The following is a 56450-nucleotide window of genomic DNA, read 5'->3' on the forward strand; positions in this document are numbered from 1 at the left end:
AGAGCTGACCCCCCGGGTCCTGCGGGACTACCTCGAAGGCTTCGCCGACGCCGCCATCGAGCGCGGCTGGTGGCCGGGCGACGACTTCGACTGGGAGACGGTCCGAGTGGTCGCCGTCTGCTCGCTCATCCGCGAACTCCAGGACCTCCGGTAGCGACCGGCCGACCGGTCTGAACGCAGGACCGCCGGTTGCCGCCGAGCGACCCGTCTGGGACGCAGGGTGCCCCGGCGGCGACCGGCCGACCGGTCCCGAGCGCCAGCTGACCTGTCTGGGACGCGGGTGCTCCGGTGGCGGCCGGCCGACCGGTCCCGAGCGTCGACCCATCCGTCTGGGACGCGGGTCCGGCGGCGACCGGTCCCGAGCGTCGGCTGACCCGTCTGGGACGCGGATGCTCCGATAGCGACCAGCTGACCGGCCGGTCCCGAGCGCCGGCCGACCCGCCTGGGGCGCGGCTCCGGTGGCGACCGGCCGACTGGTCTGAGCGCAGGACCGCGGGTTGCCGCCGAGCGACCCGTCTGGGACGCGGATCCGGTGGCGACCGGCCGACTGGTTTCAGCGTCGCCCCCGGCGGGTCGCCGGTCGCTGTCAGCGTGGACGGTCCTGCGGTCCCCGGGGTGTCTCGGCGGACGGGCCGCGTGGTGGCATCGTGCCCGTCTCCGGGCGCCCGTGCGGCGCCTCGGGGGTGCCGCGTGGCATCTCGGCCGTTCCGGTCATCCCGGGCGAGGCCTCGGTCGGTGTTCCCGCGCCTCGCTCGGCGTCCTCGCGCCCGCGCGCGTACGCTCCGGTGCGGGCCGACGCCGTCTCGGTCTCCGCGCGCGTCAGCCACCGCTCCCAACGCTGCTGCATAGGCCGGACCATGCCGCCGCCCACGCCGATGGCGATGACGGCGCCGACCGTGGCCAGGACGGCGATCAGCACCGGTGTGGTGACGGTCGTGGCGATGCCGACCTGGTTGAGGGCGGCGATGACGCCCAGCGCGATGATGAAGATCGAGGCTAGGTTCGCCAGCAGCCGGCCGTACGACAGCCCGCCGAGTGCGCCGCCGACGATGTCGCGCACCGCGTGTGCGATCGCCGAGGCGATGATGACGATGATGACGGCGACCACCAGCCGGGGCAGCCAGGCCACGATGGAGCGCAGCACGTTGCTGACCGGGTTGGGGCCGAAGACGTTGAACGCCAGCTCCAGGGTGACCAGGAGGATCGCGTAGTACACCAGCTTGGCCAGCAGGCCGGACGCGTCGTACTTGCCGCGCTGGAGCGCCTCGCCCACCACTCCGCGTTCGGCGACGCGGTCGAAGTGGAGCCGGCGCAGGACCAGCGCGACCACCCGCTGGATGATCTTCGCGATGATCCAGCCGATGACGAGGATGATGATAAAGACGATCAGCCTCGGCACGACCCGGGCGACGGCGTCCAGGACGTTCTGCAGGCTCCTGCCGACATCGATTTGCGCAACGGTGCCCATGACGATCTCCCCCCGATGGCGCGGACACCCTTTTGTAGCCATTCGTACCCTTTTGCTAGGCGGCGCACTCTGGTCGCCCACCGATGGCGACAGTGCCCCGTACGGCTTCGTAAAGTGATCCCGTACGTCTTCATCCCGGGAGGACAAGGGTGTCCGAGCAGCGCAGTCCACGTTTCCGTTCCGTGCTCGACGACTACGTCGCGTACAAGCCCGGCAAGGTCGCCAGGTCACCGGAGGGCCGCTCGTACAAGCTGTCGTCGAACGAGTCGCCGTACGGGCCGCTGCCGTCGGTGCGCGAGGTGATCAGTGATGCGGGCGGACTCGTCAACCGCTACCCCGACAACGGCTGTACGGCGCTGATCGACGCGATCGGCGGACGCTTCGGTGTCCCGCCGGAGCACGTCGCCGTCGGTTGTGGGTCGGTCGGCCTGGCGCAGATGCTGCTGGAGTCCGTCGGCGAGCCCGGCGTCGAGGTGGTGTACGCCTGGCGTTCCTTCGAGGCCTACCCGATCCTCGCGGACCTGGCCGGCGTCACCTCGGTGCGCGTGCCGCTGGCCGAGGAGACCCACGACCTGCGGGCGATGGCCGACGCGATCACGGACCGGACCCGGCTGATCTTCGTCTGCAACCCGAACAACCCGACCGGCACGGCCGTCCAGCGCCCTGAGCTGGAGGCCTTCCTCGACCGGGTGCCGGAGGACTGCCTCGTCGTCCTGGACGAGGCCTACCACGAGTACGTCCGCGACCCCGAGGTCCCCGACGGGCTCACGCTGTACGGCGACCGGCCGAACCTCGCCATCCTGCGCACCTTCTCCAAGGCGTACGGTCTGGCGGGCCTGCGGGTCGGGTTCATGGTCGCGCAGCAGCACATCGCCGAACAGGTGCGCAAGACGTACCTGCCGTTCTCGGTCAACGCCGTCGCCCAGGCGGCGGCCATCGCCTCGCTGCGCGCCGAGGACGAACTCCTCGAACGCGTCGAGGCGACCGTGAAGGAGCGCGAGCGGGTCCGCGACGCGCTGCTCGCCCAGGGCTGGACGGTCCCGCCGACCGAGGCCAACTTCGTGTGGCTCCGGCTCGGCGAGGACACCATGGCGTTCTCCGGCGCCTGCGACGCCGCCGGGGTCAGCGTGCGCCCCTTCGCCGGGGAGGGGGCGCGCGTCACGATCGGCGCCCCGGAGGAGAACGACGCCTTCCTCGCCGTGGCGGAGGCCTACCGCGAACGGTCCTGACCCGCGGGCTCCACGACCTGCTCGCCCCCGGTGGCCGGACCCGGCTCCGGGGGCGCGACCGTACGGGACCGGCGCTCGGTGGACACGACGAGACCCACACCGGCGATGATGATCAGGCCGCCGGCGAGGATCGTCCACGTGGCGTGCTCGCCGGCGAACGCCACGCCGAGCAGCACCGCCACCGCCGGGTTGACGTAGGCGTACGTCCCGACGAGGGAGATCGGCGCGTTGCCCAGCAGCCACACGTACGACGTGAAGGCCACCAGCGAGCCGAAGACGATCAGATAGGCGAGACCCAGCCAGGACGTCCGGGAGACCGCGTCGAGGTGCAGCGTCTCGCCGCGCCCGAACCCGGCGACGAGCAGCGCCAGGCCGCCCGCCGCCATCTCGTACACGCTCGCGGCGAAAGGGTTCTCCGGCATCGGCAGCCGGGACGACAGGAACGAGCCGATCGACCACGACAGCGACCCGAGCAGGATCACGACCACGCCGGTCGCGTCCCCCGACCCGCCGCCTCGGGTGAGGGTGAGCAACGCGAGCCCGATGAAGCCGACCAGCACGCCCGCGACCGTGGCCGCCGCGGGCCGGTCGCCGGTGCCCCACCGGAAGATGACCAGCCACAGCGGCACGCTCGCGACGAGCAGTGCGGCCAGGCCCGTGGAGATGTGCTGCTCGGCGACGCCGACCATGCCGTTGCCGCCGGCCAGCAGCAGCACACCGACGAGCGCCGCAGTACCGAGCCGGCGCCAGGGAACGCGCAGCACGGACGGCCCGCGCAGGATCACCAGCACGGTGGCGAGGACGATGGCGGCCGTCAGGAACCGCATGGCGGCACTGACCATCGGCGGCATCGTCTCGACGACGAAGTGGATGCCGAGGTAGGTGGAGCCCCAGACGACGTAGACGATCGGGAGGGTCACCCAGACCAGCGGCGAGCGGGTGTCATGAGTCTGTGTGGTCATCGCTCATTACACGTTAGCGGTGCGAAGCACTCCGCGCCACGTCGTTCTTCGGACGTTCACCCCCTTCGATCCCGCCGCCGTCGAGTCCCCGCTGCGAGGGGCCGCCCTCGCGGTCAGGTGGAGACGCCGACGGTCTGGGGAGAGCGGAACACGCGGTCGGGGTCGTACTGGTTCTTCACTTTGAGAAGTTTTGGATAATTTGCGCCGAAGTAGGCCTGTTTCCAGTTGGAGAGCCCCGCGTCGGCGTAGTTCTGGTACGCCTGCCCGCTCGCGTACGGCGTCATCGCCGTGTGGAAGGTGCGCAGCCAGGCCTGCTGAGCCCGGATCGCGCCAGTGGCCGCGGCCGTCGTCCAGGTCGTGGTGAATTGCGCGTTGAAGAGGCCGTTCCGGTGGACGAACGCGGTGGCATCGGGGGCCACCCGGTTCACGGCACCGCCCAACGCGTCGAAGGCGATCCCGCCCTGCCCACCGCCCGCGAGACCGCCGCGACGCCGGACCGCCTCGATGATCGTGTCGATGGCCGCCCCCGCCATCGGACGAGTGAAGATGTGCGAGGCCGCGTACTCGGATTCACGGCTCTCCTGGCCGACGGACGTGCGGCCGGGAAGCCTGCCCGGTAGGTGGCATTGCGCCGTACTACGCGTCGTGCAGCCGGCTTCGATCATCATCGCGTGCTCGTACGTGGTCGTCTCGATCACGTGTGATGAGGGCTCCGCGCCGATCCGGGCCTGCAAGGTTTCGATCAGCCGTACGGCATCCTCCTGAGCGCCGAGGTAGGTGCCGCCGACCTGGAGGGTGGGCGCGGCCTGGGCCTGCCCGTCGAGAACGTGAAGGTTGGACCACAGTTCGTCCGGCGCGAACGGGGCCCAGCGCTGCCAGGCGTCGATCACCGCCCGGGCCTTCGACCACGGCCAGCTCAGAAAGAACACGACGATCGAGGAGGTGCGGTGCGTGGCGAACGTGAAGGAGGTCGCCACGCCGAAGGTGGCCCCACCGCCTCCTCGGCAGGCCCAGAACAGGTCGGGGTCGTTCCGCGCGTCGCAGCTGCGTTTCCGCCCGTCCGCCGTCACCATCTCGACCGCGCGGAGATTGTCGGAGAGGATTCCGTGCGCCCGCGAGACCACGCCGACACCGCCGCCGAGGGTCAGGCCGGAGATGCCGACGGTCGGACAGGATCCCGCCGGTATCGAGACGCCGGCGGTGTTGAGCCGGTCGTAGACGTCGACCAGTCGCGCCCCGGCGCCGATCGTCGCGGTGCCCGACGGGGAATCCATCCGAATCGACGACATCGGGCTCACATCGATGACGAGACCCGTGCCGAGTGACGCCCCGGTGTAGCTGTGCCCTCCGCACCGTGGCGTCACCGACAGGCCGTACCGCCGGACGAAATTCAGGCATTCCGCGACGTCATGCGGACTCTCGCAATAGGCGATTCCCGCCGGCCTGATCGTGTCGAAGCGGGGGTTGAAGTTCTTGCGTGCCGTGGCGTAATCGGCGTCATCCGGCCTGATCAGCCGCCCTGTCAGCGATCTGCCGAGCGCCGACCAGTCGGTGGTCTTCGGTGTTTGAGACGCGTGCAGTGGGCCGCTCGCGGCGGGGCTTTGGCCAGGTGATCTGCACGCCCCCGCGGCTGTCGTCGTCAGCGCGCCGGAAACAGCGAGCCCGGCGGTACGCAGGAATTCTCTCCGCCCGAAAGTCATATCCCGGTAGATGCGACGAGTGGTGGAGAAGTTCGTCTCGGTGACCGGACCCGTTCCCCGGGGACGGCGGCGAAGTCCTCAGGCCCGCTCGCCGCCGCGCCGGATCTACAGGCCGGCGGCGGGCGTCAACCGCAGGCGTAGTCGAAGGCGCCGGAGGCCTGGAGGACGGGCTTCCCGGGCCGGACGACCTCCAAGGTGGCGACCGCGTGCATGGTGCCGGTGCCCTTCACCGTCCAGCGCAGCGGGACCTGGACCGAACGCTCCCCCTTGCGCACGCTCTCGGACAGCATCCCGGAGACCTCGCCGTCACTGCGCCGCCACCGGTACGCGATGTCGCCGTGGCCGCCGTCCGTACGGATCGTGCCGACCACCCGCACGGTCGTGTCGCACGACTGCGTCGTCTTCGGCGCGCTGACGCTCACACCGGTCACCGTGACGCCGGGACCGCCGCGCAGCAGCCACCACACGAGCAGGCCGGCGAGCACGGCGACGCCCAGCGTGAGCAGCCCGCCCACCACCCGCCGCGCGAGCGACCGCCGCGTCACGGACCGGCCCCGCCACTTCCTGGCGACCTCCGGCGGCACGCCGGGCCCGAAGCGCAGCGTCACGCCGTCCCGTGATGCCCCCGGCATCGCGCCGGCCTCCCCAGGACGCGCGTAGTCCCCAGGACGCGCCTGGTCGACAGGACGCGTCGCGTCAACGGGCCGCGGGTCAACGGGACGCGTCGGGTCAACGGGCCGCGTCCAGTCGATGGGATCCGTCTGGTCGATGTCACGCCGTGTCTCGTCCATCCCTGTCATCCCGTCCCCGTCTGCGGGCATGTTCCGGTTCCGCTGGCGGAATGACCGTCGGCCGAGGCGGTGGCGTCCACCGTCCTGACACACCCCCCGATGGTCGTGCTGACCTGCACCGTGCGACTGCCGGGCCCTTGGGTGCTCGCCGACGAGGAGACGGTCTGCTCTCCGGAGCTGAAGGCCACCGTGATGCTCACCGTCCCGGCCCCGCTGATCGTCACGGTGACGGTTGCCGTCACGGGGTAGCCCCCGGCGACGCGACCCGTCGACGAGCCGACGCTCACCTTCTCGACCTTGATGCCGGTGACCGCCGTGGGAACGGTCTTGGTGGGCTTCGGCGTCGGCTTCGGGGCGATGGCGACCGGGGTGGTCGGGTCGGTGGTCGGGGGAGTCGTCGTCGTGACGGGTGAGCCGGTCGTGGCCGGCGGCGACGTCGGGGTGCCGGACGTCGGGACCGAGCCGGTCGGCGTGGTCCCGTCCGATGGTGTCGGAGTCGTCGTCGGTGACGCCGTGTCGTCCGGTGGCGGGGACTCGGCGACCGCCGACGGCGTCGAGGTGGCGGACGCGCCCGGACCGATGGCGTGGTGGGCGCCCGCCAGGACGAACGCCCCGCCGCCGCCGGCCAGCAGCGCCCCGGCCGCGACCCCGGCCACCACCATGAGGCGGCTCTTGCCGAGACGCGTCAGGGCGAGCGTCGTACCGCCGGTGGCGATCGGCTGGGCCAGGGGGAAGAGGTAGGCGAGCAGGGCGGCGAGGGCCGCGAGGCGGACCCGGCCGCGTTCCTCCCAGCCGGGGCCGTACCCGGCGAGCGCCGCGTCCTCCAGCTCGGCGAGGAACACCTCGGCCGAGGGCGGCCGTTCGGCGAAGTCCTTGGCGAGGCCCCGCGCGACCAGGCCGCGCAGTTCGGGCGGGACCCGCTCGACCGGGACGGGGTCCAGGCGGTGCGCGGCGGCGAGGGCCCACAGCCCTTCGATCGGGTACGGGCGTTCGCCGGTGAGACATTCGTAGAAGACGGCGGTGGCGGCGTACACGTCCGTGGTCGGCCCGACGGCGCCGGAGGTCCACTGTTCGGGGGCCATGTAGGCGGGGGTTCCGGACGCGGTCGCGCGTTCCTCCGCGTGGACGGCGATGCCGAAGTCCGCGAGCCTGCTCGTCCCGTCGTCGTGGACGAGCACGTTGGCGGGCTTGTAGTCGCGGTGGACGACGCCGGCCGCGTGGGCGGCCGCGAGACCCCGCAGCGAGCCCTTGAGGACGACCAGGGCGGCCTCCGGGCCGGTCGGCCCCTGGGTGCTGAGGATGTCCTTGAGCGTGACCCCGTCGACCAGCTCCATGACGAGGGCGGCGGCCGCCGGGGTCTCGACGTACTCGTAGAGGCCGACGACGTGCGGATCGGTCAGCTCCGCCATGAGCCGCGCCTCCGCCCGGAACCGCTCGAGGAAGCCGGGGTCCGACCGGAGCTCGTCCGACAGGTACTTGATGGCCGCCGGAGTGCCGGTCGCCTCGTGCACGGCGAGGACCACCGTGCCGGAGGCACCTTGGCCCAGGATCCGCACGTGCCGGTATCCGGGAACCGTCCAGTTTCCGTCCATGGCGTTCCTTGCTCGTAACAACGGAGAGCGTCGAAGGCCCGACACTACGTATGCGACGTTCGCCGCACATGCCGAGTTGAGGGAACGCGATGAAGTGGCCAGATTTGGCCATGACCAGTGAAGATGACTATCAGTCGGGAGGAACGCGACACATTCGCCGGTTTCATCCCGTCAGCACGCGCCGACCGGGGCCACCGAGTGCCGATGGGGGCCGCGCAAGTGTCGACGGGGGGCTGCCCGAGTGTCGACGGGAGCCGCCCGAGTGCCGATCGGGGCCGCCCGAGTGTCGGGCGGCCCCGTCGTCGATCACCGTGGGACCCGCGGCCGGAGCCTGCTCTGAGCCCCCGCTCCGAGAGCCCCGTGCCGGCGGGTCAGCCCGTGGCTCTCGGTCCCAGCTTCTCGACGATCAGCCGGTACAGCTGGCGGGGACGGCCCGGCTGCGGCGTGCGGTTCGGCGGGAGGGGCCAGGCGAGGCCTTCCTCCACCAGCGTCCGCAGCAGCCGCCGGGCGGTGCGCGGGGTGACGCCGAGCATCTTGCCGGCGTTCTCCGCGTCCACGATCAGCGGTTGCTGGGACCCGCTCTCCTCACCGGGCTGGTCGGCCAGCTTGTCGGCCAGGCGCGCGAGGATCTCCAGCCCCTTCGGCTTGGCCGGCGCGGGGGCGCGCGGTGGCGTCCGCGGCGCGGGTACGAGCGCCCGTCCGTCCCGGTCGAGGGCGAAGCCCTGCGCCCGCTGGGACGTCTGCGACCGGGCGAGGGCCGCGCGCGCGTGCGTCTCCGCCTCCTGGGCGGTGCGGCCCATGCCGATGCCGACCTCGACGGCCAGGCCCAGCTCCTCCCGTACCCGCTCGATGAACGGCGGGGTGCGGAAGCCCTCCGTCGCCGCCGCGATCGAGCCCCGGGTGGCGGTGACGAGGTAGCTGTGGTCGTCGAGCGGCCAGACCGCGGCGCTCATCCGGTGCGCCTCCTGCAGGAGGAGACGCTGCAGCGACAGCTTCAGCTCCTCGCGCCAGTACCGCGGCGTGACACGGCGGGGAGTCTCCCGCAGTGTCGGGACGTCGACGACCACCACCACGAGCTGGGACTCCTCCAGCCGGTGGTGGGCGCCGAGCAGCGCCGAGGTCTGCAGCGCGGACCGGATCGCCGCGCCGGTCGGCCGGATGCGGAGCGTGGGCACGCCGGCCAGCTCCAGTCGTTCGGCCGTCGCGTGCACGCAAGTGAGCGCGACACTTGTGGCACCGCGGCGCCACAAACGCTCATGAAAGGCAGCCAGCGTCCCCGGTCCGGCAGCCTCCTCCCGCAAGTGCACGTGCTCGGTGCTGAGATTGATCTCGCCGTAGGCCTCCTCGACCTCCGCGCGACTGAGCACGTCGATGCTGACGCGCGCCGGCTCGTGGCTCTCGTCGAGCGCGGCGCGCAGAAGTGCGCCCTGCAATGCCGCGCCGTTGAGAGGGACGAAGGTCGCCGGCATCGTGAGGACGCCCGCCTTGCGGGCGAACTCGTACGGGACCGGGCTGGCGAACAAGCAGACGTCCACCCCCGACCCGAGCCGTACGACCTTGTCCGCTGCCTCCTGCTCGTCCCGGTACGCCGCCGCGACCAGGCGGCTGGGCACCGGCGTGGGGCCATGGCCCATGAGCATGACCCGCTCGACCAGATCGTGTGGTCCGACGACGCCGATGGTCAGATCGGGTGTGACCGATCCGCCTCGAGGTCCGCTCATGTCCGCCCCTCCCGGCGCCGTCGCGCCTCCAGTGGCGGCCCTGCCCGCCGTGTACCCCCGCGCGTGACCGTCCATAGACGGCCTTCACCCAACGCATGACTCATCGCACTGACGCCCCTCCCGGTCGTCCGCCCCAGCTCCGTGAACTTCGCCTCATTGGGCAGATCGCCGGAGCACCACGGGATGTGACGCGTCTTCGCGAAATCGGTTAAGAGTGCGTCAGAAAACTACTAGTAGAGCGCGTCCGGTGAGGAAGTTATTACTAACCGGATAGGTCACCGGCGGTCGGAAGCCTTGTGATCATCACACTTTCGACCGTTGCTCGACAAGCGCTTTACGACGACGCCCCGCCACGTTCACCCTTCGGGCGTACGTGGCGGGGCGTCGGTCGCGGAATGCGGGATCAGGCCAGGCGCTCGATGTCCGCGCCCAGGCCGTTGAGCCGACCGGCGATGTGCGAGTGGCCGCGGTCGAGGTAGTAGCCGTTGGTGATGGTGGTCTCGCCTTCGGCGACCAGGCCGGCCAGCACGAGCGCGCTGCCGGTACGCAGGTCGTGCGCCACGACCTCGGCGCCGCGCAGCGGGGTCGCACCGTTGACCTTGGCCCGGTTGCCGTTCACCTCGATGTCGGCGCCCATCCGTACGAGCTCGTCGGCCAGCTTGAAGCGGCCGTCGAAGATGCGCTCGTAGATGTAGCTCGGCCCGTCGGCCAGGCAGGACAGCGCCATGATCGGCGACTGCAGGTCGGTGGCGAAGCCGGGGTACTCGTCGGTGATCACGTTGATCGGGCGCAGCGGACGCTCGCGGCGCACCCGGAGGACGGCGCCCTCCTCGGAGAACTCCACGCCCATCTGCTCCAGCTTGTCGGCGGCGACGCCGAGGTGCTCGAGCGAGGCGCCGACCAGGCTGATCTCCCCGCCGGTGATGGCGGCCGCCATGACCAGGACGCCGGCGTCGATGCGGTCGGGCATCACCGTGTGCTGGACCGCGGTGAGCCGGTCCACGCCCTCGACGGTGATGAACCCGGTGCCGCCGCCGGTGATGCGGGCGCCCATGCTCTGGACGAACTTGATGACGTCGAGGACCTCGGGCTCCAGCGCGCAGTTCTTGATCAGCGTGGTGCCGTGGGCCAGGGAGGCGGCCATGATGAGGTTCTCGGTGCCGGTGTGGGACGGCGTGTCGAGGTAGAGGGTGCCGCCCTGCAGCTGACCGGCCTTCACGTGGATGCTGCCCCGGCCGTCGTCGCTCACCAGCTCGGTGACCGTGGCGCCCATCCGCTTGAAACCGTTGTAGTGGAAGTCGAGGTTGCGGCTGCCGAGGTTGCACCCGCCGACGCCCTCGATCACCGCCTCGCCGAGCCGGTGCAGCAACGCCGGGACAAAGAGGAAGGAGCCACGGAACCGCGAGGCGATCTCCTCGGGCAGGACCGGGCTGGTCAGCTGCGACGCGTCGATCACCAGGGTGCGCTCGGCCTCGTGCAGCTCGGCCTTGGCGCCGACCGCCTCCGCCAGCTCGACCGCCCGTTTCACGTCCTCGATGATCGGCACGTTGCGCAGGACCGTACGGCCCTCCGCCGCCATCAGCGAGGCACCGATCATGGGAAGTACAGCGTTCTTGGCGCCCTGGACGAACACGGTGCCGCGCAACTCGGCGCCACCCCGCACGCGGTAACGGACCTCGTGGCCCAAGCTCATATCGCCGGTGCTCCTTTGGCTGCGGTGAAGTTAGACTGCCCGCTCGGTAAGGTCGGCGGGTCACGAGTGCCGCGTCTGTGACGCGGGCGGCCCCAGTATTCCATTGGGTGTCGTGTGGCATGACCGAAACGTCCGGTCTTAAACGCCCGGGCTGGGCGGCCGTCTCGATCTGTTGGATGCCACCGGTCCCGGATTGGTTCGCGGGAATCCGGATCTCCGGCGACGCGGCGGGCCGATGCGTTCGCCGTGGTACGGGTATGGACGTGTGCCCAGAGGATACCTACGTCGACGACTGTTCCTGACGTGTCGGATCGGGCCACTATCGTCGGATCATGACCGAGACACCCGGCTGGGACGCGATCGACGACGCGCTCTCCCGCGTTTACGGCGACACCGAGCCGCTCCATTTCGGCACCGTTCACAAGTGGGCACTGGGCGGCCCGGACCCGCTCGACGGCATCAGCGCCTACCCGCGTACGGACCCGGTGTCGCACTGGCACTTCGTGAGCTACGGCATGACCGAGCTGTACGCCAAGGAGTCGTCCGATCCGGACGAGTCCGGCTGGGGATTCGAGTTCACGTTCCGGGTGGCCCGCGACCCCGCGGAGACCACGCCTCCCGTCTGGGCGATGAGCCTCCTGCAGAACCTCGCCCGCTACGTCTTCCAGTCCGGCCGGTGGTTCGAGCCGGGCCACACGATGAACGCCAACGGCCCGATCGCGGCGAGCCGTACGGACTCGGCGATCCGGGCGCTCACGTTCACCGTCGACCCGGAGCTCGGCGAGATCTCCACGCCGCACGGGAAGGTTCAGTTCCTGCAGCTCGTCGGGTTGACGCTCGATGAGTACGACGCCACGCGGGAGTGGAGCAGCGGCGCGCTGCTCGGGCTGCTCGAGCCCCGGATCCCGCTCCACGTCACCGACCTCGACCGGGCCTCCCTCCTGGCCGATCCGGCGATCGCCGCGGCGGTCCAGGCGGGCATCGAGCGAGACGGATCCACGGGCGGCGCCCTCTACGTCAGCGTGGCGGCCTGGGCACGTGACGGGGACACGACGGTCCTGACGTTCGGCGCGCTGCCGGCGCCGAACATCGCCCGGGCCGTGGCCGCGAGGCTGCCGCGCGGCGAGGGCGTCATCGTCAGCGAGGACGACGGGTCGACGATCACCTTCCTGCCGCATGAGCGGTTCGCCGCCGAGCCGACGGACGAGCACTCGCTCGCGATCGGCGTCCCGCCCGGCGCGATCGACGACCTCGTCGCCGCCCTCCGCCCCGAGGCCGGCCGGCACCCCGTACCGTCCCTGCCCGGACTCGTCATCGAGATCGAGCCGTCGATCATCCGCGACCCCCACGGCGAACCCACCGGCGAGGTCATCGGCTGACCAGCCGCCCCGACCGCTCGGCGCCGGTCCGGCATCGGCCCGGCCCCTCGGGACCGCGTTGGCCGGGGTCTCTCGGCCAGGGGGCGGCCCCGCCGCTCGGTTGGTGTCAGGCCTCGATGGTGACGGTGTCGCCGACGGTGATCGTGCCCAGGGTGCGGGGGATGGCGTTCTGTCCGAAGACGACGCCGCGGTCGCCGTCGGGCAGCGTCCGGGTGCGGTAGGTCGCCAGGGTGCGCAGCGGCTCGCGGGCCTTGACCGCCGTCTCCTGGTCGGTCGTGGTGATGACGCAGCGGGTGCAGGGCTTGACCAGCTCCAGCTCGACGTCGCCGACGCGCAGGAGGCGCACGGAGTCCTCGCCCCACGCACCGAGGCCCTCGACGACGATGCTGGGCCGGAAGCGGTTCATCGGCAGCGGCTCGTCGAGGCGGGAGTTCAGCTCGTCGAGCGACTCCACCGAGGTGACGAGCAGCGGATAGCCGTCGGCGTACGCGACCGTGCCGCCGCCGACGCTCGTCGGGCGCCGCCCGGTGAAGCGCATGAGGCGGCACTCCCGGCCCAGGACGTCGGTGAACCAGTCGGCGGCCTCATCGCCCTGGTCGACGCCCTGGCACGGCTTGCCGTGCACCGTGACGTCGACCACCGGGCCGTCGGAGTGCGCGGCGTGCGCCAGGGGCGTGACGTCACCGGCGGACGGCGCGACGTCACCGGCGAGCTCGACGGTCAGTTTCACGCCGTCGTACGACGGGCGCAGCAGCGCCATGCGCGGGACCTCCCGCTGCGACAGGTGCCGTCCATCCGGGCGGACCAGCATGAACGCCCGGTCGTGCCGGAACCCCTCCGGCAGCAGCTCGGCACTGCTCAACGGCGTGCCGCCGCCGCTCTTCAACGGGTAGACGTTCAGCTCACGGACGACGACCGACATGGACGCTCCCTTCCCTCGCCTCCATGATCTCACCGCCGTCCGAGGGTCAGCTGAGGGCGGCGAGGCGCTCGAAGACTCCGGCGAGGCGCTCGACGTAGCGCTCGGGCCGGCAGACCTCGTCGAGCCGCGCCTCGTCGAGGGTCAGCCCGGCCTCGGCCGCGTGCCGGCGCAGCGTCTCGCGGAACGGCGTCCCGGTCTCCCAGGTCTCCATCGCGGCCTTCTGCACGAGCGGGTACGCCTCGTCGTCGCGGGACATCCCGGCGTTCACCAGCTCGAGCAGGACGGTGCTGGTGTAGATCAGGCCGCCGGTGGACTCCAGGTTGGCGAGCATTCGCTCCTTGTCGACGACGAGGCCGGTGACGAGGCGGTGCGTGAGGTTGAGCATGTAGTCGAGCGCGATCGAGGCGTCGGGCAGGGCGATGCGCTCGGTGGAGGAGTGGGAGATGTCCCGCTCGTGCCACAGCGGGATGCCCTCCATCACCGGGGTCACCTGGGCGCGGACGATCCGGGCGAGGCCGGCGAGCCGCTCGGAGATGATCGGGTTCTTCTTGTGCGGCATCGCGGAGGAGCCCTTCTGGCCCTTCCCGAACGGCTCCCACAGCTCCCGCACCTCGGTGCGCTGGCCGTGCCGTACCTCCAGCGCGATCGCCTCGCACACCGTGGACATGATCGCCAGGGTGGAGACCCACTCGCTGATGCCGTCGCGGATCACCACCTGGGTCGACACGTCCGCCGGGGTCAGGCCCAGCTCGGCGGCGACGTACCGCTCGACCTCGGGGTCGATGTTGGAGTAGGTGCCGACGGCGCCGGAGATGGCGCAGACGCCGACAGCAGCCCGGGCCCGCCGGAGGCGGTCGCGGGAGCGGGCCATCGCGAACGCGAAGTCGGCGACCCGGTGTCCCCAGACGTCGGGTTCGCCGTGGATGCCGTGCGTCCGGCCGACGCGCAGGGTGCCGCGGTGCGCGAGACCGTGGTCGCGCAGCGCCGCGACCAGCGCGTCGGCCTTGGCGAGGAGGATGTCGGTGGCCTCGGCGAGCTGGACGGCGAGGGCCGTGTCGAGCAGGTCCGAGGACGTCATGCCGAAGTGCACGTAGGCCGCGGCCTCACGAGGCTTGGTGTTGTCGGCCCACGCGGACAGGAACGCGATCACGTCGTGCTGCGTCGTCGCCTCGATCTCGGCGACGCGCTCGGGCGTCGGCGGTGGAGCGGCGCGCACCGGCTCGACGACGTCCGCCGGGACGGTGCCCGCCTTGGCGTGTGCCTCGAGCACCAGGGTCTCGACCCGGCACCACAGCTCGTACTTGTGCGCGTCGCTCCAGACGCGGCCCATCTCCGGAAGGGTGTAGCGCTCGATCACCCTCCCAGTGTCCCAGGCGTCAGAACAGGTAGCTCACCCAGGACCGCCAGTTCTCGTTCGCGTCGACCATGCTGAACGGCCCGCTCCCGTTGTTGGAGGAGTACTCCCACCAGGCGTAGTCGAGGCCCTTGGACTTGTAGAGCGCGACCTTGTCCTTGATGTACTGGTCGTGGCCGGTGAGGCCGTTGCCGATGCCGAACTCCCCGATCCACACCGGCAGGCTCTCCGCCTTGGCCATGTCGAGCTGGACCTGCAGGTGCGAGGCGAGCGCCGCCTTGTTGGCCGAGTTGTAGCCGGTGGTGCCGTCGGAGGGGTTCGGGTTCTGGCCGAGGCCGCTGGAGTCGTAGCCGTTGGTGTTGGCGCTGTTCGGGTCGCCGTTGTAGTAGTCGTGGAACGACCAGATGAGGTTGCTGCGGCTGGTCGGCGTGAACGACGAGAACGACGAGGTGGGCACCTTCGAGTCGCCGTACGACGGCTCCAGCATGATGCTGGTGGTGCTGTCCGTGGCGCGGATCGCGTTCACGATCTTGGTGTAGTCGGACAGCAGGCTCGCGGACTGGGTGGACGAGCGGTACGGCTCGTTGACCGGGTCGTACGCCGCGATCGCCGTCTCGTCCTTGTAGCGGTTCGCGATGGTCTGCAGGAAGCCCAGCCCGTTGTCGACGACCGCGGCCAGGCCGTCGGCGTAATTCATGTTGCCGTCCCCATCCGGGTCCCAGGCCCAGCTCGGCGCGTGCCCCAGGCCGTCGGGCTGGCCGGACATGTGGATGGTGTCGAGGATGACGTACAGGCCGGCGGCCTTCGCCCGGTCGACCGCCGTCGAGAGGGTGGTGAACGCCGTCTCGTTCCACGCCGCCTCGGTCGGCTGGAACATGTCCCAGAACAGGACCATGCGGACCGCCGTGAAGCCCTTGGCCTTGATCGAGTCGTACGTCGACTGGCCCCAGGTGTCCGTGCTGTCCGCGTCCCAGATCGGCTGGACGTTCGGGCCGATCAGCAGGTGCGTGGTGCCGGCGGAGTCGACGAAGGCGTGCGAGGACGTGGCGTGCAGCCGGGTCAGCGCGGCGGCCTGCGTGGTCGCGGCGGCGGTTCGGGCGACCGGTTCGCGGGCCGGGGCGGCGGCCTGGGCCGTCCCGGCGGCACCGGCCGTCATGAGGAGTGTGGCGAGGGCGAGTCCGACTGATCGGCGCATGACCTTCCCTTCCCGGGTGACCAAGATCGTTTGGGATCCTAGATCAACTTCTCCGGCCCGGGAGGGCGATCTTCATTGTTCTGACGGCGTTCGCGGGCGGGACACCGTCAGACCGGACGCCCGGCGGCTTCCTCGGGGGTCGGCGAGAGCCGCCGTTCGACGATGAGCGCCGCCACGACGAGGAGGACGAGGGCGATCAGCTCGGCCTCGGCGGCGACCTGGACGCCGAGGGCGATCGCGGCCAGGCACAGCACCGCCGCGCCGATCCGGGGTGCCGGAGAGCCGATCCGCAGCGCCCGGCGGAACGCGGCGTCGCCCACGAGGTAGGCCGCGACGCCCGCCCCGAGGGCGATCGCCGGCCCCGTGTGCAGCGGCTCCGCGGCATGGCCCATCGCCTTCTTCACACCTGCCGCCGCCGCGACCACCCCGATCATCACCGGGATGTGGGCGTAGAAGTAGCCGTTTATGATCGCGCCGACGCGGCGCGCGTCGTCCATCGCTGTCAGGGCGTGCTCGGCCCGTACGTCGTCCTCGGCGAAGTACGTCCACCACAGCGCGGCGACGAGAGCCAGGCCGAGCACCGCCGCGAGCGTCGTGCCCACGGTGAGCGGCTCGTCCGGCAGGCCGATCCCGATCGCCACGACCGACTCGCCGAGCGTGATCAGGACCAGCAGGCCGTGCCGCTCGACGATGTGCGCGGCCCGCAGCGTGAACAGGCCGCCCGGCGGCACGATGTACGGCATGACGATCGGCACGAGCACCGCCGCGATCCACAGCGCGTACGTCCAGGCGCCGGACAGCAGCCCGGCGCCGATCACCAGGGCCGCCGCCATGACGTTGGCGGGCAGCACCCGCCAGAAGTTGCGGTTGGCCTGGACGTACAGGCTGCCGTGCACGACGACCACGATGAGGTAGCCCAGCCCCCAGGCCACACCGCCGCCGTCGAAGGCCCGCGGCGTGGCGAGCGCCATGATCAGGAATCCCGCCATGCCCACGAGCAGCAGCAGCCGCCGGCCCGTCGTGGTGGGCGCGACGGTGTTCGTCAGCCAGGCGTACCCGGAGTAGATCCACCACAGCACGCCGAACAGCACCACGACGCGCAGCAGCCCGAGCGGCGACAGCTCGTGTACCAGGACGGAGGTCAGCTGAGTGATCGTGAAGACGAAGACCAGGTCGAAGAAGAGCTCCAGGGTGGTGACCCGGTAGCCGTCCTCGGACTCCTCCCGCACCGAGGCCGGATCGCCGCTCTGAACCTCCATGGCGGCCGGTCAGACCTTCGCCGCGATGTCCGTACGGTAGTGGGCGCCGCGCAGCCGGATCCGCTCCGCGGCGGTGTAGGCGGCCGCGCGGGCGGCGGCGATGTCGGGGCCGGTGCCGACGACGTTCAGCACCCGCCCGCCGGCCGAGACCGGCAGCCCCTCGCGCAGCTTGGTGCCGGCGTGCAGGACGTACGCGCCCTCGACCGCCTCGGCCTCCTCGACGCCGGCGATGGGGTCGCCGGTGACGGGCTTGCCCGGGTAGTTCTCCGCCGCGATCACCACGGTGACCGCCGCGCCCGGCCGCCACTCCAGCGCCGGCGCGGAGCCCAGCCCCCCGACCGCGCAGGCCTGCAGCAGCCCGCCCAGCGGGGTGGCCAGCCGGTCGAGCACGACCTGGGTCTCCGGGTCGCCGAACCGGGCGTTGAACTCGATCACCCGGACGCCCTTCGACGTCAGCGCGAGCCCGGCGTACAGCACGCCGGTGTACGGCGTCTCCCGGCGGCGCAGCTCGTCCACCGTCGGCTGGACGACCGTGCGCACGACCTCGTCGACCAGGCCCGCGGGGGCCCAGGACAGCGGGGTGTAGGCCCCCATGCCGCCGGTGTTCGGCCCCTTGTCGTCGTCGTGGGCGCGCTTGAAATCCTGGGCCGGCAGCAGCGGCACGACGGTGGTGCCGTCGGTCAGCGCGAACAGCGAGACCTCGGGCCCGTCGAGGTACTCCTCGATGACGACGCGCTCGCACTCGGCGGCGTGCCGCTCGGCCTCCGCGCGGTCCTCGGTGACGACGACGCCCTTGCCGGCGGCCAGGCCGTCGTCCTTCACCACGTACGGCGGGCCGAACGCGTCCAGTGCCTCGCGGACCTCGCCGGAGCCATCGCAGACGCGGGCGTCGGCGGTCGGGACGCCGGCCGCCTGCATGATCTCCTTGGCGAACGCCTTGGAACCCTCGATCCGCGCGGCCGCGGCGTCCGGGCCGAAGCACAGGAACCCGGCCTGGCGCAGGGCGTCGCCGACGCCCGCGACCAGCGGAGCCTCCGGCCCGATCACCACGAGCTGCGCCGTGAGGCGCTGCGCGAGCTCGACCACGGCGACCGGATCGGTCGGATCCAGGACATGGTTGTCCGCGAGCGCTGCGGTGCCGGCGTTGCCGGGCGCGCAGTGCAGCGCGGTGACGTCAGGGTCGCGGGAGAGGGAACGGACCAGCGCGTGTTCGCGCCCGCCCGAGCCGAGAACGAGGACTCGCACGTCGCAAAGCCTATCCAGGTCTCCGGTTTCCAAGCCGGTGCGGGAAGCACGGACGCCCGCGCCGCGTTGACCTGATCAGACCCTGCTCCGGTGATCCTTGAAAAGAATCCGGGAAACCTGTGAACCGCCCACCGTGCTCGGGCGTCCTTAATTCCCGGTGTAGCCTTCAGAGCCTCACTCTGAGACGCCGACGACCCAAGGAGGTGGTTGGAATGAGTCCTGGCGATCCTTGCAGTAACGCCGAGCCTCCTCACAGTCCGACCATCTCTACTCGGCGTCCGGCCGCCTCCGGCGCGCGCTCCCCGCTCTGATCCGGGTTGACGCGCGCTGCCGCGCGTGGGGCCGGGCCAGGGAACGGAGTCCCCCATGGCCATGACCAGGGTTCGCCCCGGACGCGCCACCCGCGTCCTGTTCAAGCCGCTCGCCCGTCCCGGTCGCATCGCGGCCGGTGAGTCGATCACCCAGCGGTCCGCGCTCATCGACTGGGCCGCGTACGTCGACGGGAAGCGCGTCGACACCGACAGTCTCGCCGACGCCGTCGAGCTCGTCCGCGGTCCCGAGGACGAAGGCGCCGAGCCGCGCGCCGGCTTCGTCTGGGTGGGGCTGCACGAGCCCGACGCCGCCGAGCTCGAACGGCTGGCGGAGGTGTTCGGCCTGCACCCGCTCGCCGTCGAGGACGCCGTCCACGCCCACCAGCGGCCCAAACTGGAGCGCTACGACGACGTGCAGTTCGTCGTCATGAAGACCGTCGGGTACGTCGAGCGCGGCGGCACGGAGACCGTGCACACCGGCGAGATCATGATCTTCTGCGGGCCCGACTTCATCGTCACCGTACGGCACGGTGCGCACGGCGAGCTCGCCCCGGTCCGGCGCCGCCTCGAGAAGGCACCGGAGCGGCTCGCGCTCGGTCCCGCCGCGGTCCTGCACGCGATCATCGACCGGGTCGTGGACGACTACATCTCCGTCGGCGACGCCGTCCAGCAGGACATCGACGAGGTCGAAGAGAACGTCTTCTCCGCCGACGCCACCAACCAGGCCGAGCGCATCTACCGGTTGAAGCGCGAGGTCATCCAGCTCAAGCGGGCCGTCGGCCCCCTCGCCGGCCCGGTGCGCAACCTGGCCGCCCGCCGCTTCGTGCCGACCGAGATCCGGGAGTACTTCCGCGACGTCGACGACCACCTCGCCCGCGTACGCGAGCAGGTCGAGTCCTGCGACGAGCTTCTCACCCCGATCCTCCAGGCGCACCTCACCCAGGTGACCGTCACCGACAACCACGACATGCGCAAGATCTCCGCCTGGGCGGCGATCCTCGCGATGCCGACGGCGATCACCGGCGTGTACGGCATGAACTTCAAGTTCATGCCGGAGCTGCACTGGAAGTACGGCTACGCGCTCGCCCTCGGCATCATCGTCGGCTCCTGTCTCATCCTCTACCGGGGCTTCCGCCGCAACGGCTGGCTCTGAGACCCGGCGCTCGAACAGGCCGGGCCTCCGCTGCTCAGCGTCCGAGCACCGTACGGAGCCGGTCGGGGTAGTCGGTCACGATCGCGTCCACGCCGAACGCGATGTGCCGCGCCATCTCGACCGGGTCGTTGACGGTCCACGGGACGACGCGCAGGTCCCGGGCGTGCGCCGCCGCGACCAGTTCCGGGATGACCATGACCCGCTTCGGGGAGATCATGGTCGCCCCGGCATCGGCCGCGGCGGCGGCCAGACCGCCCGCCGGATCCCGCCCGGCCAGCCACGACGCGTCGAGCGTGTCCGGCTCGACCAGCGCCACCCGCTGCCCGCCGGGCAGGAGCTCCCCCGCCACCGCCAGGACCCGCCAGTCGAACGCCAGCAGCCGCGACCGCTCCGTCAGCCCGTACGACTCCAGCACCTTCACCGCCGCGACCGTGATGGTCTCGACGTCCGGCCAGGACGGATCGGTCTTGATCTCCACCGCCAGCCGTACGTCGTGCGGGGCGACCAGCTCGCACACCTCCGCCAGCGTCGGCACCTCGGCGCCGGGGATCGGCGTCTGCGTCGACGCGAACCGCTTGTTCTGGATCCCCGCGTCGAGCGTCTTGATCTGCGCGAGCGTCAGCTCCCCGATCGGCCTGCCGACGTACGGGAACATCGGGTCACGCGGCCGGCACGGCCCCCGGTCCCGTACGACCCCGCCGTTCAGCGACTGGTCGTGATGGAGCACCGGGACGCCGTCCGCGGTGAGCGCGACGTCCAGCTCCAGCACGTCGACGCCCAGCTCGAGCGTTCTCGCGAACCCCGGAAGGGTGTTCTCCGGCCACAGTCCCCGCGCCCCGCGGTGTCCCTGGATCTCCACCCGCCACAGCGTACGGGCCCGTTTCGACGCCTTGGCGCCTCGGCTGGAGCGAAGGCTCGGCGAACGCGCGAACCGGGAGGTGGCCTGCGGCGTTCGCCCCCGATCTGTGATCGCGTTCACCGAGCGTTCCGTACGGCTGCGGGGGACTCGAGCTCGGGGTGGGGTGCTTCGGCTCCTCCTGCCGCGGGCGAGGGTCATGGGGCGGCGAGGGCCTCGGTGGGGGAGAGCCGGGCCGCGCGGATCGCCGGGTACAGGCCGGCGATGCCGCCGATGACGAGCGTGGCGCCGACCCCGCCGGCCATCGCCCACGGCGGGACCACCGTCGGCCAGCCCTGCGACACCGCGAAGACCGCCGTGACGAGGATGCCGAGCGTCACGCCGCCCACGCCGCCGAGCGCCGCGAGCAGCTGCGACTCGGTGAGGAACTGTGCCCTGATCTGCCCGCGGGTCGCGCCGAGGGAACGCCGCAGGCCGATCTCGGCACGGCGTTCCAGGACCGAGATCACCATCGTGTTCGCCACCCCGACGCCGCCGACCAGGAGAGCCACCGCGCCCAGACCCAGCAGGAGCCCGGTGAACGCCTTGTCGCTGGCGTTCTGGGCGGCGAGCGCGTCCGACGGGCGGCTGACCTCGACCTCGGTCGGCGCCTCCGGGTTGGCGGTGGCGGCGAGCAGGTCCCGTACGCGCTCGACCGACTCCTTCTTGGCCCGCGTGTAGACGGTGGTGGGGTGGCCGTCGAAGCCGAGCCGGGAGACCGCCGCGTCCCAGCCGACCAGCGCGGCGGAGTTCAGCTCCGGCGTGAGCTCCGCCGGCTCCATGATGCCGACGACGGTGAACCACTGCGAACCGAGCCAGACCTGGACGCCCGGCTGCGCGACGCCGAGCGCGTCCGCCGCGTCCGAGCCCAGCACGACGGCCGGGTACCGGCTCGTGGCCGCGTTGAGCCAGGTCCCGGCCGCCATCCGCAGACCGGCCGTACGGGGCAGGTCGAGGCGGGCCGCCAGCACGCTGATGCCGCCGGTCTCCCCCGCGTCGATGCGATCGTTGCGGTAGACGTTCGTGTCGGAGACCTTGCCGGTGGCGGACGCGGAGATCACGTCGGCCACTCGGCCGATCATCGCGACCGACTCCTTGGGGAGTTCCGCGTCGGAGCCGAAGAGGTCCTTGCCGGGTGCCACGGTCAGCATGTTGGTGCCCAGCCGGTCCAACGTGGCCTGGAGCTGCGCCCGGCTGGAGGCCGAGATGCCGACCACGCCGATCATCGCGGCGATGCCGATCGCGATGCCCAGGGCGGACAGGAACACCCGCAACGGGCGGGCGCGCAGCCCTGCCGCGCCGACCCGGACCACGTCCCGGGGCCCCAGCCTGGCCGGTTCATCGCTCTCGTCTCGCGTGCGCCTCATCGCGTGGCCTCCTCTCGTGCGTCGTCCTGGACGACCCGGCCGTCGAGCATCCGGATCTGGCGGGGCAGCGTCGCGGCGATGTCGCGGTCATGCGTGATCACGATGACCGTGGTGCCGCCTTCGGCCAGCTCCCGGAGCAGGTCGATCACCCCGGCGCCGGAGGCGGTGTCCAGCGCGCCGGTCGGCTCGTCGGCCAGCAGCATCGCGGGTTCGCCGACCACCGCGCGGGCGATCGCCACGCGCTGCTTCTCACCGCCGGACAGCTGGTGCGGCCGGTGGCCGAGGCGGTGGGCCAGCCCGACCCGTTCGAGGGCGAGGCGCGCCCGGCGGCGGCGTTCCGCCGGGGGGACGCCGGCGTACAGGAGGCCGTCGGCGACGTTGTCCAGCGCGCTGACCCCGGCGGCGAGGTGGAACTGCTGGAAGACGAACCCGATCCGCCGGGCGCGCAGCGCCGAGAGCCGTCGATCCGGCAGCGATGACACGTCGCGGCCCTCGATGCGCACCGTGCCGCCGCTGGGCCGGTCCAGCGTCCCGATGAGGTGCAGCAACGTCGACTTGCCGGAGCCGGACGGCCCGACGATCGCGGCGAGCTCCCCGGCCTCGACCGTCAGCGTCACCCCGTCCAGCGCCGTGACGTCGCCCGGGTACTCCTTGCGGACCTCGCGGAGCTCCACGACCGGCTCGCTCACTTCGGCACCCCCACGCTCATGCCCTCCGCCAGGCCGGACCCGGAGATCTCCACCTTGCCCTCGGTGAACGCGCCGGTCTCCACGGGAACCGTACGGACGTGCCCGCCTTCGACGACCTGCACGCCATAGCCGCCTTCGGGCTGGGCGAGCAGCGCCTCGATCGGCACGGCGAGGACGTTGGCGTGCCGTTCGCTGGTCAGGTAGACCGCCACCGGCGCCTTGTCGAAGGAGCCCAGCGTCCCCTGGTCGTCGACGGCGGCGGTCACCGCGACGGTGGTGGGGGTGTCGCCGTGTCCTGCCGTGGCGACCTTGCCGACCTTGGTGATCCGGCCCTTGGTGGTGCCTCCGCCGGGCAGTTCGATCGACACCTTGGCGCCCTTCTTGGCGAGCCGCTGGTACTGCACATCGAGGGCGATGCTCACCTCCCGGGTGGTGCCGGTGTAGGTGAGCACCGGGCCGCTCGGCCGGTCACCGATCTGCGCCTTCCGCTCGGCGACCCGGATCTCCCCGGGTGCGACCAGCACGGATCCGGGTGCGATCCGGCCCGTCTGATCGAGGCCGAGGTCCTTCTGCCAGCGTTTCACCGCGGCGGCGGTGGCGGCGGTGTAGGTCTTGTCGACCGTGAAGCCGGTGTAGCCCAGGGCCTGGAGGTTCCGCTCGAACTGCAGGACGTCCCGGCCCTTGGTGCCGTCGGCGAGGGTCCGGTAGATCGGCAGCGACCCGTACAGCAGCGGCACCGGGTGGTCGTCCACCCGGTAGGCGGGCCGGCCCCGGGACACCACCGTGCCGGGTGCGGCCAGCCACGTCAGGACGCCGCGACCGCCCGCACCGGCCGCCGTGCCCGTCGTGCCGTAGCCGAGCGTGCCGTCCACCTTCTGGGTCTCCACCAGCGTGGTCCGTTCGATCCGCGCGGTCGCGGGCGGCAGGGTGCTGCGCCCGGTGGGCGTGCCGCCCCCGCCGCCCAGGCCGGCCGCCGCCAGGCCCGCGACGCCGACCAGGACCACGCCGACGCCGCTCAGGACCGCGGCGCGGGCCCTGCTCAATTCGCGCTCCGTGTGAGGGACCGGCTACCGCCGGGCCGATAGTTCGCGCAGGCCTTGTCGGCATCCTTGAACGCCTGGCTGTCCGGGTTCACGTCACCGGCGCCGACGTTGTTGCTCTTCCCGCCGCCGCTCTTGACCGTGATGCCGCCGTCGGAGTTCGGGTCGGGCATGTTGACGCCGTGCTGGCGCATGCACTTCGCGTAGGCGCGCATCTTCGCCAGTTCCTCCGGCTTGGGTTTGATCGGCTTGCCGCCGTTCGGCATCAGGTGGCCGCACTTGGCCTGGGCGGCCTTCATCGTCTTGTCGTCGCCCATCGCGGGCTTGGCGCTGCCGCCGTTCGCGGGGCCCTTGGCACGAATCCGGATGCCACCGTTTCCGTCCGTCTCCGGGTCGGCCATGTCCACGCCGTTCTCCCGCATGCACTTGGCGTAGGCGCGCATCTTCTGCACGTCACTGGCCGCGCTCGCCTTGGCATCGACCTTCTTGTGGCCGGTCCCGCAGGCCGCCGACCCGAGGGTGAGCGCGGGCGCCAGGATGAGCGCCGCGACCGCCTTTCGTCGCATCGATCGTCTCCTCGCAACTCCGCCGGGCGGACCCCGGCGAACTGCGAGGAGTCAAGTCATCGGCCGATAACCCGGGCGTAACCGGTTCTGGTTACGTCGGCGTTATGCCCCATGCCGCACGCTGTGCCGGAACGGTCGCTTAACGAGGCATGGACGGGAACGGTGCGCGTACTCATCGCCGAGGACGAGCGGATGCTCGCCGACTCGATAGCCGAGGGGCTGCGGGCGGAGGCCCTGGCCGTCGACGTGGCCTATGACGGGGACGCCGCGCTCGAACTCCTCGGCGTCAACGACTACGACGTGCTCGTGCTCGACCGCGACCTGCCGGTCGTGCACGGCGACGACGTCTGCCGCGCGGTCGTGGAGTCCGGGGCGGCCGTCCGGGTGCTGATGCTCACCGCCGCCGCCACCGTACGCGCGCGGGTCGAGGGACTCGGGATCGGCGCGGACGACTACCTGATCAAGCCGTTCGCGTTCGAGGAACTGGTGGCCCGGATCCACGCGCTGGGCCGGCGGGCACGGCCGGCCGACCCGCCGACCCTGGAGCGCGCCGGGATCCGGCTCGACCCCGCCCGCCGGGAGGCCTACCGGGACGGCCGCTACGTGCACCTGGCGCGCAAGGAGTTCGGTCTGCTGGCCGAGCTGCTGCGCGCGGACGGCGCGGTCGTCTCGGCGGAGCGGCTCCTGGAGAAGGTGTGGGACGAGCACACCGACCCGTTCACCAACACCGTACGGGTGACGCTGATGAAGCTCCGCCGCAAGCTCGGCGATCCGCCCGTCATCGAGACCGTCCCGGGAGTGGGGTACCGAATCGCATGACGACGATCACCCGGAGGCCCGAGCCGACCATCCGCGTCCGGCTCACCCTGCTGTACGGCGGGCTGTTCCTGGTCGGCGGCCTCGTGCTGCTGACGCTGACCTACTTCCTCGTCAAGAACAACATCCAGCACCGGGCCGCGAGCGTCACCGCCATCCAGGGCGGCAGGGCCGCTCCCGGCACCAACGACGTGGTTCAGGGGAAGACGTCTCGCGCCGTGACCATCCCGGGCGTGCCGCCACCTGACGTGATGTACACGGCCAGCCAGACCCAGGGCATGCTCGTGAAGGCGAAGGAGACGTCGGCGCGGCAGACGCTCAACTCGCTGCTGACGCAGGGTGGCATCGCGCTCGCCGCCGTGGGCACGGCCGCGCTCGGACTCGGCTGGATCTTCGCCGGTCGGGCGCTGCGCCCCCTCCACAAGATCACCGAGACCGCCCGGCGGGTGGCGCACAGCCGTAATCTCACCGAGCGGATCGCCTACGCCGGGCCGCGCGACGACGTGAAGGAACTGGCCGACACGTTCGACACCATGCTGGAGCGGCTCGCCCGCGCCTTCGAGGGGCAGCGGCGGTTCGTCGACAACGCCTCCCACGAGCTGCGCACGCCCCTGGCCATCAACCGGACCCTCATCGACGTCGCCGTACGCCGCCCCGACGCCAGCGACGACGTGAAGCGGCTGGGCGAGTCGCTGCTCGTCGTCGGCGATCGGCACGAACGGCTCATCGAAGGGCTGCTCACCCTCGCCGGCAGCGAGAACACCGTCGTCGACACCGCACCGCTCGACCTCGCCGACGTGGCGGAGCACGTCCTGGACCAGGCCAGGGCCGAGCTGGAAGGCCGGGGCCTGACCGTGCACCGCGAGGTCGGCCGCGCGCCGACCGAGGGCGACCCGGTCCTGGTGGAACGGCTCGTCCAGAACCTGGTCGAGAACGCGATCCGGTACAACGTCGACGGCGGCGAGGTGTGGTCGACGACCCGCCGGTGCGAGGGCGGCGTCGAACTGGTCGTCGCGAACACAGGCCCGGTGATCCCCGCGTACGAGGTGGAGACGCTGTTCGAGCCGTTCCGGCGCCTCCGGAGCGACCGGGTGCGCTCCGACCGGGGTACCGGATTGGGCCTGTCGATCGTCCGTGCCATCGCGACCGCCCACCACGGCACCGTGACCGCCGCCCCCAGGGCGGGCGGCGGCCTCGCGGTGACGGTCCGGCTCCCGTCGCTCAGGTGAGGCGGCGCCGCCCGGCCACGGCGGTGAGGCGGGTCATTCCCCGCGCCACCAGCGGCTCAGGGGGCTGCGCCGGCGATCCGGTGCGGCGGAGGGCCGCGGACCCGACGCGTGCGAGTTCCCGGCCGGAGCCGACGTGTGCGGGCTCCCAGCCGGAGCCGGCGCGTACGGATCCCCTGCCGGCGTGTGCGGGTTCCCGGCCGGAGTCGGCGCGTACGGGTCCTCTGCCGGAGGCGGCGTGTGTGGTCCCCCTGCCGCAGCGGGCGCGTACGGGTCCACGGGCGGGGCGGGCGAAGAGGGACCCCATGCCGGTGCGGGCGCGGGGCTCTCTTGCCGCAGTCCGTGCCCCGGAGCACTCTGCCAGGCGGCCTGGACCGGGTCGGCGGCGGAGCCGGTCGGGCGCGGCGGTGCCTGGACGGGTGGGAACCGTACGGGCAGGGACTTCAGCGCCCGCTGCGCGAAGCCGGGCCGCCACTCCAGTTGGCGGGCGGGGACGGCCAGCTCCATGTCCGGCAGCGCGTCGAGCAGCTTCTCCATGGCGACCGAGGCGATCATGCGCGCCTGCCCCTGGACCGGGCACGTGTGCGGGCCCGCGCCCCAGGCCAGGTGGGCGCGGTTGCCCGTCCGGTTCGCGGACGCGGTCGACGGATCGGTGTTGGCGGCGGCGAACCCGATGACGACGGGCTGGTCGGCCGGCAGCCGTACGCCCTGGAACTCGATGTCCTCCACGGGGTAGCTGATCGCCCAGTTGGCGATCGGCGGGTCGGTCCAGAGGATCTCGTCCAGCGCGTCGTCGATGGGCAGGCTGCCGCCGGACAGGTCACCGGCGAACCGGCCGTCGGACAGCAGCAGCCGCAGGCCGTTGGCGATGAGGTTCTGCTCCGGCTCGGTGGCGAGCCCGATCAGCGGGATGAACTGCTCGGTCACCTCTTCGTCGGTCAGCCGGGCCGGGTGGTCGAGGATCCAGGTGGTCAGGTCGTCGGCGGGCCGCGCGCGCTTGAGCGCGACCAGCTCGCCGATGGCCTCCAGGAGGATCCGGTTGCTCTTCGCCGTGTCGACGTTCTCGACGAACCCCTGCATCGCGACGACGATGCGGTCGCCGATCTCCGGAGGGCAGCCCAGCACCTCGTTGAACACCAGCAGGGGCAGGACCAGCGCGTACTCGGTGCGCAGGTCGGCCGCGCCCCGCACGGCGAATCGCCGGATGAGCGTCTCGGCGTGGCGTTCGACGGAGTCGCGAAGGGTGTTCACGTCGATGCGGGACAGGCTGTCGGAGACCGCCGCGCGCAGCCGGGCGTGCTCGGCGCCGTCGGTCTTGTTGCAGGCCGGCCGGTACTTCATGAACGGCACGACCGGTGAGTCCGGCGGGACGGTCCGCTCCCATCGGCGGGCGTCCTTGGGGAACCTGCGGGGGTCGCGCAGCACCGCGAGGGCGGCGTCGTACGAGATGACCAGGGACGCCGGGATGCCCGGGGCCAGCTCGACGGGGGCGACCGGGCCGTGGTGGCGCAGGGCGTCGTACACCCGGGCCGGGTTCGCCGCGAACTCCGGCCCGTACAGCGGTGTCCGGCCGCCGTGCACGGGGCAGCCCGGTGCCGAGGACGCCGTGGTGTCAGACGTCACGGGCGGCTTTCTTCTCGACGTCGACGAGGTACTCGACGAGGGAGATCAGCGCACGGGTGGAGGACGCCCTATCGCGCGCGTCGCAGGTGATGAGCGGCGTGGTGGGCAGCAGGTCGAGGGCTTCGCGGAGCTCTTCCTCCGGGAAGGCCGGCGAGCCGTCGAACTGGTTGATCGCGACGGCGTACCGGAGGTTCTGCTCCTCGAGGAACCCCATGATGTCGAAGGACTGCTCGAGCCGCCGTGTGTCGGCCAGCACGAGCGCGCCGAGGGCCCCGCGCGACAGGTCGTGCCACAGCTGCGTGAACCGGTGCTGTCCGGGGGTCCCGAACAGGTAGAGGACGAGGTCGTCGCTCAGCGTCAGCCGGCCGAAGTCCATGGCGACGGTGGTCGTCTGCTTGTCCGGTACCCCGGCGAGGTCGTCGATCAGGGCGCCGGCCTGCGTCATCCGCTCCTCGGTGCGCAGCGGCCGGATCTCCGACAGCGTGCCGACGAACGTGGTCTTGCCGACGGCGAAGTGACCGACGATCAGCAGCTTGACCGAGGTCCGTACGGTGTCGCGCACATAGGTGCCGTCAGAGACGAGCGCGGAGTCCATCGAGCACCTCCTGAAGAAGCCGGGTGGAGGGTGGGCCGGTGTCCGGCCCGCCGACCCGGGTGACGATGTGGCCGCTGTCGACCAGGTCCGACAGCAGGACCTTGGTCACGCTGACGGGCAGCGAGAGGTGGCCTGCGACCTCGGCCACCGAGAGGGCCCCGCCCCGGCACAGCTCCATGACCCGCCGCTTCTCGGGGCTGAGGCCGGCGACCTCGGAGCGGGCGGCCATCACGAGCGTGACCAGGTCGAAGATGTTGCGGGTCGGACGGGCGCGCCCGCCGGTCACCACGTGCGGCCGGACCAGCGCACGTTCACGGCGGGGCCCGCTCATAGCGGGGTGCCCGGGGTCTGCCTCGGCGGGGCGGACAGCTCCTTGCCCAGACGCTGCACGAGCTCCTGGAGGCGGAACGAGATCGCCTCCATGTCGACGTTCTCCGTCGTCGAGACCGCGAGGTACGCGCCGGGGCCCGCGGCGACGAGGAAGACGTATCCGCCGTCGAACTCGGAGACGGTCTGGCGCCAGGTGGTGTGCGGGTCGCCGCAGAACTCCGCCGAGTTGCGGGCCAGTGACTGCAGCCCGGACATCCCGGCGGCGTGGCGTTCGGCGTCGTCGCGGCCGATGCGGTCGGAGTAGGCCATCAGGAGCCCGTCGGCGGACAGCAGGATCGCGTGCCGCGTCCCCGGCATCTTCAGGGCATCGTCGAGCATCCAGCCGAGCCTGTTGTTCGGATCCTTGGTCATTCGGCGACATTCCCTTCGGAGTCGGGAGAATCGGTGGCACGGCCGGCGCGGGTCCCCCGCTGCCACGCGCCCATCCCGGCGGCGATATCGCGCGCCGGCCGGGTGGAGGGGGCCTGCGCCCCGGCGGAGGGGAGCGGCTGCTCGCCCGTGCCGGTCTCGCCGGCGGTGACGCGCCGGCGCTTCGGCAGGCCGTTGGCTGTCGTCGTCCGCTCCTCCCGTGCGGGTGGCGACACGTGGCCCGTCATCGTCCGCTCCTCTCGCGCGGGCGGCGACATGGGGCCTGTCGTCGTCCGCTCTCCTCGCGCGGGTGGCGACACCGGTGCCGTCGGGGTCCGCGGGGCCGCAGGCGGCTCGGTGAGCACGGGCCGCGGTTCGGCGCGTACGGGCACGGGGCCGGTGTCGACCTGGGTGAGCAGCTCGCTCGGCAGGAAGAGCACGGCGCGCACCCCGCCGTACGGGGAGCGGCTGTCGACCGCGACCCGGAAGCCGTACCGCGCGGCGAGCACGCCGATCACGGCGAACCCGACCTGGGGCGGGTCGCCGAGCCGGTTGATGTCCACGGACTCACGCCCCGACAGGAGCCGCTCGGCCCGCTGCAGTTCCTCCGGGTCCATGGCGACGCCGGCGTCGTCGATCACGATGGCGACGCCGTTGTGCGTCTGCCGGAAGTTGACCTCGACCGAGGTGTTCGGCTGGGAGTGCCGGGCGGCGTTGTCCAGGAGCTCGGCGACCGCGAGGACTACGGGCTCGACGACGCGGCTGACGACGGCGATGTTGACCTGTGTGGGGACCTGGACGCGCAGGTAGTCGCGGATGCGGGAGGTCCCGCCGCGGACGACGTCGACCAGCGCGGCGGCGGACCGCTGCTGGCCCGGCCAGGATCCGCAGAGCACCGCGGTGGCCTGGGCGCGCCGTCCGAGCTGGGCGTTCATGTGGTCGATCTTCATGAGGCCCTCGAGCACGTCCGGATCGTCGTGCCGGTCCTGCATGCCGGAGATGGTCAGCTGCTGCTCGTTGGCGAGGCTCTGCACCGCGCGCATCATCGCCTTCAGCGTCGCCTTCGCCGACTGGTCGGCGCGCTCCTTCGCGCGTTGGGCGTGCTCGGCGAACATCCCCATGATCGCGCGAATGCCCTGTTCGGCGGAGGTCGTGGCGAAACTCGGGTTGCGCGGGCCGGGCACCTCGACGGGCTTGCCGTACAGGGACTCCACCAGGGCGGGCGCGCGGACCGTCACGAAGTGGCGTAGCTCCTCGTCGCGGACGCGTGCCGTCTCCTCCAGCACGGTGGTCCGCCGGCGGAGCCGGGAGGTGATCTGCTGCTGGCGTACGAGCAGGACCACGGCGACCAGGAGGCCGGCCGTCAGGCACGCGATCGCGACCGCCGTCATGTATCGCTCCTCAGATCATCGGGGCGAGAAGAGAATGCCGCATTACGGGACAGAATTCATGTAGAGCGCAAAGCTACAGCCCGTGATCTTCTTGTGCCAGCGCGATACGAAAAAAGACCATGTCGGTGAACAGTCAGTCACAGACGACTCGGCGGCCCCGGAACGCCGGGGCCGCCGAGTCGGTGGGGTCAGACCAGGGAGCGCAGCTGGAGCGTCTGGTCGCGGCCCGGGCCGACGCCGATGGCGCTGATCTGGGCGCCCGACATCTCCTCCAGCGCCCGGACGTAGTCCTGCGCCTTCTTCGGTAGATCGTCGAACGTCTTGCACTCGGAGATGTCCTCCTGCCAGCCGTCGAGCTCCTCATAGATCGGCTTGGCGTGGTGGAACCCGGTCTGCGTCATCGGCAGCTCGTCGCAGCGCTCGCCGTCGACCTCGTACGCCACGCAGACCGGAACCTTCTCCAGACCGGACAGCACGTCGAGCTTGGTCAGGAAGTAGTCGGTGACGCCGTTCACCCGCGTGGCGTACCGGGCGATCACCGCGTCGAACCAGCCGCAGCGGCGGTTGCGGCCCGTCGTGACGCCGTACTCGTGGCCGGTGGTGCGCAGCCAGTCGCCCGTCTCGTCGAGCAGCTCGGTCGGGAACGGCCCCGAGCCCACGCGCGTCGTGTAGGCCTTCAAGATGCCGATCACCTTGGTGATCCGGGTCGGGCCGACGCCGGAGCCCGCGCACGCCCCGCCCGAGGTCGGGCTGGAGGAGGTGACGAAGGGGTACGTGCCGTGGTCGACGTCCAGCAGCGTGCCCTGGGCACCCTCCAGCAGGACCAGCTTGTCCTCCTCGAGCGCCTTGTTGATCACGAGGGCGGTGTCGGCGATGTGCGGGCGCAGCCGCTCGCCGTACGCGACGTACTCCTCGATGATCGGGTCGATCTCGATGGCGCGCCGGTTGTACACCTTGGCGAGGATCTGGTTCTTGTCACGCAACGCGAGGTCGAGCTTCTGCCGCAGGATGCCGGTGTCGAGCAGGTCCTGCACGCGGATGCCCATGCGCGCGATCTTGTCGCCGTACGCCGGGCCGATGCCGCGGCCGGTGGTGCCGATCCGCGCCTTGCCGAGGTAGCGCTCGCTCACCTTGTCGAGGGCCTTGTGGTGGGGCATGATCAAGTGCGCGTTGGCCGAGATCAGCAGCCGGTCGCAGCTCACCCCCCGCGCCCGCAGGCCGTCGATCTCCTCCAGCAGTACGCCGGGGTCGATCACCACGCCGTTGCCGATCACGGGTACGACGTCCGGGGAGAGCACCCCTGACGGAAGCAGATGCAGGGCGTAGGACTGGTCGCCGATGACGACGGTGTGCCCCGCGTTGTTGCCGCCCTGATACCGGACGACATAGTCGACGTCGCCGCCGAGAATATCGGTGGCCTTGCCTTTGCCTTCGTCACCCCACTGGGCGCCGACGAGCACGATGGCCGGCATAGGAGTTCTCTCCCCTGGCATCGATGAAGCCCCTGGCGCAAGCAGCAGCGACAGGGGCTCTTGCGATCAGAGAGTACCCGCAGGATGACCGCGAGGAAAACGGCAGGAGCCGGTCAGGTGGCGAGGACCTCGGCGGCCGTGGGGCTGGAGTCCCGCAGGAACGTCCGGCAGCGCTCGGCCTCGTCGTCCTCGCCGATCGCGGCGGCCGCCCGGGCGAGAGCGTTCAGGGCGCGCAGGAAGCCCTGGTTCGACGGGTGCTCCCACGGGATCGGGCCGTGACCCTTCCATCCCGCGCGGCGGAGCGCGTCGAGGCCACGGTGGTAGCCGGTGCGGGCGTACGCGTAGCTCTCGATCACATCGCCCTTCCCGAAGGCGCGGTCGGCGAGCTCGGCCCAGGCGGCCGGGTACGCCGGGAAGCGCGCGGCGACCTCGAAGGGGTCGACGCCGGCCTCCAGGGACTGTCGGGCTTCTTCGTTGTCCGGCAGCTCGGTCGGGGCCGGCCCGCCGAGAAGGTTCTGTGGCTCCATGGGGTCATCCTGCCCAATTCGGCGGCGATCTCCTATTGCGGAGGGCGGGAAAGTTCGTCGTTTTCACCGCGCGTAGCGTGGCACGCATGACCGAAATCACGTTCACCATCGGTGGAGACCTGACCGTTAATCGTCTCGGGTTCGGCGCCATGCGGATCACCGGGCCCGGCATCTGGGGTCCGCCGCCCGACCACGACGAGGCCCTCCGCGTGCTGCGGCGCGCCGTCGAGCTCGGCGTGGACTTCATCGACACCGCGAACTCGTACGGACCGTACGTGTCGGAGGAGCTGATCCGCGAGGCGCTGCACCCGTACGAGGGCGTGACGATCGCCACGAAGGCCGGGCTGGTCCGAACGGGGCCGGACGAATGGCATCCGGTCGGCCGGCCGGATTACCTCCGCCAGGAGGCGCTGATGAGCCTGCGCCGACTGGGCCTGGAGCGGATCGACCTGTTCCAGCTGCACCGCATCGACCCGGAGGTACCGCTCGCCGACCAGCTCGGGGAGCTGCGCGACCTGCGGGACGAGGGGAAGATCCGGCACATCGGGCTGTCCGAGGTCAGCGTCGCGGAGATCGAGCAGGCCCGGGAGATCGTTCCGATTGTCACGGTCCAGAACCTCTACAACCTGACGAATCGCAAGTCCGAGGACGTCCTCGACTACTGCGAGCGGGAGAACATCGGCTTCATCCCCTGGTTCCCGCTGGCCGTGGGCGATCTCGCGAAGCCGGGCAGTCATCTCGACGAGATCGCCAACGAGCTGGGCGCGACGCCGTCGCAGGTCGCGCTGGCCTGGCTGCTCCGGCGCTCGCCGGTCATCCTGCCGATCCCCGGCACCGGCTCGGTGGCGCACCTGGAGGAGAACATGGGCGGCGCGGGCCTGACCCTGACCGACGAGCAGTTCGCCGCCCTGGCTTAGATCGGCAGTCGGTAGATCACGGTGCCCTCGTCGCCGCGGGCGGCGAGGGCACGCGGCCACAGGCCGTGGATCGCGGCCCGCGCGGCGCGGTTGCCCACGAGCACGTCGGCGCGCAGCTCGGTGATCCCGTGCCGCCGGGCCGCTACGGTCAGGTCCCCGATCAGCCGCGTGGCGACGCCCTGCCGTTGCCAGAGGTCCGCGACCACGACCGCGAGGTCGGCGCGCCACGGCAGGCCGGTGTCGCGCGTGTACTCGGCGATCCCGACGACCTCGGAACCGGCCACGGCGACCAGCGCGTCACGGTCGACGTGGTCGATGCCGTCGAGCGTGCCGGCGTAGAACGCCGGGACGTGCGGGGTGCCGGCGAAGAACCGGTGGTAGAGGCTCCGCCGCGACAGCCGCATCGCCAGGACACCCGCCCGGTCACCGCCCTCATAGGGCCGTACGTCGACCGCCGGCGCGCCGGGTGCCGTCGGGGCATTGAGTTTCATCACGAAACCCATTGCATCAGCCGCGAGTTGCGTGAAGCAACCCTTCGCCCGAAAAACGGGCCGGAGAGGAAGCTCCCCTCCGGCCCTCGGTCGTACGGTCAGGCGGAGAGACGCCCCAGGCCGAGGCGGTGGTCACCGCCGACCAGCTGCTTCCACGGCAGGGCGGTGTAGCCGCCACCGGCCGGAAGGGCGAACCTGAGGGACTGCGGAGTGATCAGCGGCGTCGACACGACGTTCCAGTGAATGACGAGGTGGCCAACCTTGCCGTGCTTGCCGGGCTTGAGGACGACCGCCTGCTTGGCGGAGTAACCGAGGCCCTTGTCCCCGTAGGCGTGGACCGGAACGCTGGGCGCGCCCCCCTCCTTGCCCTTGACCAGGTAGGTGAAGCCCTTCAGGCCGTTGCGCAGGACGCAGGCCTTCTTTCCGGTGTTCCGGAAGTCCAGGGTGGTGTACCGCTGGCCCGCGCCGGGGTCGATGCGCTTGTTGAGGGAGACCTTGAGGTTGGCGGCCTTGCAGGCGGGCGTGGCGCTGGTGGTGGCGGCCATGGCGGGCATGGCGGCCGCGATCGAGCCGGCCGCGACGGCACCGGTGACGACGGCGATCTGCATCCGGCGACGAGTGTTGTCTCGCATCCTGAACTTCCCCGAAGGTCGGCGGGCGCGCGTGCGCCCGGGGGTTGGTGTGTCCAAGGGGTGAGACGCCCGCGCGAGCAGGATCGTTCGCAGCTCGCCGAAAAATGATCAAGAGAAAATGATCAAGGTGTGCCCGAGGCGGCGGCCTGCTGGGCGGCCCGGTCGGTCGGCAGGGCGCCGGGGCCGGGGCGCGGGTCGATGTCCGTCGGGCCCAGCGCCGCGCCGCACTCCGAACACGTCAGTGCGGGGGTCAGCCGACCGGTGCAGCCGCGGTGGATCAGGACCATGGGCGGGCCGTTCTCGGCGTAGTGCTCGTCGCCCCACAGGAGCAGGGACATCATCGCCGGCCACAGGCCCACGCCCTTGCGGGTCAGGCGGTACTCATAGCGCTCCGGCCGCTCCTGGTAGAGGCGCCGCCGGAGGATGCCCTCCTCGCACAGGCGGTTCAGCCGGTCGGTGAGCACGTTGCGCGCCACGCCGAGGCTCGCCTGGAAGTCGTCGAAGCGGCGGATGCCCTCGAAGGCGTCCCGGATCACCAGCAGGGTCCAGCGATCGCCGACGATCTCGAGGGCCCGGGCGATCGAGCAGTTCTGGTCGTCGTACGTGCGGTTGAGCACGCATCCAGGGTAGGTCGCCGAGTTGCGTCAAGCAACGCAGAACGCCCTGCCGCCGGGTCGAATGAAGCGCTACCGGGGGCGGCCTGCCGCCGGGTCGCGTCGAGCGGTGCGCGGACGGCCTGCCGTCGGGGCGCGTCGAGCAACCCGGGGACGGCCGATCGGGCCGGCCGTCCCCGCGTCTCGCTCCGTGGCCTTACTTGATCTTGGTGCCCTGCGAGAGCAGGTGCTCGCAGGCCTCGACGATGCGCGCGGCCATGCCCGCCTCGGCGGCCTTGCCGTACGCGCGCGGGTCGTAGGCCTTCTTGTTGCCGACCTCGCCGTCGACCTTCAGGACGCCGTCGTAGTTCTTGAACATGTGGTCGGCGACCGGCCGCGTGAAGGCGTACTGGGTGTCGGTGTCGATGTTCATCTTCACGACGCCGTACGACACCGCCTCCCGGATCTCCTCCAGCGTGGAGCCGGAGCCGCCGTGGAAGACCAGCTCGAAGGGCTTGTCCTTGCCGTAGCGCTCGCCGACGACGTCCTGGATCTCCTTCAGGACCTCCGGCCGCAGCTTCACGTGGCCCGGCTTGTAGACGCCGTGCACGTTGCCGAACGTCGCGGCGAGGAGGTAGCGGCCCTTCTCGCCGAGGCCCACGGCCTCGACCGTGGCCAGGGCGTCACCCGGCGTCGTGTAGAGCTTCTCGTTGATCTCGCCGACGACGCCGTCCTCTTCGCCGCCGACGACACCGATCTCCATCTCCATGACGACGCGGGCCTTGGCGCACTCCTCGATGAGCTCCGCCGCGATCTGGAGGTTCTCCTCGAGCGGCACGGCCGAGCCGTCCCACATGTGCGACTGGAACAGCGGCTCCTCGCCGCGCGCCACCCGCTCCTGCGAAATCTTGACCAGCGGCTTCATGAAGCCGTCGAGCTTGTCCTTGGGGCAGTGGTCGGTGTGCAGCGCGATCTGCACCGGGTACTTCTCCGCGACCACGCGCGCGTACTCCGCGAGCGCCGTCGCGCCCGTCACCATGTCCTTCACCGTGGCGCCGGAGAGGAACTCCGCGCCTCCGGTGGAGACCTGAATGATCCCGTCGCTCTCGGCCTCGGCGAACCCGCGCAGCGCGGCGTTCAGCGTCTGGCTCGAGGTGACGTTGATCGCGGGGTAGGCGAAGCCCTGACGCTTTGCCCGATCGAGCATCTCCGCGTATACCTCTGGGGTCGCGATCGGCATGGCTCTTCCTTCCTTGGGCGTGGCTCCCGGCGGTCTCGACACCAGTATCTCGAAATACATCTGTGGCCCGGACCATGGCACGCCTACCGGTACCCTCGGCCCCGTGGCCCTCGCCGTGAACATCATGGATCCCAAGTCCCTCATCGCGACGTTCGGACTGATCGGGATCCTCGCCGTCATCTTCGCCGAGACCGGTCTGCTCGTCGGGTTCTTCCTGCCCGGCGACACTTTGCTGGTCACCGCGGGCGTCTTCACCACGACGACCGCCGCCCACGCTTCCGGCATCTCGCCGCTGCCGCTCCCGGCGCTCATGATCGGCGCGCCGTTGTGCGCCGTCGCGGGGGCTCAGGTGGGGCACTTCCTCGGCGCGAAGTACGGGCGTAAATTGTTCGATCGGCCCGATTCACGGCTGTTCCGGAAGGATCACGTGGAGAAGGCCGAGCACTACTTCAACAAGTTCGGCCCCGCCAAGGCCGTGGTGCTGGCCCGCTTCGCCCCCGTCGTGCGCACCTTCCTCAACCCGCTCGCCGGGATGCTGGAGATGTCCGCGGGCCGGTTCCTCGTCTTCAACATCATCGGCGGCGTCGTCTGGACGGAGTCGATCATCCTGCTCGGCCGTTTCCTCGGCGACCGGGTCAAGGGGATCGACAAGTACATCCTTCCCGTCGTCGCCGTCGCCGTGCTGATCTCGGTGATTCCGGTGATCCGGGAGATCGTGAAAGGCCCCAAGAAGTCGGGAGATACGGATGAGCGCAAGAAGCCGCCGATGCCATCTGGCCGTCACCGTCGCTGACGGTCCCGGTTATCGCTAACCTCCCCCTGTGGGACGTCACCGATCAGACCCTATGGGTCTCGCACGCATCGCCATCGCGGTACTCGCCGTCACGTTGGCACTGGGTCTCGTGATCGTCGGTGGCGTGTCGCTCTGGGGAGCGCTCACCAAGGACGCTTCGAAGACCGCGTCCTCCTCGCCCGATCCGTCGTCCAGCGGACAGGCCAAGGTGACGCCCCCCGGCAAGCACGCCAGCTCGGAGCCGAGGGTCCAGTCCGGCAACGAGATCGACGTCGAGTGCCTCGTGGCCCAGTGTCCGATCTTCGTCGCCGGCCCGGGAGCCACCGACGTCATCTACCAAGGCTCGCTCGTCAAGGGCGAAACCCAAAAATTCAGCGAAACGCGGGTCATCATGAAGGTCGACGACGCGAGCACGGTCAACGTGACCGTCAACGGCCAGCGGCAGCCCAGGGGACGGCGCGGGCAGGAGCACATCTACAAGGCCCCGGCCAAGCAGTGAGAGAGGCCGGGGATCGGCCGAGCGAGCCGTGCGGAACGGACGGGCTCGGCCGAGCCCGGGGTCATAGGGCGGGCGGGCTCAGCCGAGCCCGAGGTCGCCCAGGGTGAACACCGAGCGGTAGTCCAGCCCCGTCTCGGCGATGCGGGGCCCCGCTCCACGCTCGACGATGGTGGCCACGCCGACGACCTCGGCGCCCGCCTCACGGAGCGCCTCAACGGCGGTCAGGACGGAGTTGCCGGTCGTGGAGGTGTCCTCCACGGCCAGCACGCGCCGCCCGGCGACGTCGGGGCCTTCGACGCGCCGCTGCAGCCCGTGCGCCTTGCCCGCCTTGCGGACGACGAAGGCGTCGAGGTGCCGGCCGCGCGCGGCGGCGGCGTGCAGCATCGCGGTGGCGACCGGATCGGCGCCGAGCGTCAGCCCGCCCACGGCCTCGTAGTCGAGGTCGGCGGTGAGATCGAGCATCGTCCGTCCGACGAGCGGCGCGGCGTTCCCGTCGAGGGTGACGCGGCGCAGATCGACGTAGAAGTCGGCCTCCTGCCCGGACGACAGGACGACCCTGCCGTGCACGACCGCCTTGCTCTTGATCTCGGCCAGGAGATCGTCGCGATCCGTCATAAGCGAAACTCTATCCATGACACCCGGCACTCTCGTCCTGCTGCACAGCCCGCTGACCACCGCGTCCGCCTGGGGATCCCTCCCCGACGTGCTCGGCGCGTACGACGTGGTCGTGCCGGAGATCACCGACGACGACCGGCCGCCGTACGCGAGCCGGTATGTCGCGCGGGCGGCGCTGGAGATCACCGCGGCCGGTGCCCGGCCGCCGGTCGTGCTGGTCGGGCACAGTGGGGCCGGTCCGCTGCTGCCGCCGATCGGCGCGGCGCAGCGGGCGGCGCATCGCCTCGTCGGCGGGTACGTCTTCGTCGACGCCGAGCTGCCGCCCCCGGCCGGGACGAGCCGGCTGGATCAGGCCACGGCCTTCGCACCGGACGTCGCGGAGTTCCTGCGGTCCGGTGGGCGGTTCCCCGACTGGGAGCCGCCCGCGGGCGTCACGCTGCGACCGCGCGGGGAGGACTTCTTCGCGGAGGAGCTCCCCATGCCACAGGACTGGCCGGACGCGCCCTGTGGGTATCTGCGCACGTCCGCGGCGTACGACGGGCAGGCCGCGCAGGCCCGGCTGCGCGGCTGGACCGTCGCCGTGAACGACGCCGGCCACTTCGCCGCCGTCGCCGATCCGCTCGCGACGGCGCGTGCCCTCACCGAGCTGATCGAGGCGCTCTGACCGCGCGACACGCCAGGGGGCCGGGAGGTCGGTCGGGGTCGGTTGGTTGGGAAGGATACGGTCCGGGGCGCCTGTCCCGAAGGCGTGATCACTGTGTCCGCCGGGGGAGGCGGGCGAGGTGTTCCTCGCGTAAGAAGCGGGTGGTACCGTCGCCCATCGGGCATCCGATCTCGACCGTCTTTCCAAGTCAGCCGTGTCGCGGCGCGCCCCGTCATACAGTGTCGAGCGACCGAGTCAACGGTGACACGCGGGAGGAGGGGCCTCGCCAGGGTGCGGAAAGCCGCATTTCCCTCATAATCTCGTGGAGCAGCCAATCACTGGATCGGCCCACGCCGACGACGGACTTCACTACGCTGTGGTTCCCGAGGTCGCTCGCCGGCTCGAAAGCTCACCCGTGGGTCACTGATAAGGGTCTCGTGCCGAGAAAGGGGCGGTGTCGCGTGGATCGCTGTGCGCTGTTCGTAGATGCCGGCTATCTGCTGGCCGACGGCGCGATGGCGGTGCACGGTACCCGCCGTCGCGAATCGGTGTCGTGGGACTTCGGAGGCATTCTCCAGCTCCTCGGCAACCTCGCCCGGGAGCGCACCGGCCTGCCGCTGCTGCGCTGCTACTGGTTCGAGGCGACGGTCGAGGGCCGCCGCATGCCGGAGCACGACGCGCTGGCCGACCTGCCGGGCATCAAACTCCGGCTCTCCCGGATCCGCCCGGGCCGCCGCGAGGGCGTCGACACCGAGATCCACCGCGACCTCATGACGCTGGCCCGCAACGGTGGGGTCGCCGACGCCGTCATCGTGAGCGGTGACGAGGACCTCGCCCAGGTCATCGCCGACGCGCAGGACCTCGGCGTCCGCGTCACGGTCGTGCACGTGGCCGTCGACGGCAACTGGACGATCTCCCGGGTGCTCCGGCAGGAGTGCGACGACCTCATCGAGATCGGCTCCGGGCACCTCCGGCCGTACGTCAATCTGCTGGCCGGGGTCGACACGTCGACTCCGCCGCTGTCCAACGGCGCGTCCAACGGCTCGGGCGGTGCCCTGGCCCCGCTGCGGCCGTCGCCGCAGCACGGCGCCGCACCGCCGAGCACGCCGATCACCGCGACGCCGTTGCCGTCGCCGTCGCCGCAGCTCGGCCCCTCGACGAACACCACCTCCTCCGGCCTCAGCCGCCCTTCGAGCAGTGGGCAGCCGAGCACGCCGACCCCACCGCTGCGCTCGACCCCCACGCACGCGGCGCCGACGCCGCCGACCCCGTCGTCGAGCGGGCCGCAGCCCGCCAACGCCACCGGCCCGCAGTACCCCCAGCAGCCCGTCGGCCCCTACACCGGCCCCCAGCAGATCACGCCGGCCCCGGTCCAGCAGTCGACCCCGACGCTGGCCGACGCCGTGAAGGCGGCGCACAAGGAGGGCCAGGACTTCGGCGAGTCGGTCGCCCGGGACGCCCCCGCCCTCTGGCTGGAGGCCGTGCTGGCGCGCAAGCCGCGGATGCCGTCGGACCTGGAGGCGCGGCTACTGCAGGGTTCGTCCCTGCCGATCGACTTCCTGCTCCACGACGAGGTACGCCACGCACTGCGACGCGGCTTCTGGGATGCGCTCGAACGCTCGCGGCGCAGCTGAGCGCGGTAACGTCTCTACCGGCCGGTTCGCTCCGGCCGGCCGCCGGCCGGCCCCCGGGTCGGCTTCTGGTCGGGCGATCATCCGAAATGACCAGATTCGCAGCAGGAACGCCGGGTAGCGTCTAGAAGGTGACGCATGTGACCGAAGACGATCTCGATGACCTCGAGTTCGAGACTCTCCGCACCGGTGATCACGCCGCTGCGGCGACACGGTTCGTCGAGTTGGCCGACACGGTCTCAGGCGGCGTTTCCCGCGCCAGCCTGTTGCTGCGTGCCGGTGAACAGTGGCAGCACGCGGGAGACCACGACAGGGCGGCCGAGGCCTACCGCGGCGCCCTGGACGACGGCGGACAGACCTATGGAGACCCGCGCATCTATCTCGCCGGTGCCCTGTTCGAATTGGACCGTGCCGATGAGGCGCGGGCACTGATCGACCAGGTACGCGCCGACGCGCCCAAGGATCCCGAGATCTTCCGTGCCGTCGCCGAGCTGCTGCACGAGCAGGGCGACCTGGTCGGCGCGCACGACTGGTCGACCGAAGGCGCCGACATCGCCCGGTCGACCGACCCGGACGCCCTCGAGGGCCTGCTGCGGATCCGCTACCGCTGCCGTCTCGACCTCGGCCGCCCCGAGGACGAGTACGACGCGCTCCTCGACGACCTGCTGAAGAGGACCGACGAGGCCCCGGACCAGCAATTCCGCTGAGCCCGCCGGGGCCGTCAGAGCGCGGCGGGGCCATCGGCGGTCAGGACAACGGGGCATGGCCCTCCCGGCCACGAGAGCCGAGGTGCCGGGGCCCGGGCGAGCGGGGCAGGCCGTACGGGCCAGGACAACGGCGCGCGGCCGCCCGGGCCGGGCGAGGGGGCACGAGACCGTACGGGTCAGGACAGCGGGGCGCGGCCGAGCTCGCGGAACCGGTCCTCGGCGTCGGCGGCCTCCCACCGCACCGAGGCCGTACGCCCGTCGACGTGTACGGTCGCCAGCGCGTTGTCGAACCAGGGCCCGTCGGTGACCCGCCAGCCGAGCGGTGGTCTCCGTACGCCGGCGAGCCGGGCCAGCGCCCGTGCGGGCAGGTCGCCGACCCGTCGGCAGGCCACCTGGTTGGCCAGCTTGAACGGGCCCGTCAGCGGATTGCGCAGCGGCGAGCAGACGACCTGGGAGATCGGCGTACGGGACCCGCGCACCCGCGCCAGGTAGGAGTAGTGGACGTCGCCGGAGAGCAGCGTGATGCTCGCCGGCGGGCGCGGGCCGTTCGCGACGTCGAGCAGGGTCTCCGCCACCGCCCGGAACGACGCGTCGAACGCCGGCCAGTGCTCCAGGTCGAGGGTCTGCCGGAGCCGCTCGCCGAACCCGGCCGCCCGGCGCCCCCACGCGCCGCCCGTGACGGCCTCGTTCCACGCCTCCATGTGGTGGATCGCGCCCGGCAGCAGGAACGGCAGGGACGTCGCGACGATGAGATGGTCGACGTCGGCGCGGCACTGCTCGCCGAACCACGCGAGCTCCGCGTCGCCGAGCATCGCCCGCCGGCCCTCCTCCAGCACGCGCCCGCACCGGCTGTCCAGGACGACGATCCGGGTCCGCCCGTGGTCGTGGACGTAACTCCACCGGACTCCGCCGGGCTCGCGGTCCGCCCGCCCGGCGAACTCGTCCACCACCTTCCCGGCGTCCCCGTCGGCCGCGAGCACCGCCTGGTAGACCGGGTCGGCGGCGCGCTCCGCCGGTGACAGGTTCCCGAGGTGCTGGTAGATCCAGTACGCGCCGAGCCCGCCGATGATCCGCCCCTCCCACCAGGGATGGGCCCGCATCTCCCGCCGCCAGGCCTCGGAGGTGTTCCAGTCGTCGCGGATGTCGTGGTCGTCGAAGACCATCGAGCTGGGCACCATGGCCAGCAGCCACCGCACCGCCGGATCCGTCCCCCAGGCCATCCGGTAGAGGTGGGCGTACTCCTCGAAGTCGGCGATCTCGCCGTACGGCGGCGCGTCGATGTCACGCCGCGCCGTGATGAACTCCCGTACCTCCGGCGTCGTCTCGTCGGCGTACACCTGGTCGCCGATCAGCAGGAGCTCGTCGGGCGGCTCCTCACCCGCCATGAGCCGCCGCGCGCACACCGCCAGCGCGTCGACGCCGTGCGTCGCCTCCGAGGCCGGCGCGACCCGGCAGGACCCCACGGCGAACCGCCGCGCCCCGCCGGGCGCACGGGTGCGGATGCGTCCGGGCGGCGCCCCGGGCTCCGGCCACGCCCGCTCACCGTCGAGCAGCACGTCGTACGGGACGTCGGAGCCGGGCTCCAGACCGTCGACGTCCACGAGAGCGTAGTGGTGCCCGTGGACCGTGAACGTACGGCTCACGGCGTCCAGGACGCGGACCTCGCACGGCCGATCGGTCTCCACCCAGACCGTCGCCGTACGCGCACCGACGTGGCGCAGCAACGGCCCGAGGATGAGTCGTGTCATGACCTTACGGACTACCGCGCCGAGAGAGGCCACGTCCACCGAAGTCGCATTCATCGCCGGCAGGACGGACCACCGCGCCGGGAGGTCGCGTCCGCCCGGCGCGGTGTCCGTCGACGGCAGGGGTCAGCGGAGCTTGCCGAAGAACTCCCTGATGTCCTCGGCGAACACCGCGGGGAGCTCCATGGCGATGAAGTGATGGCTGCCGGGGCGGTTCTCGCCCCAGTGGACGATGTCGTTGTGGCGTTCGGCGAGGCGGCGGATGCCGGGCGGGCCGCTGTAGAGGCCGGTCGGCACCGCGGACTGCCCCTTCGGCCAGGCGAACCCCTCGCTGTCGTACATGGGCCAGGAGGAGGACCCCGAGGTCCCGGTGAACCAGTACACGCTCACATTGGTCAGGAGCAGGTCCCGGTCGATGGCGTCCTCGGGCACGGCCACCCCGTAGCCGAACTCCTTGAACTTCTGCGTCAGCCAGGCCAGCAGGGCGACCGGTGAGTCGTTCCAGCCATAGGCGAAGGTCTGCGGCGCGGCGCGCAGCAGCGCGTGATGGTCGACGCCTTTGGCCCATTCCCCCACCTGCTGGAAGAAGGCCCGCTCGCCCTCGGTCATCTCCGGAAGGTCGTCCTCGGTGGGGATCCCGAGGCCGCTGTCGATGTGCACCCCGACGACGCGCTCGGGGGCGACCGCCGCCAACGCCGGTGCGACGTACGCGCCGAGGTCGCCGCCCTGCGCGCCGTACCGGCGGTAGCCGAGGCGGTCCATCAGCTCCGCCCAGAGCCGGGCCACCCGCGTGACGTCCCAGCCCGTCTCCCGCGGGGCCGACGAGAGCCCGAAGCCGGGGACCGACGGCACCACCACGTGGAACGCCTGCGCCGGGTCGCCGCCGTACGCGCCCGGGTCGGTCAGCGGGCCGATCAGGTCGACGAACTCGACGAAGGAGTTCGGCCAGCCGTGCGTGAGGATCAGCGGGAGCGCGTCCGGGTGCGGCGAGCGTACGTGCAGGAAGTGCACGTCCTGACCGTCGATCGTGGTCATGAACTGCGGGAACGCGTTCAGCCTCGCCTCGTGGGCGCGCCAGTCGTAGCCGTCGCGCCAGTACGCGGCCAGGTCCTTCAGGTAGGCGACCGGCACTCCCCGGCTCCAGCCCTCGCCCGGCAACTGCGCGGCCCAGCGGGTACGGGCCAGGCGGTCGCGCAGGTCGTCCAGCTCGGCCTGCGGAACGTCGATGCGGAACGGCCGGATCTCTTCGCTCATCGTGTCCCCTACGTCTTGGAGGCCGTACGACGTCGTACGGCGTGACCGTCGCCGCGACCGATTCGCGTCGGCGACGTGACCGACGCTATGCCTCATGTAGGTCGGATCCTGGCCTAGACTCCGGGCCCGCGGCCTCTCGACCCTGGGCGACCACTCACCGCGACTGAACGGCACAATGTTCTTTCCGCGAGAAACGGCCAAAGCGTAAGGATCATGCATGAAGTGCCCGGCATGCGAGATCGATGTACCCCCAGGCTGGTCCGCCTGCACCCAGTGCGGTGCACTGCTCCCGTCGGCGGGTGAGCCCTCCGGCTCACCGCCGCCCTTCGCCGGCGACTCGTCGACGAACCCGCGAACCGAGCCACTGCCGATTCCGGTCTGGGACGTGGGCGCGGAGACTCCTGGGAATGTACGGCCCGAGCATCCTGCAGCCGACGGCGCAGGGACGCCTGATCCCGGTAATGCGACGCAGCGCCTGGACACCTCGTCGGCCGGTCCGATGCCACCCGAATACCGCCCGGTCGCTTGGAATCCCGGTGCCCCGGGGCCCGGTCCGATGCCGCCCGGACACGATGCCGCCGCGCCGAACTTCGGCCCTCCGGGGATGGGCCCGATGCCATCGCCCGGATATCCGGGCGGCTGGGACCAGGCCGTTCCGCCGGGCGCCGGGGGAACCGCGGTGCCCTCGCCGGGTGGCGGCATGGGACGGAACCGGGTGCTGCTGCTGGGAGGAGGGGCCCTGGTCGCGGTCGTGCTCGCCGGAGGCCTGGTCGTTGCCCTGACAGGGGGATCAGCGGACAAGGCGCACACCCCGCAGCAGAAGCCGGGTGCCGAGGGCGCCGCGCGGCAGGCCGCCGCCGTCGACCAGGTCCTCAAGTCGGGGCAGACGGCCCGCGGGCATCTGCCGTCCCGCCTGCGGACGTGCGATGACGTGACCGCGGGCGTCGCCGGTTTCCAGCAGGTCGTCCGGGATCGGCAGCAGGAGCTCTCTCAGGCGAAAGGCCTCAAAGTCGACCGGCTGCCGGACGGATCACGGCTCCGCCAGTCGATGATCGGCGCGTACCAGAGCTCCCTTAAGGCCGATCGGGCGTACCTGGCGTGGGCGCAGGGGGTGCGGGCACGACGTTGTGGCGGCAGGGTCGCCCCGCTGACGGCGGCGTACAAGAACGCCATCGCCGCCAACGACAAGGCCGGTCCCGCCAAGCGCCAGGTGATCGCCTTGTGGAAACCGATCGCAAGCAGCCACGCCCTGCCCACCTACGCATGGAACCGCCTCTGATCTCCTGGCCTGGGGGGTGTCCGGTGGGTCTTGTTCGTAGCGCGCTCTGGACACCGCGCAGCCGGACGAAGATCCACCGGCCACCCCCTAGACTCCGGGCCCGTGACCTCGGCTCGCCTGCTGACGCTGCTGTCCCTGCTGCAGACCTCGCGCGAGTGGCCGGGCAGCGAGCTCGCCGATCGCCTGGGCGTCAGCCCCCGTACGGTCCGCCGCGACGTCGAGCGGCTGCGTGACCTCGGCTATCCGGTCGAGGCCACGATGGGCCCGGCGGGCGGCTACCGCCTGGTCGCGGGTACGGCCATGCCGCCGCTGCTCGTCGACGACGAAGAGGCGGTGGCCATCGCGGTCGCCCTGCGCACCGCGGCCGGGCATCCGGTCGGCGGCATCGAGGAGGCGTCCCTGCGGGCCCTGGCGAAGCTGGAGCAGGTGCTGCCGTCGCGGCTGCGACAGCGGGTGGGCGCGCTGAACGCCGCCACGGTCGCGCTGCTGGGTGAGGCGGGCCCGAGGATCGACCCGGACGACCTCACGACCGTCGCCGTCGCCGCCGCGAGCCGTCGGGGACTGCGCTTCGCCTACCGGCGCGCCGGCGAGGACGGCGAGGATGACCGCCTGGTCGAGCCGTACCGTCTGGTCGCCGCCGGGCGCCGCTGGTACCTCGTCGCCTACGACCTCGGTCGGGACGACTGGCGGATCTTCCGGATGGACCGCGTCCGGAGACCGCGCCCGACCGGTGTGCCGAACGCACCCCGGCGACCGCCCGACGAGGACGCGGCCGCCTACGTCACGCGCAAGCTCTACTCGCTGGTCCCGACGTACCGGGCGCTGGTCACCCTGCGCGCGCCGGCCGACGAGGTCCCGGCGGCCCGGCTCGGCGAGGTCGAGCCGATCGACGCGGACAGCTGCCGCCTGCGCACCCACGAGGACACCGTCGAATGGCTCGCCCAGCGGCTCACGATGCTCGGCTGCGAGTTCACCGTGCACGAGCCGCCCGAACTCATCGCGTACCTGCGGTCCCTCGGCGCCCGCGCCCTCCGCGCCACCGGCGGTTAGCAAGCGGTCGGACCCCGCACTCGACGTGCGGGGTCCGACGGAGGAAGCGTGTCAGGAGGCGACGAGCACCGCCCCGGGCTCCTGCTCCTGCGGAGGAGCCGCCTTGCGGCCACGGAGCACCAGGAGGGCGAGCACCGCCGCGGCGAGGACACCGGCGGCGCCGACCGTGAAGGTGGTGGACATCGCGGTCGCGAAGGCGTCGCGGGCGGTGTGGGCCAGGCCGGTGTTCCCGGTACGGGCGGCGACGGCGAGCGCCTCGCCGATCGAGTGCCGGGCCTGATCCGGGGCCGTCTTGGGCATGGCGCCGGTGAAGCCGGTGGACAGGACGCTGCCGAGGATCGCGACGCCGAGCGCCGCGCCCGCCTGCTGGATCGTGTCGTTCAGCGCGGAGCCGACCCCGGCGTGCTCGGCCGGGACGGCGCCCATCAGCGCCGCGATCGCCGCCGGCACCGCCAGCCCGCCGCCGATGCCCATCAGGGCGAGCGCGATGCCCAGCACCGCGAACCCGTCGCCCGGTGAGACCGTCGCCAGCACGCCGAACCCGGCCGCCGTGATGACCAGCCCGACGGCGGCCATGACGCGGTTCCCGAGCTTCTGGCCCAGGCTCGCGCCGATGCCGTTGAACACGAGCGCGGCGACCGCCAGCGGGATGAACGCCAGCCCGGTCTTCATGGGCGAGTAGCCGAGGACGAACTGCAGGTACTGGGTGGCCGCGAGCAGCAGGCCGCCGTTGGCGATCTCCGCGAGGGTGAGGGAGAGGCTGCCGCCGGTGAAGTCGCGGTCCCGGAAGAGGCCCAGCGGGACCATCGGGGAGGAGGTGCGGGTCTCCCAGATTACGAAGCCGGTGAGCGCGGCGACGGCGACGGCGGCCGCGGCGATGGTGGCGGGGCCGAAGCCGTTCTTCGGCAGTTCGATGATCGCCCAGACGAGCGCCGTCATGCCGACGACCGACAGGATCGCGCCGAGCGGGTCGGGCTTGCGCCAGGGGCCCTTGGACTCCGGCATGAGGACGACCGCCGCGAGGATCGCCAGAGCCGCGATCGGGATGTTGATCAGGAAGACCGCGCTCCAGCCGAACCGGGCGACGAGCAGACCGCCGACGACCGGGCCGCCCACGAGGCCGAGCATCGCGACGGCGCTCCACGCGGCCATCGCCTTCGGCCGCTCCGCCTCGTCGAACACGGTGATCAGGATGGACAGCATGCTGGGCATCACCAGCGCGCCGCCCACGCCCATCAGCACCCGAGCCGCGATCAGCAGCCCGGGCCCGGTCGCGAACGTCGCCGCCAGCGAGGCTCCGCCGAAGAGGGCCAACCCGATGACCATCATCCGCCGCCGGCCGAACCGGTCCGACAGGCTTCCCGCCGTGAGCAGCAGCCCGGCGAACACAAGGATGTAGGAGTCCAGGATCCACTGGATGTCCTGGGCGCTCGCGCCGAGGTCCTCGGTGAGCGACGGGATCGCCACGTTGAGGGCCATGTTGTCGATGACCAGCACCAACGTGCTGAGGCAGAGCACGACCAGGATGAGCCAGCGGCGTGGATGGCGAGTCATCACGCTTCCCTTCGAGCGATGCGAACAGTGTGCGCTAATTGGCGAACACTGTACGCATAGCGGAACGGTGTGCGCAAGTGGAGAACGATGTGCGCGTCCGCATACGCTGTGCGCTAGGCTCCTGGCAACGACGAGAAGGAGGCGCCGTGACCACCGATGACAGGCCGATCCCGTCGGTATGGGCCCGTCCCGGCCGAGAGAAGCGCGAGCAGCCGGCGCTGAGCCGACAGCAGATCGTGGCCGAGGCCGTCCGGCTGCTCGACGCGGAAGGCGTCGAGGCGCTCAGCATGCGCAAGCTCGGCACCCGCCTCGGCGCGGGCGCGACCTCGCTCTACCGGCACGTCGCCAACAAGGACGAACTGGTCGAACTGGCGGTCGACGAGGTCTTCGGCGAGCTGCGGGCGCCCGGCATGAACGACGCGGAGCGATGGCGCGAGGCGACCGCCGCCTGCGCCCAGGGTCTGCGCGCCGTGATCCTCCGACACCCGTGGATCGCCTCCATGCTGGGTGCGATGGCCAACTACGGGCCGAACCTCATGCGCATGTCGGAGGACCTGCTCGGCACGCTGGAGGCCGCGGGATTCTCCCTGACCGAGGCGAACAGCGCGATGAACACCGTCTTCGCCTACGTCATGGGGATGACGAGCAGCGAGGCGGCGTGGCTGACCATGCTCGCCCGCAGCGGCCAGACCGAGGAGGAGTGGTCCGAGCGACTGAAGCCCGCCCTTGAGGGACTCACCCGGTCACACCCGCGCCTCGGCGCGCTGTTCACCGCACAGGCGGACGAGGATCCCGTACGGCTCCGCGAGCGGGAGTTCGCGTACGGCCTCGACCGCATCCTCGACGGCCTCGCCCTCGCCCGCTCAGGCGGCCCCGCCCCCACCTGAGCCGCTGCGGCGGCTTCCCGCGTGCCGAACGCTCGGTGAAACCGCGGAAGCGCCGCTACCGTCAGTTGCCGATGTCGAAGGTGTCGCGGTTGTCGACGATGGCGGACTGGTGGGTCCGTATCCAGACGACAAGGTGGTCGACGGCCTGGGCGAGGGAGCGGCCGAGCGCGGTGAGCTCGTACTCGACCCGTGGTGGAACCTCGGGGAAGGCCGTCCGGGTGATCAGACCGTCGCGGTGCAGCGTGCGCAGGGTGTGGCTGAGCATCCGCTGGGAAATGCCGGGCACCTTCTCGTGCAGAGTGGTGTAGCGCATCGGGCCGGACGCCAGCTCCGTGATGATCAGGACGGTCCACTTGTCGCCGACCCGGGCCAGGACGTCGCGGACGAGTCCGATGGTCTCCACACAGTCGGGCGCCACGCCTTGCGCGGTCAATTCGGCGCGGAGTACGGCGTCCATGCGATTCAGCCCTTCGCGTGCGTTGCTTACGTGAAAGTGCGTATCGGCGAGCGGGATTAATACCGGCCGACCTGCGTTTCCTGCCGATGGTAACCACGGAGACCCGCTGCGGCGGCCCATCGAACGGAGGGGCGGATGAGCAACCAGGACACCGCACCAAGGCAGCCGGCCGACGGACTCGACGTCCGCCACGAAACCTTCACGATCTCCCGGCGTCTGGACGCGCCCCCACCCGCCGTCTTCGCCGCCTTCGCCGACACCGCGCTCCGACGCCGCTGGTTCAAGCTTCCCGGATCGGGAGCCACCTACCACCACGAGTTCGGTGTCGGCGGCGGCGAGAGCGCCCAGAGCACCTTCACCGTCCTGGACGCGCCTCCGGAGCACCTTGACTACCGATCGCGCTACCTCGACATCGTGCCGAACCGCCGCATCGTCTACGTCTACGAATCCACCGTCAACGACGTACTGCGCTGGACGTCGCTCGTGACCGTTCTGCTGGCCGACGACGCCGAATCCACCCACCTGACCTGGACCGAACAGGTCGCCTTCCTGGCCCGCACCGGCGACGGCTCCGCCGATCTCCCGCACCTGCGCGGCGGGACGGCGCTACGCCTGAACGGCCTGGCCGCGGCACTCCAGCCCCCGACGCGGCCCGCCCCCTCCGCTCATGTACGTGACTAACATGAATTCGCGGCCAACCACCCGGCGAGCCCTCCGTACCGGCCCCGACCCGGCGAGCGGTACGCCTCCTCGCCGCCTTCGGCGCGATCACGGTCCTCGGAGGCGTCCTATACTTCTTCTTCCTGGTACTCGCGGCCGCGAATCTCATCGGCCCGGTCATCGCCGGGCAGTCGATCTCCTGGCTGATACTCCGCCTGACGGCAGTTTGCCGCCGTGGCCGCCACCTGTGCGACCGCCCTCACCGTCTGGCACCACCGCTGCGGCACCGCGCTCACTAACGCCACCCGCGCTCAACTCGGTCTACTCCTGCTCGCCGGATTTACCTTCATCCCCTGGGCCTACTACTGGGGCCTTCTCAGCCCCTGACCTGGCGGCACCGAGTTCGACCGAGGCAACGCCATCCCAGACGTAGCAGTGGCCAACGCGTTCCTGGCTGACCAGATCGATCCGGTCGATTGTCACGTCGACCGGGGGCGGGGGAGGCTGCATGGCCGCGATCACCGGTGCTGCCGGAGCATCCGAGTTGCTGTAGGCGACGGACAGATGTGGCACCCAGTCCGGGTCGTCCGCCAGCTGATTGGTGCGTACAGTGACGGCGACTGCCTGCCTGATGCCCGATCGAGCCGCGTCCAAGCCTTCTCTCGGGGTGGCGCCCAGAACAACTGCTTCGCTATGGAACAACGGTCGTCCGAGGCTGACGCTCGTCGGCGTTACTGATCGCATACGTTCGGAGACAGAGGCGATCATATCGGCAAGCTCGGAATCGCTGATCTCATCGGCGAATCCGACGATCTGTGTCGTCATATGGAGCCACGGTGTCGGTACAGGATCCAGTCCCGGAACAGTTATGAGGCGTTGTTGGCATTCCTTTGCAAGTTTCCCTATCTCTGGTCGGCCGTCGAACAATATATGCCATACATAAAGTCGGCGGCCGGAGCGCACGCCAGGACGCCACCACCAGTGGTTCGTCATTCTCTCTGGTAGGGGACTCAAAGAGCCTCCAAAGTTTGGCGCGGCTTAGCATCCAATGAGTCTGAACAGAACGCATGAATTTGTTCTCGCAACACCTTGGCTGCCTCGCTGACTCGATAACGTGGGTGGGTGAGACTGCGATCTATCGCTTTCATGCGTCCACTAATGGTGGCTACTCGAAAAGCCGGACTGATCTCGAAGACGGATGAGAGTTCGGCGGCGGAACCTTCTGGGTCGTCTTTCAGTAGATGCGCAAGGGCGGCGCCGATTCTGACCTGAGCCCAGGTGCCGTAGACCCAGGCGTCACCCTCTGCCCACGCGCTATCGGCGATGTTGGCCGCGCGCAGCATCGCGTCGGGATCGCGGGCGCCAAGGTGAACTTGCAGCGCATAAGTCGCTTGTCGTGCCCGCGGGCATGACCATGCCGTGGCGTCCTGGCCGGAAAAAGTCATCTCGTCGCGTGCATTGTCTGCGGCTACGAGGGCGTGTCTAGCTCCATTCAGGTCCCCAAGAGACTTCAGGGCCGTGGCCTCCGAAACGGCCAAGAGTACTTTCTGGGGTCCGTCTGGGCTGAGCTCTACACCCTTGCGAGCGAGGCTTGCTGCCGCGGCGAACTCCTTCTCCCAACGGGCCGTCTTGGATTGAGCTATCAGGATAAGGGCACGTGCTGCATTTGAATCTGCTTCCTCCGCGCAAGTCCATGCGGTTCGACCGTATGCTCTGGCGGCGCGATAGCGTCCGACGTCGCCAGCGAGCAGCGTTAATAGGGCGAGTAGTTCTGCAGAGGCTTCAAGAAGTGCCCTCGTCTGGCTTATTCGCTGTCGACCGGATCGCAGAATATTTATGACGCTGCGCTGTAGGAGTGCTACGTCGGTCATAAACCCCTGCCGCTCGGGCGAGTCGGCGAGCCATTTCCGGTTTGTCCCAGCCGCGAGCTTTGCGTTCCGTGCGAATGCGGTCGGAGTGCAGCCGGCGAATATCAGCGGACATGTCGCAGCACCTCTGCTGGAGGTCTCGGAACACCACAGGTGTGTTCTGCCTTGTTCCCGCATTGTCCTCTGTCGCCGCGCATAGCGCACTGTGTTCACTCAAGGTCACCCCACGAATACACGCGCGAGGAGGCTGTGGCGGTGACCGAATCAAGGATGGATCCGCACGAAAAGGTCGCCCGGCTGGAACAGGCGATCCGGGCCCGGCTGGAGGAGCTCGCGGAGGTCCTGCGGGGCCGTGGCCTGGCGGTACGCATCGGGACCAGTGCGTTGGTGGCCTGGAACCCGGCCGCATCGGCGACCGACGACCCTCGCGGACAAGCCATGAATCCCGGTCTGTCGCAGTACGTCGCCATCGCCCCGGACGGCGGATCGCTCAACTGGTACTGGTGCTGGACCGGCCCCACCCGTGACGCCCCGCTGGAGAGCGAGTACATGTGCCCGGCCGAGCAGATCGACCGGGCCGCCACCCTGATCGCCAAGGTCCTGCACGTCGACGAACCCGGCGAGAGTCGACCGTGACCGGCCCGGGGATACCGCGACTCGATGCTGAGGGCCGTACGGCGACGCCCTCCCCGCAGTCGTACGCCCAGGAACGCGACACACGCGTCGATTCCGCATTACCGCAGTCGTACGGGGTGGACACGGGTATGTGGCTCGCGCGGTTGCGGGCCGAGTTCCCCCGATGGGGCTTCCTCTTCGACCCGTGGAGATCGACCTGGGTGGCGGTCCGGGGTCGACACCAGATCGAGGTCGCGCCAACAGCGATCGCACTCCGCGACGCCCTATACGCCCGACGCTCCTGAGCAAGCGCGATGACCTGCAGGGTCCGGCCTGCTGCTGGCCGTCCAAAAGCGGTGGCGGGCGTCTTGCCGGTTTAGAGAGGGAGTTCCCAGACGCGTACGGAGTCGACGTGGGCTGCGGCGATGACCACTGGGCCGCCGCCGAGTTCGGCCAGGCGGACGCCGAACGCCTTGCTGTCGTATTCGCGGAACGGCTCGCCGAGCAGTCGGCGCTCGGCGAGATCCCAGACGCAGATCGTGCCGTTCTTGGCGCCGGTGACGGCGACCGGACGGCCCATCACCGAGCCCGTGTCCAGGCAGGAGACGTCGCCATCGGGGAGGGCGAGCGGCTCGTCCCACTCGCCGGTTTCAGGATCGCCCAGCAGCAGGTTCTGCCCGCCCGCCGCCACGACACGCGTGCGGCCGTCCACGGAGGTCAGGGCGAAGTCGGTCAGTGTCTCGTCGAGATCATCGAATTCAGCGAGGGAACATTGTGCGTCGATGTCCCATACGAGCACCCCACCGTCGTGGCTGCCGGCCACCACGACCGGCCGATCCCCCAGCGTTCCCGCCGCGACGGCACTGCCGGCGCCTGACCCTGCGGCCAACTCCTCGACCTCGACCTGGAAGTCATAGGGCGAAGGCCGATCGGGCCCGGAATCGTCGAGCCCCTCATCGCCGTCGTATTCGGCGACCGACGGGTCCCACAGTTGCACGTTCGTGAAGGACGAGCCTCCGACGACGAGCATTGAGCGTCCCCCGAGGTCGGCCCTGGCCGTGGAGTCCACGCCGCCCTCCTGCGCGGTCAGCCGCACCTTGCCGGACTGGAGGTCCCACATGGCGAAGCCCTGGTGGTCTCCGCCACCGCCGATCACGATCCGGCCGTCCACGACCGCGGCGCCGAGCGCGGTGAGTTCGGTGTAGTCGTAGTCCCCTTCCTCGTCTCCCCAGGGGTTGTCGAGCGGGTACTCCGTCCACAGATCGGTCGCCGGGTCCCAGGTACAGGCATGACGGCTGATGTCATGGGTGCCGACGAAAAGCAGTCGACCATCGAGGACGACGAGGTCGAAGTCGTGGATCTGGCCGCGGGGAGGCGAGCTGACGATGATGGACCGGGCGGTGGGCATGCTCAGGAGCCTAAGGCGATGGCCGGTCTCGCAAGATCGCTTTCCAGATGATCTCGGTCGGGTCTCAGTGGTCCGTCAGCGGGGCGACTTCTCCCAGCGCCTCGACCAGTTGGGGCGGCAGCGGCGTGGTTCCCGACCCGTCGGAGGCGACCGCGACGTAGACGATGGAGCCGGTCGCGGTCGTCTCTCCGTCACGCTGAAAGGCGAAGTCGAGGGTGAAGCTCTTGCCGCCGATCCGGGCGGTGCTGATTATGACCTCCGGCCGGTCGTGGTAGCGGATGGGGGCCTTCCAATCCAGGTCGACGTGTGCGACGTGCACATCGATCCCCATCCGCGACCAATCCGCGTACGGCAGGCCCCTGGCCTCGAAGAAGCCGTCCACCGCTTCGTCGACGTGGGCCAGGTACCACATGTTGAACATGACGCCCTGGCTGTCGATCTCGAAGAAGCGGGGGGTGACGCGGTGCACGAACACCGCGTCGTTCACCGCACCGGTCTGCGTGGTCACGATGGTCTCCGATCGTCGTGCACCAAGATGGCCTGGCGACACCTTGGCACAGACCGATCTTCGCCGGTTTGGTCAGTGCTCGCGTACACCCCCTGCGGGGCGGTGCAGCTCGGCATGGGGCAGGCGTGTGCCTCCACCCGCCGGAGGTCTTCGTCGCGACAGTCCTCGGGCAGTCAGTTCGCTATGACGGCCCGCCGGACGCAATCGCGGAGCAGGGTGCGGCGCTGTTCGTGTATCTCGTCCGGCTCCTGAGCGGTCGCCGCGTAGACGTTGCTAACGGGTGACCAGGCCATGGACATGGCGATGACCATGGCCATCACGTCGAACGGATCTCCCTGCCGCACCCGGCCGGCGGCTTGGGCTTCGGCGATGGCATGCAGCTTGTGGTCGTCCATGCGGTCGTGGTCGTCGACGAGATGACCGGCCGGGCGGCGCTCCAGGCGCGCCCAGGTGGCCAGCCTGATCAGGTCCGGGCGGCGCAGGTACTCGTCGTAGAGGCGTACGGCCCAGTCCGCGAGGTCGTCGGCGTCGATCGGCACGACGTTCATGATCCGCTCCAGCGAGCCGAAGAAGATCGTGTCGAAGAGCTTCTCCTTGTTGCCGAAGTAGGCGTAGAGCTGCGCCTTGTTGGTGCGTGCGGCGGCCACGATCCGCTCGATGCGCGCCCCGGCGATCCCCTGCTGGGCGAACTCCTCGGTCGCCGCATCAAGGATGCGCTGGTAGGTCGCTGCTCCGCGCGCGGTCAGGGCCTGGTCTGCCATGCCCATGACCCTATCAAACAGAACAGTCGGTTTGCTTGTGCGTCCGGACTGCCCTACCGTTGATTAAACAGAACAGTCTGTTTAAGGAGTGCTATGCGAACCACTGTCGGCTGGCAGCTGGACGGATCGACGGCGACGCTACAGCGCACACCCCTGAAGCGCCGTGATCTGCGTCCGGACGACCTCGCGGTCCGGGTCGATTACTGCGGTGTCTGCCACACGGATCTGCATGTCCTCGGCAGCCATGACGGCGAAGGGGGGCCTCCCCTGGTGCCGGGGCACGAGTTCACGGGCGTGGTGACCGAGACCGGATCCGGCGTCACCCGCTTCTCCGCCGGTGATCCCGTCGCGATCGGCAACATCGTCGATTCCTGCGGCGAGTGCGCCATGTGCCGGGCCGGTCAGGAGAACTACTGTCACGCCTTTCCGACCCTGACCTACGGCGGTGCCGACCGGCAGGACGGAACGACCACCCTGGGCGGCTACTCCCGCGAGTACGTGGTCCGCGACCGGTTCGCCTATCCGCTTCCCGCGGGCCTGGATCCGGCCGCCGCCGCACCTCTGCTCTGCGCCGGGATCACCGTCTGGGAACCCCTTCGCGCCTTGGGCGTGGGCCCGGGCAGCAGGGTGGCCGTGGCGGGGTTGGGCGGGCTGGGCCATCTGGCGGTCAAGATGGCCGTGGCGCTCGGCGCCGACACCTCGGTCATCAGCCGTTCACCCGGCA

The 56450-nt window shown here is 70.8% G+C and carries 56 protein-coding genes (2 of these 56 running past the window's edge); 18 read left to right on the plus strand and 38 right to left on the minus strand.

Annotated features, from left to right (window positions below; genetic code table 11):
• On the plus strand, window positions 1-154 hold the 3' portion of the coding sequence (locus ABEA24_RS26815; protein ID WP_345433859.1) for a DUF6401 family natural product biosynthesis protein. It extends 152 nt beyond the left edge of the window; 154 of the gene's 306 nt are visible here — the last part of the coding sequence; the start codon falls outside the window, past its left edge; it ends in the stop codon at window positions 152-154.
• 432 nt (window positions 155-586) lie between these two features.
• On the opposite strand, the gene ABEA24_RS26820 is transcribed toward ABEA24_RS26815, so the two are convergent.
• Window positions 587-1468: a mechanosensitive ion channel family protein gene (locus ABEA24_RS26820; RefSeq protein WP_345433860.1), complete on the minus strand. Its 882-nt coding sequence runs from the start codon at window positions 1466-1468 to the stop codon at window positions 587-589.
• A 149-nt stretch (window positions 1469-1617) separates the two neighbouring features.
• Here ABEA24_RS26820 and hisC point away from each other — a divergent pair, with 149 nt between their 5' ends.
• Window positions 1618-2697 carry a histidinol-phosphate transaminase gene (gene hisC, locus ABEA24_RS26825; protein WP_345433862.1) on the plus strand — a complete coding sequence of 360 codons (1080 nt, stop codon included), beginning with the start codon at window positions 1618-1620 and terminating at the stop codon, window positions 2695-2697.
• Here the strand turns inward: hisC and ABEA24_RS26830 are convergent.
• From ABEA24_RS26830 to murA, 6 genes are all read right to left on the minus strand, one after another.
• The gene (locus ABEA24_RS26830; RefSeq protein ID WP_345433863.1) at window positions 2679-3659 is read right to left on the minus strand and encodes an EamA family transporter; all 981 of its coding nucleotides are present in this window, start codon (window positions 3657-3659) and stop codon (window positions 2679-2681) included. The genes hisC and ABEA24_RS26830 overlap by 19 nt on opposite strands.
• A gap of 113 nt (window positions 3660-3772) precedes the next feature.
• Window positions 3773-5359, minus strand: a complete 1587-nt coding sequence (locus ABEA24_RS26835) for an FAD-binding oxidoreductase (protein ID WP_345433864.1) — start codon at window positions 5357-5359, stop codon at window positions 3773-3775.
• Between the two features lie 125 nt (window positions 5360-5484).
• Complete coding sequence (locus tag ABEA24_RS26840) at window positions 5485-5991, minus strand: hypothetical protein (protein WP_345433866.1); 507 nt, start codon at window positions 5989-5991, stop codon at window positions 5485-5487.
• 164 nt (window positions 5992-6155) lie between these two features.
• Complete coding sequence (locus ABEA24_RS26845) at window positions 6156-7742, minus strand: serine/threonine-protein kinase (protein WP_345433867.1); 1587 nt, start codon at window positions 7740-7742, stop codon at window positions 6156-6158.
• Window positions 7743-8113: 371 nt separating this feature from the next.
• Complete coding sequence (locus ABEA24_RS26850) at window positions 8114-9397, minus strand: transcriptional regulator (RefSeq protein ID WP_345434307.1); 1284 nt, start codon at window positions 9395-9397, stop codon at window positions 8114-8116.
• A 469-nt stretch (window positions 9398-9866) separates the two neighbouring features.
• Window positions 9867-11156, minus strand: coding sequence for a UDP-N-acetylglucosamine 1-carboxyvinyltransferase (gene murA, locus ABEA24_RS26855; protein ID WP_345433868.1), 1290 nt, complete (start codon window positions 11154-11156; stop codon window positions 9867-9869).
• A gap of 332 nt (window positions 11157-11488) precedes the next feature.
• On the opposite strand from murA, the gene ABEA24_RS26860 reads away from it, so the two are divergent.
• A complete protein-coding gene (locus ABEA24_RS26860; RefSeq protein WP_345433869.1) occupies window positions 11489-12535 on the plus strand; it encodes a suppressor of fused domain protein in 1047 nt (348 codons plus the stop codon).
• A gap of 106 nt (window positions 12536-12641) precedes the next feature.
• Here ABEA24_RS26860 and ABEA24_RS26865 read toward each other — a convergent pair whose 3' ends face one another.
• The 5 genes from ABEA24_RS26865 to purD form a co-directional block, all read right to left on the minus strand.
• A complete protein-coding gene (locus ABEA24_RS26865) occupies window positions 12642-13457 on the minus strand; it encodes an MOSC domain-containing protein (RefSeq protein WP_345433870.1) in 816 nt (271 codons plus the stop codon).
• Window positions 13458-13503: 46 nt separating this feature from the next.
• Window positions 13504-14814 (minus strand): adenylosuccinate lyase, encoded by a 1311-nt coding sequence (gene purB / locus ABEA24_RS26870; RefSeq protein WP_345433871.1) that lies wholly within the window; start codon window positions 14812-14814, stop codon window positions 13504-13506.
• Between the two features lie 19 nt (window positions 14815-14833).
• The gene (locus tag ABEA24_RS26875; protein ID WP_345433872.1) at window positions 14834-16006 is read right to left on the minus strand and encodes a glycoside hydrolase family 5 protein; all 1173 of its coding nucleotides are present in this window, start codon (window positions 16004-16006) and stop codon (window positions 14834-14836) included.
• 107 nt (window positions 16007-16113) lie between these two features.
• Complete coding sequence (locus tag ABEA24_RS26880) at window positions 16114-17265, minus strand: low temperature requirement protein A (RefSeq protein ID WP_345433874.1); 1152 nt, start codon at window positions 17263-17265, stop codon at window positions 16114-16116.
• Window positions 17266-17274: 9 nt separating this feature from the next.
• Entirely contained in the window at window positions 17275-18510 is a 1236-nt protein-coding gene (purD, locus tag ABEA24_RS26885) for a phosphoribosylamine--glycine ligase (protein ID WP_345433875.1), read from the minus strand.
• Between the two features lie 366 nt (window positions 18511-18876).
• Between purD and ABEA24_RS26890 the strand changes: the two genes are divergently transcribed.
• Window positions 18877-19974, plus strand: coding sequence for a magnesium and cobalt transport protein CorA (locus ABEA24_RS26890; protein ID WP_345433876.1), 1098 nt, complete (start codon window positions 18877-18879; stop codon window positions 19972-19974).
• 34 nt (window positions 19975-20008) lie between these two features.
• Here the strand turns inward: ABEA24_RS26890 and ABEA24_RS26895 are convergent, their stop codons facing one another.
• The 5 genes from ABEA24_RS26895 to ABEA24_RS26915 form a co-directional block, all read right to left on the minus strand.
• Complete coding sequence (locus ABEA24_RS26895; RefSeq protein ID WP_345433877.1) at window positions 20009-20953, minus strand: glycerophosphodiester phosphodiesterase family protein; 945 nt, start codon at window positions 20951-20953, stop codon at window positions 20009-20011.
• A gap of 74 nt (window positions 20954-21027) precedes the next feature.
• Complete coding sequence (locus tag ABEA24_RS26900; protein WP_345433878.1) at window positions 21028-22236, minus strand: ABC transporter permease; 1209 nt, start codon at window positions 22234-22236, stop codon at window positions 21028-21030.
• Window positions 22233-22925 carry an ABC transporter ATP-binding protein gene (locus tag ABEA24_RS26905; protein ID WP_345433879.1) on the minus strand — a complete coding sequence of 231 codons (693 nt, stop codon included), beginning with the start codon at window positions 22923-22925 and terminating at the stop codon, window positions 22233-22235. The genes ABEA24_RS26900 and ABEA24_RS26905 overlap by 4 nt, the downstream gene beginning before the upstream one ends.
• Complete coding sequence (locus ABEA24_RS26910) at window positions 22922-23968, minus strand: peptidoglycan-binding protein (RefSeq protein ID WP_345433881.1); 1047 nt, start codon at window positions 23966-23968, stop codon at window positions 22922-22924. The genes ABEA24_RS26905 and ABEA24_RS26910 overlap by 4 nt, the downstream gene beginning before the upstream one ends.
• Window positions 23965-24531 carry a hypothetical protein gene (locus ABEA24_RS26915; protein ID WP_345433882.1) on the minus strand — a complete coding sequence of 189 codons (567 nt, stop codon included), beginning with the start codon at window positions 24529-24531 and terminating at the stop codon, window positions 23965-23967. Before ABEA24_RS26915 ends, ABEA24_RS26910 begins: the two co-directional genes overlap by 4 nt.
• A gap of 162 nt (window positions 24532-24693) precedes the next feature.
• On the opposite strand from ABEA24_RS26915, the gene ABEA24_RS26920 reads away from it, so the two are divergent.
• Window positions 24694-25350 carry a response regulator transcription factor gene (locus ABEA24_RS26920; protein WP_345433884.1) on the plus strand — a complete coding sequence of 219 codons (657 nt, stop codon included), beginning with the start codon at window positions 24694-24696 and terminating at the stop codon, window positions 25348-25350.
• Entirely contained in the window at window positions 25347-26576 is a 1230-nt protein-coding gene (locus ABEA24_RS26925) for a sensor histidine kinase (RefSeq protein WP_345433886.1), read from the plus strand. Before ABEA24_RS26920 ends, ABEA24_RS26925 begins: the two co-directional genes overlap by 4 nt.
• A gap of 33 nt (window positions 26577-26609) precedes the next feature.
• Here the strand turns inward: ABEA24_RS26925 and ABEA24_RS26930 are convergent, their stop codons facing one another.
• The 7 genes from ABEA24_RS26930 to ABEA24_RS26960 all read right to left on the minus strand — a co-directional run bounded on the left by ABEA24_RS26930 (window position 26610) and on the right by ABEA24_RS26960 (window position 32919).
• A complete protein-coding gene (locus ABEA24_RS26930; RefSeq protein WP_345433888.1) occupies window positions 26610-28196 on the minus strand; it encodes a cytochrome P450 family protein in 1587 nt (528 codons plus the stop codon).
• Entirely contained in the window at window positions 28186-28791 is a 606-nt protein-coding gene (locus tag ABEA24_RS26935; RefSeq protein WP_345433889.1) for a GTP-binding protein, read from the minus strand. The genes ABEA24_RS26930 and ABEA24_RS26935 overlap by 11 nt, the downstream gene beginning before the upstream one ends.
• A complete protein-coding gene (locus ABEA24_RS26940; protein WP_345433890.1) occupies window positions 28769-29122 on the minus strand; it encodes a DUF742 domain-containing protein in 354 nt (117 codons plus the stop codon). The genes ABEA24_RS26935 and ABEA24_RS26940 overlap by 23 nt, the downstream gene beginning before the upstream one ends.
• Window positions 29119-29532, minus strand: coding sequence for a roadblock/LC7 domain-containing protein (locus ABEA24_RS26945; protein WP_345433892.1), 414 nt, complete (start codon window positions 29530-29532; stop codon window positions 29119-29121). Before ABEA24_RS26945 ends, ABEA24_RS26940 begins: the two co-directional genes overlap by 4 nt.
• The gene (locus ABEA24_RS26950; RefSeq protein WP_345433894.1) at window positions 29529-30920 is read right to left on the minus strand and encodes an ATP-binding protein; all 1392 of its coding nucleotides are present in this window, start codon (window positions 30918-30920) and stop codon (window positions 29529-29531) included. The genes ABEA24_RS26945 and ABEA24_RS26950 overlap by 4 nt, the downstream gene beginning before the upstream one ends.
• A gap of 188 nt (window positions 30921-31108) precedes the next feature.
• Window positions 31109-32392, minus strand: a complete 1284-nt coding sequence (locus tag ABEA24_RS26955) for an adenylosuccinate synthase (protein WP_345433895.1) — start codon at window positions 32390-32392, stop codon at window positions 31109-31111.
• 113 nt (window positions 32393-32505) lie between these two features.
• Window positions 32506-32919, minus strand: a complete 414-nt coding sequence (locus ABEA24_RS26960; protein ID WP_345433896.1) for a DUF3151 domain-containing protein — start codon at window positions 32917-32919, stop codon at window positions 32506-32508.
• A gap of 86 nt (window positions 32920-33005) precedes the next feature.
• On the opposite strand from ABEA24_RS26960, the gene ABEA24_RS26965 reads away from it, so the two are divergent.
• Window positions 33006-33836, plus strand: a complete 831-nt coding sequence (locus tag ABEA24_RS26965) for an aldo/keto reductase (protein WP_345433897.1) — start codon at window positions 33006-33008, stop codon at window positions 33834-33836.
• On the opposite strand, the gene ABEA24_RS26970 is transcribed toward ABEA24_RS26965, so the two are convergent.
• From ABEA24_RS26970 to fbaA, 4 genes are all read right to left on the minus strand, one after another.
• Window positions 33833-34327 (minus strand): GNAT family N-acetyltransferase, encoded by a 495-nt coding sequence (locus ABEA24_RS26970; protein ID WP_345434308.1) that lies wholly within the window; start codon window positions 34325-34327, stop codon window positions 33833-33835. The genes ABEA24_RS26965 and ABEA24_RS26970 overlap by 4 nt on opposite strands.
• 98 nt (window positions 34328-34425) lie before the next feature.
• A complete protein-coding gene (locus ABEA24_RS26975; protein WP_345433898.1) occupies window positions 34426-34959 on the minus strand; it encodes a DUF4232 domain-containing protein in 534 nt (177 codons plus the stop codon).
• Window positions 34960-35081: 122 nt separating this feature from the next.
• Entirely contained in the window at window positions 35082-35576 is a 495-nt protein-coding gene (locus tag ABEA24_RS26980; protein WP_345433900.1) for a winged helix-turn-helix transcriptional regulator, read from the minus strand.
• A gap of 193 nt (window positions 35577-35769) precedes the next feature.
• On the minus strand, window positions 35770-36792 hold the full coding sequence (fbaA, locus tag ABEA24_RS26985; protein ID WP_345433901.1) for a class II fructose-bisphosphate aldolase: 1023 nt from the start codon (window positions 36790-36792) through the stop codon (window positions 35770-35772).
• Between the two features lie 103 nt (window positions 36793-36895).
• Between fbaA and ABEA24_RS26990 the strand changes: the two genes are divergently transcribed.
• Both ABEA24_RS26990 and ABEA24_RS26995 read left to right on the plus strand, forming a co-directional pair.
• Entirely contained in the window at window positions 36896-37585 is a 690-nt protein-coding gene (locus ABEA24_RS26990) for a DedA family protein (RefSeq protein WP_345433903.1), read from the plus strand.
• A gap of 52 nt (window positions 37586-37637) precedes the next feature.
• Window positions 37638-38084 (plus strand): hypothetical protein, encoded by a 447-nt coding sequence (locus ABEA24_RS26995; protein ID WP_345433905.1) that lies wholly within the window; start codon window positions 37638-37640, stop codon window positions 38082-38084.
• A 78-nt stretch (window positions 38085-38162) separates the two neighbouring features.
• Here the strand turns inward: ABEA24_RS26995 and pyrE are convergent, their stop codons facing one another.
• Window positions 38163-38699, minus strand: a complete 537-nt coding sequence (gene pyrE, locus ABEA24_RS27000; RefSeq protein WP_345433907.1) for an orotate phosphoribosyltransferase — start codon at window positions 38697-38699, stop codon at window positions 38163-38165.
• Window positions 38700-38715: 16 nt separating this feature from the next.
• Between pyrE and ABEA24_RS27005 the strand changes: the two genes are divergently transcribed.
• From ABEA24_RS27005 to ABEA24_RS27015, 3 genes are all read left to right on the plus strand, one after another.
• Complete coding sequence (locus ABEA24_RS27005) at window positions 38716-39363, plus strand: alpha/beta fold hydrolase (protein WP_345433909.1); 648 nt, start codon at window positions 38716-38718, stop codon at window positions 39361-39363.
• Between the two features lie 440 nt (window positions 39364-39803).
• Window positions 39804-40976 carry an NYN domain-containing protein gene (locus tag ABEA24_RS27010; RefSeq protein WP_345433910.1) on the plus strand — a complete coding sequence of 391 codons (1173 nt, stop codon included), beginning with the start codon at window positions 39804-39806 and terminating at the stop codon, window positions 40974-40976.
• A gap of 137 nt (window positions 40977-41113) precedes the next feature.
• Complete coding sequence (locus ABEA24_RS27015) at window positions 41114-41680, plus strand: tetratricopeptide repeat protein (protein ID WP_345433911.1); 567 nt, start codon at window positions 41114-41116, stop codon at window positions 41678-41680.
• Window positions 41681-41856: 176 nt separating this feature from the next.
• On the opposite strand, the gene ABEA24_RS27020 is transcribed toward ABEA24_RS27015, so the two are convergent.
• Window positions 41857-43428, minus strand: a complete 1572-nt coding sequence (locus ABEA24_RS27020) for an alkaline phosphatase D family protein (protein ID WP_345433913.1) — start codon at window positions 43426-43428, stop codon at window positions 41857-41859.
• A 123-nt stretch (window positions 43429-43551) separates the two neighbouring features.
• Window positions 43552-44679, minus strand: a complete 1128-nt coding sequence (locus ABEA24_RS27025) for an epoxide hydrolase family protein (RefSeq protein ID WP_345433915.1) — start codon at window positions 44677-44679, stop codon at window positions 43552-43554.
• Window positions 44680-45292: 613 nt separating this feature from the next.
• Here ABEA24_RS27025 and ABEA24_RS27030 point away from each other — a divergent pair.
• Window positions 45293-45958, plus strand: a complete 666-nt coding sequence (locus ABEA24_RS27030) for a hypothetical protein (RefSeq protein ID WP_345433917.1) — start codon at window positions 45293-45295, stop codon at window positions 45956-45958.
• 102 nt (window positions 45959-46060) lie between these two features.
• A complete protein-coding gene (locus tag ABEA24_RS27035) occupies window positions 46061-47008 on the plus strand; it encodes a helix-turn-helix transcriptional regulator (protein ID WP_345433919.1) in 948 nt (315 codons plus the stop codon).
• A gap of 51 nt (window positions 47009-47059) precedes the next feature.
• On the opposite strand, the gene ABEA24_RS27040 is transcribed toward ABEA24_RS27035, so the two are convergent.
• On the minus strand, window positions 47060-48562 hold the full coding sequence (locus ABEA24_RS27040) for an MFS transporter (protein ID WP_345433921.1): 1503 nt from the start codon (window positions 48560-48562) through the stop codon (window positions 47060-47062).
• 146 nt (window positions 48563-48708) lie between these two features.
• Here ABEA24_RS27040 and ABEA24_RS27045 point away from each other — a divergent pair, with 146 nt between their 5' ends.
• Window positions 48709-49449, plus strand: coding sequence for a TetR/AcrR family transcriptional regulator (locus ABEA24_RS27045; protein ID WP_345433923.1), 741 nt, complete (start codon window positions 48709-48711; stop codon window positions 49447-49449).
• A gap of 61 nt (window positions 49450-49510) precedes the next feature.
• Here ABEA24_RS27045 and ABEA24_RS27050 read toward each other — a convergent pair whose 3' ends face one another.
• Window positions 49511-49906 carry a winged helix-turn-helix transcriptional regulator gene (locus ABEA24_RS27050; RefSeq protein ID WP_345433924.1) on the minus strand — a complete coding sequence of 132 codons (396 nt, stop codon included), beginning with the start codon at window positions 49904-49906 and terminating at the stop codon, window positions 49511-49513.
• 135 nt (window positions 49907-50041) lie between these two features.
• Here ABEA24_RS27050 and ABEA24_RS27055 point away from each other — a divergent pair, with 135 nt between their 5' ends.
• Complete coding sequence (locus tag ABEA24_RS27055; RefSeq protein ID WP_345433926.1) at window positions 50042-50587, plus strand: SRPBCC domain-containing protein; 546 nt, start codon at window positions 50042-50044, stop codon at window positions 50585-50587.
• Window positions 50588-50887: 300 nt separating this feature from the next.
• Here the strand turns inward: ABEA24_RS27055 and ABEA24_RS27060 are convergent, their stop codons facing one another.
• On the minus strand, window positions 50888-51559 hold the full coding sequence (locus ABEA24_RS27060; protein WP_345433928.1) for a 2'-5' RNA ligase family protein: 672 nt from the start codon (window positions 51557-51559) through the stop codon (window positions 50888-50890).
• 17 nt (window positions 51560-51576) lie between these two features.
• A complete protein-coding gene (locus ABEA24_RS27065; protein ID WP_345433930.1) occupies window positions 51577-52011 on the minus strand; it encodes a hypothetical protein in 435 nt (144 codons plus the stop codon).
• Between the two features lie 678 nt (window positions 52012-52689).
• Between ABEA24_RS27065 and ABEA24_RS27070 the strand changes: the two genes are divergently transcribed.
• On the plus strand, window positions 52690-53070 hold the full coding sequence (locus ABEA24_RS27070; RefSeq protein WP_345433931.1) for a hypothetical protein: 381 nt from the start codon (window positions 52690-52692) through the stop codon (window positions 53068-53070).
• 355 nt (window positions 53071-53425) lie between these two features.
• Here the strand turns inward: ABEA24_RS27070 and ABEA24_RS27075 are convergent, their stop codons facing one another.
• From ABEA24_RS27075 to ABEA24_RS27085, 3 genes are all read right to left on the minus strand, one after another.
• A complete protein-coding gene (locus tag ABEA24_RS27075; protein ID WP_345433932.1) occupies window positions 53426-54457 on the minus strand; it encodes a WD40 repeat domain-containing protein in 1032 nt (343 codons plus the stop codon).
• A 64-nt stretch (window positions 54458-54521) separates the two neighbouring features.
• On the minus strand, window positions 54522-54965 hold the full coding sequence (locus tag ABEA24_RS27080) for an acyl-CoA thioesterase (RefSeq protein ID WP_345433934.1): 444 nt from the start codon (window positions 54963-54965) through the stop codon (window positions 54522-54524).
• 173 nt (window positions 54966-55138) lie between these two features.
• Window positions 55139-55726: a TetR/AcrR family transcriptional regulator gene (locus ABEA24_RS27085; protein WP_345433935.1), complete on the minus strand. Its 588-nt coding sequence runs from the start codon at window positions 55724-55726 to the stop codon at window positions 55139-55141.
• Between the two features lie 93 nt (window positions 55727-55819).
• Here ABEA24_RS27085 and ABEA24_RS27090 point away from each other — a divergent pair, with 93 nt between their 5' ends.
• On the plus strand, window positions 55820-56450 hold the 5' portion of the coding sequence (locus tag ABEA24_RS27090; protein WP_345433937.1) for an NAD(P)-dependent alcohol dehydrogenase. 413 nt of this gene lie beyond the right edge of the window; the window shows 631 of its 1044 coding nt (coding positions 1-631); the start codon lies at window positions 55820-55822; its stop codon lies beyond the right edge, outside the window.

This window comes from Actinoallomurus vinaceus (genome assembly GCF_039542055.1).
Lineage (GTDB): Bacteria > Actinomycetota > Actinomycetes > Streptosporangiales > Streptosporangiaceae > Actinoallomurus > Actinoallomurus vinaceus.

Coding starts and splice junctions, on each gene's coding strand:
- ABEA24_RS26820 (WP_345433860.1), bottom strand. CDS start 1,468: ATGGGCACCGTTGCGCAAATCGATGTCGGCAGGAGCCTGCAGAACGTC.
- ABEA24_RS26830 (WP_345433863.1), bottom strand. CDS start 3,659: ATGACCACACAGACTCATGACACCCGCTCGCCGCTGGTCTGGGTGACC.
- ABEA24_RS26835 (WP_345433864.1), bottom strand. CDS start 5,359: ATGACTTTCGGGCGGAGAGAATTCCTGCGTACCGCCGGGCTCGCTGTT.
- ABEA24_RS26840 (WP_345433866.1), bottom strand. CDS start 5,991: ATGCCGGGGGCATCACGGGACGGCGTGACGCTGCGCTTCGGGCCCGGC.
- ABEA24_RS26845 (WP_345433867.1), bottom strand. CDS start 7,742: ATGGACGGAAACTGGACGGTTCCCGGATACCGGCACGTGCGGATCCTG.
- murA (WP_345433868.1), bottom strand. CDS start 11,156: ATGAGCTTGGGCCACGAGGTCCGTTACCGCGTGCGGGGTGGCGCCGAG.
- ABEA24_RS26860 (WP_345433869.1), top strand. CDS start 11,489: ATGACCGAGACACCCGGCTGGGACGCGATCGACGACGCGCTCTCCCGC.
- ABEA24_RS26865 (WP_345433870.1), bottom strand. CDS start 13,457: ATGTCGGTCGTCGTCCGTGAGCTGAACGTCTACCCGTTGAAGAGCGGC.
- ABEA24_RS26875 (WP_345433872.1), bottom strand. CDS start 16,006: ATGCGCCGATCAGTCGGACTCGCCCTCGCCACACTCCTCATGACGGCC.
- ABEA24_RS26880 (WP_345433874.1), bottom strand. CDS start 17,265: ATGGAGGTTCAGAGCGGCGATCCGGCCTCGGTGCGGGAGGAGTCCGAG.
- ABEA24_RS26890 (WP_345433876.1), top strand. CDS start 18,877: ATGGCCATGACCAGGGTTCGCCCCGGACGCGCCACCCGCGTCCTGTTC.
- ABEA24_RS26900 (WP_345433878.1), bottom strand. CDS start 22,236: ATGAGGCGCACGCGAGACGAGAGCGATGAACCGGCCAGGCTGGGGCCC.
- ABEA24_RS26915 (WP_345433882.1), bottom strand. CDS start 24,531: ATGCGACGAAAGGCGGTCGCGGCGCTCATCCTGGCGCCCGCGCTCACC.
- ABEA24_RS26925 (WP_345433886.1), top strand. CDS start 25,347: ATGACGACGATCACCCGGAGGCCCGAGCCGACCATCCGCGTCCGGCTC.
- ABEA24_RS26935 (WP_345433889.1), bottom strand. CDS start 28,791: ATGGACTCCGCGCTCGTCTCTGACGGCACCTATGTGCGCGACACCGTA.
- ABEA24_RS26940 (WP_345433890.1), bottom strand. CDS start 29,122: ATGAGCGGGCCCCGCCGTGAACGTGCGCTGGTCCGGCCGCACGTGGTG.
- ABEA24_RS26945 (WP_345433892.1), bottom strand. CDS start 29,532: ATGACCAAGGATCCGAACAACAGGCTCGGCTGGATGCTCGACGATGCC.
- ABEA24_RS26950 (WP_345433894.1), bottom strand. CDS start 30,920: ATGACGGCGGTCGCGATCGCGTGCCTGACGGCCGGCCTCCTGGTCGCC.
- ABEA24_RS26955 (WP_345433895.1), bottom strand. CDS start 32,392: ATGCCGGCCATCGTGCTCGTCGGCGCCCAGTGGGGTGACGAAGGCAAA.
- ABEA24_RS26960 (WP_345433896.1), bottom strand. CDS start 32,919: ATGGAGCCACAGAACCTTCTCGGCGGGCCGGCCCCGACCGAGCTGCCG.
- ABEA24_RS26965 (WP_345433897.1), top strand. CDS start 33,006: ATGACCGAAATCACGTTCACCATCGGTGGAGACCTGACCGTTAATCGT.
- ABEA24_RS26970 (WP_345434308.1), bottom strand. CDS start 34,327: ATGAAACTCAATGCCCCGACGGCACCCGGCGCGCCGGCGGTCGACGTA.
- ABEA24_RS26975 (WP_345433898.1), bottom strand. CDS start 34,959: ATGCGAGACAACACTCGTCGCCGGATGCAGATCGCCGTCGTCACCGGT.
- fbaA (WP_345433901.1), bottom strand. CDS start 36,792: ATGCCGATCGCGACCCCAGAGGTATACGCGGAGATGCTCGATCGGGCA.
- ABEA24_RS26995 (WP_345433905.1), top strand. CDS start 37,638: ATGGGTCTCGCACGCATCGCCATCGCGGTACTCGCCGTCACGTTGGCA.
- pyrE (WP_345433907.1), bottom strand. CDS start 38,699: ATGACGGATCGCGACGATCTCCTGGCCGAGATCAAGAGCAAGGCGGTC.
- ABEA24_RS27005 (WP_345433909.1), top strand. CDS start 38,716: ATGACACCCGGCACTCTCGTCCTGCTGCACAGCCCGCTGACCACCGCG.
- ABEA24_RS27020 (WP_345433913.1), bottom strand. CDS start 43,428: ATGACACGACTCATCCTCGGGCCGTTGCTGCGCCACGTCGGTGCGCGT.
- ABEA24_RS27025 (WP_345433915.1), bottom strand. CDS start 44,679: ATGAGCGAAGAGATCCGGCCGTTCCGCATCGACGTTCCGCAGGCCGAG.
- ABEA24_RS27030 (WP_345433917.1), top strand. CDS start 45,293: ATGCCATCGCCCGGATATCCGGGCGGCTGGGACCAGGCCGTTCCGCCG.
- ABEA24_RS27040 (WP_345433921.1), bottom strand. CDS start 48,562: ATGACTCGCCATCCACGCCGCTGGCTCATCCTGGTCGTGCTCTGCCTC.
- ABEA24_RS27050 (WP_345433924.1), bottom strand. CDS start 49,906: ATGGACGCCGTACTCCGCGCCGAATTGACCGCGCAAGGCGTGGCGCCC.
- ABEA24_RS27055 (WP_345433926.1), top strand. CDS start 50,042: ATGAGCAACCAGGACACCGCACCAAGGCAGCCGGCCGACGGACTCGAC.
- ABEA24_RS27060 (WP_345433928.1), bottom strand. CDS start 51,559: ATGACGAACCACTGGTGGTGGCGTCCTGGCGTGCGCTCCGGCCGCCGA.
- ABEA24_RS27065 (WP_345433930.1), bottom strand. CDS start 52,011: ATGACTTTTTCCGGCCAGGACGCCACGGCATGGTCATGCCCGCGGGCA.
- ABEA24_RS27075 (WP_345433932.1), bottom strand. CDS start 54,457: ATGCCCACCGCCCGGTCCATCATCGTCAGCTCGCCTCCCCGCGGCCAG.
- ABEA24_RS27085 (WP_345433935.1), bottom strand. CDS start 55,726: ATGGCAGACCAGGCCCTGACCGCGCGCGGAGCAGCGACCTACCAGCGC.